Source organism: Runella sp. (assembly GCF_965279615.1).
Taxonomy (GTDB): domain Bacteria; phylum Bacteroidota; class Bacteroidia; order Cytophagales; family Spirosomataceae; genus Runella.
The window spans coordinates 6606344-6664014 of the sequence record NZ_OZ257252.1 but is presented as its reverse complement, the minus strand read 5'-3'; the positions used below and the strand labels follow the sequence as shown (position 1 = coordinate 6664014).

Below are 57671 nucleotides of genomic sequence, written 5' to 3'. Positions count from 1 at the left end.
TAGTGCCTCCTATCGGTAGAGATAGTTCAGCAGAAGGAAAAGTCTATTTACCTGACCATATTATTGGTTATTCTTCTGGGGAAAATGAGATTTTGAGCTTGCCATTTATCAAAAGTCGTTTAATTCACTTAGACGAATACCGCCAAGCAGTAAGAGATAACTATAGCAGTTTTAAAGAATCGGAAAACAGCTTAATTTATATTGATAACAATATGAGTCAAGCCGTGCTTTTGTGTTGTTTACTTTTTGAAAACGAGGATACACTTGCTCCCTTAAGAAGCGATGATAATACAGGGATTTTGGGACTGCGAAGCTTCAGAATGAATATTCATCTTCACAATTTTGAGTTTATAGATAAGGAAACTAATAAGCCATATAAAACTACAATCCTAAAAATATTAGAGCAAAATCAGATTGATAAGTTGAAAAAATGTGCCACCTCGTGGTTTTTAGACCAAAAGGCCCAAACACTTTGGTTAGATTTTTATGTGAACGATGCCACCAAAGCAGCTTTTAGAGAACATTTTGACAATGACCCATTAAAATGCTTCCAATCCTTCAGATTGTTGTATGAATTGAACAATCATTTTGTTGACGAAGAAACAAAAGAAGAAGTGTACCGTTCCAAAGGCGTTTACACAGACGGAAAACTTCCGGTTGGCAATCCGAGACAAGACGTTTTTCATTTCTTAGATTTTTACATCACCAAAAAAATCAAGGGAACAGACGAAGAAAAAGACCTGCTATTAAGAAGTTTTTCAGACGGCGAACATCAATTCATCCACACCATGGGAATTTGTTTGTTGTTAAAAGACAGGCGTTCCATTTTATTGTTGGACGAACCCGAAACCCATTTCAATCCGAGTTGGAGAGCCAAATTTATTAAGATTCTCAACGATACAATCACAGCAAGTAGCACAGGTAATGACTACAATGTTCATTTATTGAAAGATATTTTGCTCACTTCTCATTCACCATTTATTATTTCAGATTGTTTGCCAGATAATGTAGTGCTTTTTGAGAAAAAAGGCAAAATCACAACAGCGAAGAAAGTATCAGAACTTGATAATGCTTTTAATACTTATGGAACATCAGTGGAGCTAATTCTTGACAGGTTATTTAATTACGACCAATCAATTGGGGATTTATCATATTCAGAACTTGAATCTATCGACTTTAATGCTCTCAATTCAAAAGAGGAAATTGAAAAAGTAAAAACAAAATTGAGAACATTAGGAGAGTCTATTGAAAAGGATATGGTATTAGCCCGATTAAATAAGATTAAACCAAAGAACTAATGCTAAGAACCTATAGACCTATAAATCACCCAATATTTACTTTGCATAACTATGTAGAACATTTAGTTTGCCAAGTTTGGTGCAACGCTTCTGATGCTTCCACTTGTTCCGATTTACTTGATGCCAATTTTGAGACAATTTATAATACTTATCCTTGGCTCAAAGCAGATGTAGATGTTATTTATGAAAAATGCAAAAAATTAACTGATGAACAAAGAGCAGATATAAGAGAGGCTTTCAATGTAAATAATAGAATTGCCGAATTGTGCGAAGGTATATTATCACCGATTGAATTAGATACTCTTCCAAATGTGGTCGAGAAAAATATGAAGCCATTGTTAGTTAAATTTTATGACTACCTAATTGACAGAGCAGAAGTACCGGGAGACAAACTTGACTATTACAACACTCTACTTCGTGTAAATCCTTCATTCAAATTTTGCCCGTGTTGTGGTTTGACACCTATCGAATCAGCCGAATCTCATTACAGAGAAGACAATGACCACTACTTACCAAAGGCAGAATTCCCTTTTGCATCGGTTAATTTTCAAAATTTAGTCCCGCTTTGCAGTAAGTGCAACAAGAAATGCAAAAGCACTAAAAACCCATTTGAAGCAGGGCGAGTTTCATTCTACGCATTTGATACAACTCATATTCCAATTGAAGTTTCCATTTCAATCGTAGACAATACAGACTTAGACTATAGAAAACTAATAATTAACGACATTGAAATAAACTTCAATAATGACGTTAACAAAACTTCGACTTGGGACTGGTTATTCAACATAAAAGAACGATATAACGAAGAAACAAGAGGGTTTTCAAAAACCGAATTGCGAACACTTGCAAACAGACTTTTAAGAAACGCAAAACGAAAAACAGGCCTTACTTATGAAGAACTACTTGACGACACAATCGAAGATTATGAAATAGAAATATTTGAAGACCGTAAATTCTTAAAACGACCATTTTTACAAACTATAAAAACAAAACCAGAATGGATGGCAGTGTATGCATAGAACCAATGCACAGGTGTAAGTATATTTGCAAGCCCCCCGTTGTTCGTTGTCTCCCGCAGGATAACTGCGAACGCCAAATAAACAGATTGTTTGCAACACGGCAAACGCTCCAAAAGCTATTCATCAATTAATTAGCCCAAAGCGGAGCAGTATGTAATTTATGCCGACAGTTGTTTACTTACCAAAGAGTTTATGACCAAGCGCTATATCATTTTCAGGAAAATATCAAGAGATATACTTAAGTTTTGAACTATGCATTAATAAAGAATCAAATGGAAAAACTAATACAACCTGACTATTTCAAAATCTGGAAATCAATGTTGGATGTCAACATCCAACAAGAGTTTGCTGAAATAGAAATGCAGGAATTAGAATCACATAGTTTTACCTTTTATACTTCGATTTCGGTAATGTCATCTTCAAAAATTGAGGGCGAACAACTCGAATTAGACAGCTATGTAAAGCACAAGATGCTGAACGTAGAATACCTTCCTGAACTAACTGAAAAACCCAACGACTTATACAATGCCTACTTATTTGCAAAAGAAAATGAATTGACACCAAAGAATTTTTTGCAAGCTCATTTATTTATTGCTGCTCACTTACTGCCAAAAGAGCAACAAGGTGCAATTCGCAAAACAGAAATGTTGGTAATGGAACACAAAACAGGAAGAATACAATATGAAGCGGCACCGATGGCAATTGTAAACGAGCGATACCACCAACTATGGAAAGAAATAGAAGCATTATTGAAGAAAGAATTAAGCATTGAACAGATTTTTTATTATGCTGCATTTATACACTTGGCCTTTGTAAACATTCATCCTTTTGGCGATGGGAACGGCAGAATAGCACGATTGTTAGAGAAATGGTTTTTAGCTGAAAAATTAGGCGAACGGGCTTGGTATATTAAATCAGAAAAATATTATTACAAAAACGTAAACGATTATTACAAAAACCTGACACGATTGGGCTTGTTTTATGAAGCATTGGATTACGAAAAATCTATTCCGTTTCTTTTAATGCTCTCCAAATCTTTAACTTTTGAAAAATAAGCAATCAATGGGATTAAAACCATATCAACAGCAAGTTATCAACAATCTTTCTTTGTTTCCGGAATATATTCAGGATAGCCCCCGTTGTTCGTTGTCTTCCGCAGGATGACTGCGAACGCCATATAAACAGCCTGTTTGCAACACGGCAAATTCTCCAAAATCCACTTCATCAATTAATTACCACTATTTGCTCAGTGCTAATAGGAACAATCGCATTTCAGGTATTTTTCCATCAAAAATTTCTTTTGAGGACTGTCGGTCATAAGACCAACAGCGGCAACAAATCCTGTAACATGAAAGAATAAGGGTAAAATTGATAGGAAGTAGGCAACACAAACCCTGTTTGGTCAGTTACTCATAAAATCATTAACCACTCACTACAATGCGAATCTTTTTTACAGGCGGCTCGGGAAAAGCCGGAAAGCACGTCATTCCGTACCTGCTCGACCAAGGCCATAAAGTGCTGAATGTAGATCTAACGCCACTGAATCATCCGAGGGTGGATAATCTAACGGCTGATATTACCGATTCCGGACAAATGTTTAATGCCATGACGTCCTATACCGGGTTTGATGAATTGGAACCGGGCACCGGCGTACCCACATTCGATGCGGTCGTCCATTTTGCGGCTGTACCCCGCATCTTACTCAAACCGGATAATGAAACCTTTCGGGTCAACACCATCGGTACTTATAATGTAATTGAAGCGGCGGTGAAGCTTGGCATTAAAAAGATCATCATTGCCTCGTCGGAGACCACTTATGGAATCTGTTTTTCGGATGGGCAAACCGACCCTAAAATGTTGCCGTTGGAAGAAGATTACGACGTTGACCCCATGGATAGCTACGGATTATCGAAAGTGGTCAATGAAAAAACGGCCCGCAGCTTTCAGCGACGGTCAGGCGTTGATATTTACGCCCTTCGCATCGGAAATGTGATCGAACCGCACGAATACGCCGAACTGTTTCCTCATTATTTCAAACACCCCGAAGTACGCCGTCGCAACGCCTTCTGTTATATCGATGCCCGCGACCTGGGACAGATCGTGGACTTGTGTCTGCAAAAAGACGGCCTGGGCTATCAGGTTTTCAATGCCGGCAATGACCACAACGGGGCCATAGTCCCAAGCAAAGAATTGGCGGAAAGGTTCTTCCCCGGTGTGCCGATCACGCGCGAATTGGAAGAGCATGAAGCCCTGTTTTCCAATCGCAAAATCCGTAAAGTGCTGGGCTTTAAAGAGCTGCATAACTGGCGAAAATATGTAAAATGGGAGTGATTTGTGCCGTTGTTGGTATTTTTTTCACCAACAACTTCTTTTGAGGTCTGTCCAAAAGCGGCAAACAACGAGGTGAATCCTAACCCCCTAATCAGTCGATAAAATCACTACTTTTAGACCCCTCCGGCTGGGCGGCCAGTGCCGGTGACAAAGAGATTTTTGACTTTTATGCCCTTTGTGGTTACTATTGTTTCTTCACAAAAGATTTTTCTTTTGTCACTGCCACCAATTCAAAAAACGGCATCATTGAAATGAAACATTTCAATATGAACGACAACATCAGGCATTTTTGGGAAACTGCCTACCGGCAAAACATCGCTAAAATGATCGGCATTTGCTATCGGTATACGCAGGATAGGCCGTTGGCCGAAGATCTGGCGCATGATGCTTTTTTGGTAGCCATTGATAAATCGTCAAGCTTTGAAAATAAAGGACCTTTTGAAGCTTGGCTGCGACGTATCGTCATAAATGTCGCCTTGCAGTACCTCCGAGCGCAAAAGAAACAAAAGAGTTTTGAAGAATGCGCGGCTTGCAGTATCCTTTACAATGATATCCCGGAAGAAAATATGAGTCCTGAAAATACTACTTTCTCAGAAGCGGAGCTTTTAAAAGCCATCGACTTTTTGCCTGAACATCATCGACTTGTATTTAATCTCTACGTCATTGATGATTTTACACATGCTCAAATCGGGGCTACATTGGGCATCAGTGAAGGAACATCCAAATCACATTTGGCAAGAGCCCGCAAGAAAATCAGAGAACTTCTGAATGCCGGTCTGAAAGAAAACAAAGAAAGAAAAAGGGCAGTGTTGCTATGGCTACTCCCTTATAAACTCCAAAATATAGATGCTTTTTACAAAAAGCAGTTGACGGACTTAGCGATCCAACCGCAAAAAACAATCTCATTTGATAAAGTGGATTTCAGAGGTGCCTCAATCCCAACCTACACTCCACCTACTGCTTTCCCTAAAATCTATACGGCAACCGGCGCTTTTGCGGCAAGTACCATTGCCGTGAGTTTAGTCGTTATTGTTTTAATCCCGTATTTTAATTTTTACAAAGAAGATAAAGACCCGGCGATTGCAGAGGATTATCATTCAATGTCGGCAATCAGCGTTGCCGGTTTGGAGTCAAAAAACAACAAGGCCAATAAATTTTCATTTTCCGGGGCAAAAGCTGCCACCTTTTCACAGAATGCCATCATAGCAAATGAAACAACTAAACATTCAGAAACTATGAAAACGGTAAACACGTTAGGAGCATTGCTTATTGCCGGTTCGACGTTGACTCTTGATACGTCAAGCCTATTGACAATATCGCCCATTGGCATTAAAAAGGGCGAAATAGCCTCAAATACGCCCTTGGAATTACCCAAACTACACCAAGTCACCGAATCCGCCACATCGACTCCGAAAAAAAAATCTCCTGAATTAACGGGTACGTTTTATGCTTCTACCTTATTTTGGTCACCCGTAAATAACGAATTATATCTCAAGGGAAATCACGTAAAAGTCAATCTCAATACCCAAAAATTTAACGGCAGCGGCACATTTACATTCATCAATAAGATAGATTATTTAGTGGTTGACGGCACTCCCATGAAGCTAAACGAAACCATAACCCTTACTGAAAAGAAATATTATCTGAAGCAGTTGACTGAGTCAGAGGCCATTAAGAAATACGTTGATAAAGGGAAGTTAATCGTAGAAATATCGTTGGCCGAATAGTAATTGAACGCAATATCTTTGCTGTACCCTGATTTTTCATTGTTGTTCGCAGTCTTCCCAAGGGAGACTGCGAACTTTATTTAAACAGCGTATTTGTAACACGACAAATAAAAGCCACTATAAACTTCTTTCCGGACTTACTTCACACTTCCAACGCACTATCAAGCGTAATCTAATCATAGCTTCAATCAACAGTGCATTTATATCGGTAATTTCAAGCCTCTTCAAGACAGCGGAGCTTTGTGTGTCCTTTGTGCTGTTCTTAATGCCTTTGCGGTTATGAAGTGAACCCTTCTACGCTGACATAGAAAATTGTTAGCCTCTTCAAAATTTCTCTCTTCTCCAAAAAATTGGTTTCTTTGTAAACGGCCTCTGAAAAGGAGGTTAGTTTCACTCAACAAACCCTATTTCCCCAAATTTATGAGAAAAACGCTACTACTTACTCTTCTTTCTTATTCACTTTTTGCCCAAAATCCCGTTGAGACTTTTACCAAAGACATGGAGAAGAAAGACGGTTTTTTGCCCTATTACTGGGATGCCAAAAAGGGCAAGATCTATTTGGAGATCAAGCAATTTGACACGGAATTACTCTATTATCCCACTTTGGCGCAAGGCATCGGCTCCAATGATATTGGCTTGGATCGCGGCAGATTGGGGCAGGAACACATCATCAAGTTTCAGCGTACGGGAAATAAGATCCTGATGATGGAGCCCAACTACGGCTACCGCGCCCTCAGCAACGACCCGCTGGAGCGCCGCGCCGTGGAAGAATCCTTTGCGCAATCCGTTCTTTGGGGATTTGAAATCGCCGCCGAAAACGCGGGCACAGCGTTGGTCGAACTAACGCCTTTTCTGTTACAGGATGCCGTAGGAGCCATTCAGGACATCGCGCGTACGAAACAGGGGACATTCAAATTAGATGCTTCACGCTCGGCGTTATACCTTCCAAACACCAAAAACTTCCCCCAAAACACCGAATTTGAAGTAACGATCACCTTAACGGGCGATTCGCCGGGCGGGTACCTGCGTTCGGTCGTTCCGACACCGACGACTATATCAACGCGTCAGCACCATTCGTTTGTACAATTACCTGATAATGATTACAAACCGAGAGCGTTTGACCCTCGCATGGGTTATATTTTCACTTCTTTTTACGATTATGCCTCGCCCGTGAGCGAGCCCATTGAGAAGCGCTACATCGTTCGTCACCGGTTGAAGAAAAAAGACCCTTCGGCGGCGCTGAGTGAGCCCGTCAAACCCATTGTGTATTACATCGATCCGGGAGCGCCCGAGCCTATTCGTTCGGCCTTGGTCGAAGGAGCCAAATGGTGGAATCAGGCATTTGAGGCGGCGGGTTACAAAGATGCATTCCAGGTAAAACTCCTTCCCGCCGATGCCGATCCGATGGATGTGCGTTACAATCTCGTGCAGTGGGTACACCGCTCTACGCGCGGTTGGTCGTATGGCGGCAGCATCATTGATCCGCGTACGGGAGAGATATTAAAAGGAAAAGTTACGTTAGGTTCGTTGCGCGTTCGGCAGGATTACCTCATCGCGCAGGGCTTAGTGGGTGATTACAAAACAGATTCTACCAACACAGACGATATGTTGGGTATGTCCATTGACCGTTTGAAACAGCTTTCAGCGCACGAGATCGGGCATACGATAGGCTTACCGCATAATTACGTTGCAAGTGTTCACGGTCGTGCTTCGGTGATGGATTATCCGCACATGTTGGTCGAATTGAAAAACGGCAAAGTGGACCTGTCCAACGCGTACGACAAAAAAATCGGCGATTATGATAAGTGGTCTATCATTTGGGGGTACCAGGATTTTCCGAAAGGTACCGACGAGAAAAAGGCGCTGAATGGTATTGTTGACCAAATGTATACCAAAGGCCTGTACTTCCTGACCGACCAAGATGCACGTCCGGAAGGCAGCGCCCACCCGCAAACACACTTATGGGACAACGGTTCAAATGCCGTCGCTGAGTTGAAACGCGTATCTGAAATTCGCAAACTGACATTGTCCAATTTTGACGAACGCAAACTCCGCACCGGAACGCCGATGAGTTCATTGGAAGAAGTTTTTGTGCCGATGTATATGTTTCACCGCTTTCAGGTAGAAGCTGCCTCCAAAGTATTGGCAGGCGTAAATTATCGTTTTTCGGTCAAAGGGGAGAAAGACTTGGCAACATTGCCCGTCAACGGAAAAGAGCAGCGCGAAGCATTGGCGGCATTGTTACAAACCATTCAACCTGATTTTCTGAAAGTTCCCGATGGCGTTCTGAAGATGACGCCGCCGCGAGCATTTGGGTACAACGCCAATCCACGCGAGACGTTCAAGCGCCGTACCGGCTTGGTATTTGACCCACTCGCACCACCGGAAGCTGCAACGGGACTGACATTGCGGATGTTGCTCAATCCCGAGCGTTTGAGTCGTTTGGTCATTCAATCCTCCATTGATGCGTCATTGCCAAGTTTGGAGGAAGTACTTGACCAACTCATCAATGCTACCTGGAAATCAGCCGCACCACGAGTAAATTATACGGGAGAAATTGAGCGATTAGTGGAAAATTTAGCGTTGGGTCACTTGCTGGATATCAGTCGCAACAAAGACGTTACACCCCAAGTAAGAGCCATTGTATCGTTAAAAGTTCAGGAGTTAAAGGGTTGGTTGGCAACGCGTACCTCTACCGACAGTAAGCAGAAGGCGCATTATCTTTTTGCCAACCGGCAAATCGAAGAAGCAAGTACAAATGCAGGTGATCTGATTCCCGTAAGTCCAATGACACCGCCTGATGGTCAGCCGATTGAGTCCGGTTACGAATGGTTAGCTCCCGCTTGTGATTGGGAGCTGCCTTCTTTTTCCAAGGGGAAATAACAGCGCAGAGACGTAAGATTTTACGTCTCTGCAAAACATATTAAGACGTAGCATCTTACGGCGTTTTTGAAGGAATAGAGACGTAAAATCTTACAACTCTACGTAGTTAATCAAAAAAGATGCTGGAGATGATCACCAATAGAAAAAAGACCACGATCACGATCAAATAATAAAACAGATCAATGAAGGGGTAATCTTGGCGATTCAATTTATCTAACCACTTATTAAGCATAACTTTATAGTGTATTCTAAATTATCAGGAGCGAAAACTGAGAATTTGTCTCACTTTTCACTATTGATTTTTTTATACTAATTTCCCGCAAATCTAATGCAAATTTTCGTAAATACTCCGTTCAGTGAACCGCTTCGCAAAGTCTTGAAACAACAGTTGCCGGCGGGGCATTCGGTATTTTTTAAAGACGAATGGCCGGAAGCAGAACAACGCGCCGCTTTTCAGCAATCACAGGTTATTTTAGGGAATCCTCCTGCGGAATGGTTGGCAGCTGCTCCTCCTGCGCTTAAATACTGGCAATTGGAATCTGCCGGTTTTGATAAGTACACAAAACTGAATTTGCCCAGCGTAGCCGTTTGCAATCTGGCTGATTATTTTTCCATTCCCTGCGCCGAAACGATCGTGGCGGGTATCATGGCTTTTTATCGCGGCCTTGAAGAATTGACGTTGCTCAAAGCGGAAAAACGTTGGGTAGGCGGGCCGATCCGTTTTCGTCTGAATTTGCTTACCGGCAAACGTGTCGTGATCTTGGGAGCCGGCAGCATCGGGCAATCCGTTAAAAAAATGCTTTCAGGATTTGATTGTACCGTTAACATGGTGGCCCGCTCCCACCCAAGCGCCGATATTCATTCACCCAAAGAACTGTTGGAAGTATTACCCCAAACCGACTTGGTTATCAATTGTTTACCGGGTGCCGCCAAAGGCTTTTTCACCGCTCAAATGATAGATGCCCTGCCAAATACGGCGGTATTTGCCAACATAGGTCGCGGCAACACTGTGGATGAAGCCGCACTGATCTTGGCTTTACAGGAAAAACGCTTGGCGGGCGCAGTATTGGACGTGACGGAAGTCGAACCCCTGCCGGAAGACAATCCGCTTTGGGAAATGAGTAACGTCATTCTCACGCAACATACCGGCGGTGGGCAGGTAAGTGAAGACGAAGGAAAAATCACTTTTTTCGTCAAAAATTTCCAGCGCTTTCTCAAAAACCAAGCTCTTGAAAATCAGATTGATCTATCACGCGGCTACTAGTTTCTCTTTGTTTACTTTTAATCATATTGGCATGAAAAAATACCTCTTTTTTCTGATTGCATTTTACCTGATTTCAGGAAACGTTTGCTACTCTCAACAAAATAACGATGAAAAAGTCATTCTAAAACTCTTGCAAAAACAGGAAGCTGACTGGAATGCCGGCAATGTGAATGCGTTTATGGAAGGGTACTGGAAATCAGATTCACTGGCTTTTGTCGGGGCCAAAGGACCTACTTACGGTTGGAAAAATACATTAGAAAACTATAAAGTGCGCTACCCGGACCGCGCTACGATGGGAACGCTGAAATTCACGATCTTACGATTAAATGCATTGGACAAAAACGCGTACTTTGTCATCGGCAAATGGCACCTTACGCGGCCGGAGAAAGGAGATATAGGAGGACATTATACGCTTGTTTTCAGAAGGATCGGCGGCAAATGGCTCATTGTAAGTGATCACACATCTCAGATGTAGATACATCTCTTTTACATTTTTCACGGGGCCGCACGTGCGATTTATCATTTTAAATTTATCATTCTCTCAATCCTCGTATTCCACCGCCTTTAGAGTAAGTTTTTTCTCAATTTCCCGCAACTCATACCAAATTTTGCGATTCCCGCCCGTGGGGCGCACATTGGTGTCGCCGGCGCGGTAAATGGGAAATTCACGGATCAACTGTCCGTTTTCAATTTTAAAAGAATCGTGACCCATGTACCCTTCGGTCAGCATCGGCAAAAGCGGCTCAGTACGAATGGCATCAAAAGAAGTGGGAAAAAACTCGAACGCGTATATCTTACCAAAGGAACCGCTCCCGTACGTGCTTGCATAGATATATATCTCGGGCGAGCCGTTTCGATTAAGGTCGGCCGTCTCCGCATTGACTACCCAACCGTCTGTTTTTTGACGAATAACGATCAATTGCTGATTGTCTCTGCTTACTTTAATGACCAACTCCCGAATAGCGCCCGATTCACTCGTACTGATCTCAAATTGATGTTTTTGGAAAACAAGGTTCTTTTTAAAACTGTCAAACGCAGGAATATCAATTAGGCTTTCATCACTGCGTGAGAATCCCGCCAGTGCGAAAATCGCAACCCAAAGTACGAAAATGGATATTATTTGGCGCTTTTTCTGCACTGGGTCGCGAGTTAGTAGAGCTTAAACGTTGTCAGGGATTTGAAAATTTTCAACTATAACCCTATCTCTATCAAAAAAGCGGCCAAAGAGCCGCTTTTTTGAATTTATTTATGTCCATGTTAGACTTTTTCCAATTCAACGCCTTTATCTCTCACCAACCGAAACTCTCTGAAACGCCTTATTGTAGACATCGAAAAGCCAATGATCAACACGAGCGTGCCAATCCAAAGCACATTAATAAGCGGTTTTTCGACCGCCTTCATGACGATATAGTCGCGTTGTTTTGAATTTACGGCAAAGCTGAATGTACCTGTTTTAGGGTCAATTTCCATGAATTGAATACGTAACCCCAAGTCTTCGTTTACTTCGGGTTTGCGCATTACCATCCGGTCTTGGTTGATGGCAAAAGTGGGAGTAATGAAATATTCGCGCTCTTTATCCAAGATTTTGATCTGCGCTTTTACGGCTACATCATTGGGCGTAAGCGCAATTCCTTCCACTTTATCGGTACGGCCTACGCTCTCCAATACCGCTACAAAGTCATTGATAAAAAAGGTATCCTGCATTGCCACACGGACATTTTCAGTCGGCGACCATTCTTCCGCTTTTTTAGGGTCACCCCCTATTGTTACATATGAATACAAATCCTTATTCAGTTCACGCTTAATATCCGGCGAAGTGACCAATCCCATTTTCTCATTAAATTGCACTCGAGGGTACAAGGTAGTAATGCGTCCATTGGGTTCGCGGTATTCTACTTCGTAGTGTGCATTTTCGGCGTATACCGAAACGGTGTCTCCTTTTTTGTGGTATGTTTTATCACCAAGCGTAATATCACGCAGACAAACCGCATGAAAATCGCCTTCGATCACATCTACCCAACTGTTGGGAACAAATTCGGGCACGTCACGGATCTCAATGCGCGGTCCGCGATAAGTGAGCAGGTAATCGCCCATACGCGTCGGCTGTCCGAGCCATAAGAGTACATTCTCTTTATTTTCTTTGTTGTCTTCTTTGGTAAAATAGTCTTCTTTTGAGATCAGTAACCCTGAAGCATTGAGCGACACAACTTTCTGATAACCCGACGACCATAGAATTCCGAGCAACATCAATGCTACCCCAATGTGCGTAACTGAGCCTCCGGAAACCCGGTAACTACCACGCAATACACCTATGATAATGGTGGTATTGGCCACCAAAGCAAATACTCCGGCCGTCAGCAAAGCGATGTAAGGCAATTTATTAATGCCACCGAATGTGATCAATAAAGCACTGATAAACAACGAGATCCACAAAGGAGTAAGCAACTCCTGCATTTTCCCTTTCTGTACACGTTTCCACCAGAAATACTGCCCTATGCCCGATAAAATAGCAATCACGGAGAAAAACCAAAGTTGAAATTTGGTATAATACGTAATGGCATCTGTGGGAGGCGCCAATCGCGAAACACCGCCAAACGACTCAACAATGCTATTCCAAACAGGAATAGAAGTCGGAATAATGACTTGGAAACTGGCCAAACACAGCACCGTAGCACCCATGAAAAGCCAAAACTCACGCGAATACGACGACACTTCTTCTTTGTCTGAAGGCATGAGTTTCCACGCCCGAACGCTCAATACTACGGCCACAATGATAAATGCAAATAAATAGAGCAGCAATTGACCCGAAAGACCCAGGTCGGTAAACGAGTGAACAGAAGCATTGCCTAAAATTCCGCTGCGAGTCAGGAAAGTAGAATACAAAATCAGGATAAATTGTGCAATCACCAAAATCACCGAAGTCTTAAGCGCCGTGGCGTTTTTCTTGGCAATGATCATTGTATGCAATGCTGCAATGACGACCAACCAAGGCACATAGACCGCATTTTCAACAGGGTCCCAACTCCAATAACTGTTGAAACTCAAAGTTTCATACGCCCAATAACCGCCCATCAAAATACCTACGCCAAGCACAACGCCCGTAAGCAACGTCCAAGGCAATGCCGGCCGCAACCATTCGATCACCTGCTTGCGCCAAAGCCCCGCCATCAAATACGCAAAAGGCACCAACGTAAGCGCGAAACCTAAAAACAAGGTCGGCGGGTGAATCACCATCCAATAGTTTTGCAGCAGAGGATTGAGTCCGTTTCCATCTTTGGGAACAAAATCGGGATTCAATTGTAAGAACGGTGCACCGGGATTGGCTTCGGCAATGGTTAAAAAAGGTGTACTGCCGATTTTAAAATCCAACCCGGGAATAATAACACCCAAGATCATTGAGGTTAAAAACGCCTGTACTAAGGCATAAACCGTCATCATCGGCGCTTCCCATAGCTTATTGGTACGAATCAAAATCACGCCCAAAACCGCCTGCCAGAACATCCAAAGCATAAAACTTCCCTCTTGCCCTTCCCAAAAGCACGACAACATATAATACCACGGAAGCGCCCTTGAGGAGTGACTCCACGCATAATGGTACTCAAAATGATGGCCGTAAATAATGGCATACAGCGTAACGCAAACACCGATAACCGACGCCGCGTGAATGTAAAAAGTACCTCTGGCGAAGCGCTTCCACGTCTCTACCTGTAGGTTATCAGTCGATAAAAGAGTGGCTCGTAAATACGCATACGTAGCGACCAAGGCCGTTACGAAAGAAAGAATTACGAGAAGATGTCCTAAATTTCCGAGAGTCATGTTTTGAGGTGTTGGACGCCGGACGTCAGACCTGAAAATTTATTCCAAAGGCCAACGTCCAACGTCTATGGTCTATATTTTCGCCGTTGTAGCTTCTTTGAAATCAGGCTTTTCGTTGGTGTATTTTGACGGACATTTCATCAGAATTTTGTTGCATTCAAAATAATCTTTCTGCATCCGACCAATCACCACGACTTGCTCAGACTTATCAAAGTCCTGCGGCTTGGGGCTCAGATAAACCACTTTTTTAACAACCTTATTGGTATCCACCAGCATAAATTCGAAATGGTTGGCATCCATTACGGGATCATATTTCATGCCTACGATTTGCCCATTGGCATCTTTTGTCAATTTGCCCACCACATGAATTTCCGACGTTTCTCCCTCTTTGGCCATTTCTTCAGCCTCCGTAAAGTTGGAGTAAGTACTTGCATTACCATAGGTAGAAACAATGATTCCAATGGCAATGGCGATAACGATTAATCCGAAAATGTGTATTTTTTTCATTGATGTTACTGATTTTTGATACTTACTCCCAAAGGCGTGTTACGCCGTAATCTTCAAAAAGTTTTTCTTTCGTAATAATAGTCAAATCTTCGCTTAGAGCTTGCGCTATCAACGTTCTGTCAAATGGGTCGCGATGGTGGAATGGAAGCTGAGATAATATAACGGTATGAGGTATCTCAATATGCAAAAAATTAGAGAGCCCATTCTCTACAGCCCACTTTTCAACTTCTTCAAAAGGAAGCCCTAAATCCAATTTATTAATATTAGTTTTAATAGCCATTTCCCAAAAAGATACTGCACTGATATAGCAATTTTTATAGTCTGTCAGGATAATTTCTCTTGCCTTCTCCGAAAGCATGGAATCTCCTTTCATAAACCAAATAATTGCATGAGTATCTATCAAATAAGTCATGGATACATATACTCTTTAAATTCATCAAGAGGTTCGTCAAAATCATCAGACATAACAATTTTGCCTTTGAAACTCCCAAAAACGGGTCTTTTCTCTTGGGGTTCATCAAGAGACTGTTTACGCATCCAAGAATCTACCAAATCCTCCAGTTCAGCCAATTTCTCAGCAGGCAATTTTTCGATTTTCGCTACTAAATCTACGATGCTCATTTCTTTAATTGTTTTTCCAACTTGGACACTTTCCTATCTATATTTACCAAAAAGGCAATGATTCCAATAAAAATAACGGAAATTACGGCAACAACGACCCATATTTTTCCATCGGCCCGCATCTGATCGGCCATTGGTACTTCTTGACTAACAGATTGTTGTGCAAAGAGGTTTACCGAAAGCAATAAGTTCACTAATAAAAAAAGTATTTTTCTCATTGGTTCATCAAGTTATATATAATTAATCATTGGGGGTCAATTCCCGCAGTCGTATGCGCAAAGAAGCGATCCAAAGCCCCAGTAACATCCAGCCAATGATGATGGGATAAAATACCCGTCTCATTTGGTTGTCCATATCAAGTTGACCAAACGCAGGGTTACCGCCATTGCCGGGATGGAGTGAGTCGGTCATGCGGGGAAGGATGTAGATCAATGGGACAAATACCGCAAAAGCAAAAATGTTGTAAACAGCCGAGATGCGTGCTTTTTTCTGCTCATCTTCCAGGGAGCTTCGTAAAACGATATACGCAAAATACATCAGCATACTGATCGCTACGCCGTTGAGTTTGGGGTCGTTGGGCCACCAGTCGCCCCACGTTACCCGCGCCCAAAGAGCGCCCGTGCTGCAACCAAGAATACCAAATAACAACGCCACATTGGTAAACTCTACCGCTTTTGTATCGTCGGCGAGGTCGTTGGAACGTAAATAACGAATCGAAAAAATCATCGAAGTCAACAAAAATAAGGTCGTGGCAAACCAAAGCGAGACGTGAAAGTACACGTTTCGGATGCTTTCATTTAAAATATCACGACGAGGTACTTCGCCCATCAGGCCAAAATAGAATCCGTATACCAACAGAGCAACTCCCAGTATTTTCCACCAACTTTTTCTCATATGCAAGTGCCGAGCGATGCATGATCTATTCAAAACACCGTCTCTTCTTTTTTATTGTTTACTGTTTTAAAGTATTCGTTATGACTAACTTCTCCATAAATACGGAAACAAAATTAATGACAAACTGATTACAATCGCATCTAATGCCAACAATACCATGATTTCCTCCCCACTGACTCCCCTTTCCAAACCATCCAGGGCATTTTTTGCCAATTTCATGACCATCAAAAGCATGGGAATAATAATGGGAAAGCTCAGGATCGACATCAACGCGGCATTGTTTTCTGCTTTTGACGCGATGCCCGCCACCATTGTAAGAGTAGACGAAAATCCGATACTGGCCAGCACGATGGTCAGCAAATACATCGGCATATCTCCTACCGGATTGCCCATGACAAAGGCATAAAACCCAAATCCCGCCAACGACAAAATGAGCATTAACGCTGAATTATACAGTATTTTGGAAAGAATGATCCACCGAGGGCTGGCAAGCGTGTAATAATAGAGCAATCGCCCCGCCCGTTCCTGCGTAAAACTTTTGGAAATGGCGCTTACGGCCGTAAACAGCAAAATAATCCAGAAAAGTGTATTCCAGGTGATCGGATTGAGTTGATTGGACTTAAGGCGAAAACTTAAATAGCAGACAAACACGGTACTTACAATGTACAACAACATGCCATTGAGCGCGTAGCGTTGTCGCCATTCCAGCGTTATTTCCTTTCCGATCAGCGTCCGAAGTTCTTGCATCAGTATTATTTACCATATCATCTCATCATGAGATGACATTGGAGCCGCAAAATTACGACACAAACCAACGCGATGTACTGAGTGAAGTCATTAGTTTTTAATTTTTATCCGACCAACACTTCTTTGGTGCGTTTCCACCAAAGTAAATACACCAACGAGACCACGGCAAACACGGCCGAGATGTAAAACGCAAAGGGCATATTTTGTACTTTGCCTTCGTACCACCAGCCTGACCACCAAGCTCCTACCCCAATACCTGCTTCCAACGCAATGTACATGGTTGCCAAGGCTCGACCCCGATAGTTCGGATCACTCAAATCAATAGTCCAGGCCGTTAAGGTCGGGGTATTCAGTCCCCACGAAAATCCAAACAAAACAGCCGCAGTCCAAAAGCCAAGCGTCGATTCCGTTAATCCCAAAACAGTCATCCCAACAGCCAGAATAATGGTGGAAACAATCATGACCGGCACTCGTCCGTGTACATCTGACGATTTGCTGGCAACAACCCGAATTAAAAGTGAGGCCACAGTATACACCGTAAAAAACAATCCTTTATTCGCAACCCCCAGCGTCTTGCTCATATCGGGTACGAGCGTTAAAATAACCCCCGACGAAAACGATACGCAAAACATGACCAAAAACACACTGAAAACGCGAGGTTCAAAAATATCTTTTCGAGAAATTTTGAATAATTTCAGACTGAACGGCTGTTTCTCAACGAGGGTTTCTTTCATGTTGAGCAAGATCAGAATCGAAATCAACGCAAACGATGACGCTACATAAAACATGGCATTGATGCCTAACCCCAGTGTAATATAACTACCGATAGATGGCCCGATAGACATGCCCGTTGCCGTAAAAATACCCAACATCCCCGCCGCTTCTCCCCGGCGATTTTCAGGAATAATATCCGCAACGTAAGCCGCCGTGGCAGTAGGTTTTGTGCCCGTAGAAAATCCGTGCAGAAACCGCAAAAGCAAAAATGCCCACACTACATCAATAAAGGGATAAACCAAACTGCACACACAACATACCAACGATCCAAAAGCCATGACCGGCACACGACCGATGGTATCAGTAAGTTTACCGCTGAAAGGGCGCGAAAGCCCCGCTGTGAGCGTAAAAAGGGCAATAATAAGTCCGATGTGTTCTTTTCCGCCCATCGCGGTCAGGTAATCGGGCAACTCAGGAATCATCATCTGAAAACTCGCTGAAAACAGAAAATTACTAATGCAAAGAAGCCAAAATTGAAGATTGTACATAACGAAATTAACGAAGGAGAATGAAAAAGAGAAAGGACTGAAAGACGCGTTCTGTGTATCTTTCAATCCTTTCTCATGCTTTATTTATAATTGTTTATCTTATTTCAAAAACAGTTTCGGGCAAATCTTCCGTGTTTACATATAGATCTGTTAACGGCAATTTCGCCCCGATGGTCTCTAAATAAATAATGGAATCCAAGGATTTTCCTTCAAATACCAGTGACCAAATTCCATCGTTGCTTTTACGCCATAATTCGGCCCAAATACGACGGGAATCTATCAACAGATATTCTCTGAACGTTGGTATATCACGGTAAAGTTCAAATTTTTCACCACGATCGTAATTGGCAGTACTTTGAGAAAGCACTTCAACAATCAACACCGGATTGAGCAAACTATTGGTTTGGATGTCTGAAAATTCAGGCTTACCACAAACCACAACCAAATCAGGATAGGTGTAAAGCCCGTTGGAAGGAATAAAAACCCGTTGGTCGCTCGAATAAGAACGGCAAGTTTTTTTTCTTAAAAAGGCACCTATCTCAATGGAAAGATTTTCCCTTATGGCATTGTGTGCAGGCTTTGCCCCGGCCATCGCCTCAGGCGTATCTCCTTCAAAATCACCCATGGGGTAGATTTGACCATCAAAATATTCACTTTTGTAAGAAGCCTTCTCTTCCAATTTCAAATATTCTTCAGGAGTATAATATTTTTTGGGTAATGCAGTCATTCGTTTAACAGTATCCTTACAAAAATAAGAAAAACAAATAAACTTTATACCTAAGAAAATTTGGTATATAGAAATATAATGTATCTTTGCTTCATGCAACAACAAACTTACCTAAAGGGCTGCCTGAGTGCCATTGTCCTGCAATTATTGCAGGATAACAAACGCATGTATGGCTACGAAATTACGCAACGGGTACGCGAAATAACGGCGGGAGAGCTTCAATTGACTGAAGGAGCACTTTATCCAACATTACACAAACTGGAAGCGGAAGGTGTACTTACCACCGAAAATGCCTTGGTGGACGGGCGCAATCGGAAGTATTATAAATTAACCGAAAACGGTCATCAGCAGGCCCAAAGCGCGGTCTCTGAATTGGCCGATTTTGTGACCAACCTACAAAAAATCCTACATTTAAAACCCTCAATAGGATGAGCCTGACAACCGAACAACTTGACCTAATCAGCAAAGAGATTATCCAAGGTGGTATCAAATACCAGGATCTTTACGAAGAATTGCTGGACCACTATATTTTGGCAATCGAAAATCGTGCAGTTCAAGGACAAACTTTTGAACAGGCCTTCGGCGAAGTGCATACTGACTTTGTTAATTACAGACGTCCTCCCCGAGCATGGGATCACTACGGAGTTTGGAAAGATTATACAAACGGAGGAAAACCGGAATATGGGTTGGGAAAACTTCAAGTCGAATACGAAGAAACCCTAACAAAAGAAATCTCCAAACGGCACTGGCAAATCATGAAAAATTACTTTCGTTGGCCTACGATCATTACCACGCTTTTGGTGGGGTTGCTCACGTTTCAGTTTGCATATTTGGTACCGCCTAAGGCTTGTATTTGGATTATTTTCGCTTGTGCGTTTTTTCCGCTTGTACTTATTTTACCGGAGTCTATTCGTAATTTGAAACAGTACCTCTTGAAAAACAGAATGTTTGCCAATTCTTTAAAAACGAATGCTGTTTCCGGGAGACTGCTGTTTTCCATAACTTTATTCAGTTGTGTATTAAATGTTATAAATGTCTCGAATAGATTTTTTGACTATGAGTTACTAAAACACAACCCTTTTCCTATAACTGCCGGGTTATCTTGCTTCTACATCGCCTACTCCCTCAGTTTTTACCAACTCTACCGCGAACGATTTAAAGTAAATATGGCATAAGATGAAACTAACAGTCGAGCAAGTTGAAATGATAAGTGAGGCGCTCATTCAGGGAGGCATCAAATACCAAGACCTATACGAAGAGTTGTTAGACCACTATATTTTGGCTATTGAAGACCGTATGAGTCAGGGGAAAGTTTTTGGGGATGCATTTAATGAAGTGCATTCAGAATTTGAGAAGTACCGCTATCCGCTCAGTTTTAGATACTATTACGATTTTCGACGATTCAAAACCATTCAACAACGCAATTATGGGCTTGTAAAACTTCAGGAGGAATACAAAGAGCGACTCAACAAAGAAATCTCCAAACGGCACTGGGGAATCATGAAAAATTACTTTCGTTGGCCTACGATCGTTACTACGCTTTTGGTGGGATTGCTTACGTTTCAGTTTGCCTACCTTGTGCCGCGAACATTTTTTGCGTGGCTCATGTCTGCCTGCGTTTTCTTTCCTGTTTTAGTGGTATTGCCGCAAGTTGTCAGGCAAATTTGGCGCTATGGATCAGGGAAGCAAAAATTTGTTAACTCACTTAAATACAGCGCAATATACACACGACTTGGGTTGCTGTTTGCATTGTTAAGCGTTACGTTAAACCTTCCAAAAACTTTTTTTGATTACAACGTATTCAACGATAACCCACTCTTTATCACTGCCTCATTGCTGTGTTTCTATATTGCCTATGCCCTTAGTTTTTATCAACTCTACCGCGAGCGGTTTAAAGTAAACATAGCATAAAAATAACCACAAAGAGCACTAAGGAGACACAAAGATTTTACTTCTGTTCTTTGCGCTATTCTTAGTGCTCTTTGTGGTTATTACTTGTTTTCTACCCTATATCAACTCCAAAATCCGCTGCTCAGATACAGCATAGCCGATCTTAGCTTTCAACTCGCTGATGTGTACGCGCTCCTGCTCCATGCTGTCGCGGTGGCGGATCGTAACGGTATTATCTTCCAACGTTTGATAATCGACCGCAATACAGAACGGCGTACCAATCAAATCCTGACGTGTATAGCGTTTACCGATGGCGTCACGCTCCTCATAAAACACGCGGAATTCGGTTTTGAGGGCTTTTTCAATTTCACGCGCTTTTTCCGGCAAACCGTCTTTTTTCACCAATGGGAAGATCGCTGCTTTGAAAGGAGCCAAGGCAGGGTGTAATTTTAACACTGTACGCTCTTTTTGCGCATCACCTTCGCCCACGGTTTCTTTCGTAAAAGCATTGCAAAATACCGCCAAAAACAAACGATCAGCCCCTACCGACGTTTCGACCACGTACGGAATATAGTTACCGAAAGGTTTTCCGTTTTCGTCGAGGTCATTATCAAAATACTGTTGTTTCTTTTTCGAAAGTTCCTGGTGGTTTTTCAAGTCAAAATCCGTACGTGAGTGAATTCCTTCGATCTCACGGAATCCAAACGGAAACTGATACTCAATGTCCACGGCGGCATTGGCATAGTGTGCCAATTTTTCGTGAATGTGAAACTTCAATTTTTCGGCAGGAAGGCCAACGGCTTGATGGAATTTCAAACGCGTATCGCGCCATTGCTCGTACCAAGTCATCTCGGTATGAGGGCGCACAAAAAACTGCATTTCCATTTGTTCAAACTCCCGCATCCGAAACGTAAATTGCCGCGCAACGATCTCATTACGAAAGGCTTTCCCAATTTGAGCAATCCCAAACGGAATTTTCATTCGGCCCGATTTCTGCACGTTGAGAAAGTTCACAAAAATACCCTGCGCCGTTTCGGGACGAAGGTAGATCAGGCTCGAATCTTCGGCCACCGAACCTACCTGCGTGCTGAACATCAGGTTGAACTGGCGCACTTCGGTCCAATTGGTGGTGCCTGAGATCGGGCATTTGATTCCTTCGGCAATGATCAGTTCACGCACACCTTCCAAATCACCGTTGCCTAACAATCGACCCATTTCGTTTAATAATTCCTGTGCTTTTTCAGGTTGTCCATCTGCGGCATATTGTTCGGCTTTTCCTTCCAGCAATTGGTCGGCGCGATAACGTTTTTTAGAATCTTTGTTGTCGATCATCGGGTCGTTGAAACCGTCCACGTGCCCGGATGCTTTCCACGTAAGTGGGTGCATAAAAATCGCCGCATCAATACCCACGATGTTGTCGTTGAGCTGCGTCATGGCTTTCCACCAAATATTTTTGAGGTTATTTTTCAGTTCTACGCCGTTTTGGCCGTAATCATAAACTGCCTGTAGACCATCATAAATTTCAGAAGAAGGAAATACAAATCCGTATTCTTTGGCGTGCGCCACAATGTCCTGTAAAGAAGTCGCCGGTGCTTGACTCATGGGTACTTATGCGTTATCAGTTAATTGTTATCTGTTGCGTCAAAATCATATAAGAGCGCAAAATTAGGGAATTTGTGACGTAATGTAGATATTTAAGTCAAAAACTAAGATTTTATCATTCCAATGCTTATACAGAATCTTTCGCTCAAAAACTTCAAGTGCTTCGAAGAAGTCGATGTGGAATTTGCCCCCATTACTCTTTTGACGGGAGCCAACAGCAGCGGCAAGAGTTCGTTGATTTACAGCTTATTGGCTGTTTTGCAAACCGAGCAGTTTCCTTTTTACCTCTCACCGAATGGAAAGTATGTAAATTTGGGAGGGTTTGAGGAGATGGTTTGGAAAGGCTCAATAGAAGAAGATCTTGGAATCACTTTAAAATTAAAAGACATAACAATATCAACAACTTGGTTAGAAAACTCCGAGAATGGATTGCCATATATTGTTAAATGTGTTTTTGAAGATAAAGATGAAATACAAACTTTTAATGATGATGGGAATATTTCAATTATTATAAAAAAAGCGAATCAAAATGTAAAAATAAAGCATAAAGAATTAGAAGAGCTTTTAGATAATCTCACTATTAATAAATCCGAAACCCAAGTTGAGATTCATGGAATCAATACAGATACCACTTTCGATACATTATCCCCTTTATTATCTAAGCTAATTCCGGGAGATAGTATATATTCAGCAATAACAGATATTGAGGAATTCTTCTGGTCTATTTATAATAATGAATCCGAACTCCCATTCAACTACATCGGCTCCTTCCGTCAACCTCCCGAACGCACTTACTACCAAAAAGCCAAAGCTCAATCAAAAGTAGATACGGACGGGGCAGGTTACATTGATCAAATAATCGAATGGGAAGAAACCAACCCTGAAAAATTAGCGGAGTTAGCCAAGATCATGTCGGAGCTGGAACTGTTTCAGGAAATCAGGTCCAATAAATTCAAGGGCGGCAGATTTGAACTCGCGGTCAAAACGCAGAAAAACAGCGAAATGGCCGCGCTAACCGATGTGGGGTTTGGTATCAGCCAATTTTTACCCATTATCGTAGCTGATTTACAGTTGGATGATCATTCCTGTTTGGCGCTATCGCAACCTGAAATTCACCTTCATCCCAAGATTCAGGCCTTGTTTGGAAATTTTTTGGCTAATCAGGTCAAGCGCACCCAAAAGCAGTACATCGTCGAAACCCACAGCGAATATTTATTGAATCGAATTCGACTGTTGTTGGTCAAGGGCGAGCTTAAACCCGAAGATGTCCGCGTGTATTATTTTGAAAATGACGGTATTAAAACCACTACCCATAAAGTGGAATTTGCGACAGATGGCCAAATCAAAGGCGCACCGCAGGGATTTTTTGATACCTATGCCATTGATGTAATGGATATAGCCATGAACTCATTTGCTGACTGATGAAAGATATTTTTATTGACAATAACGTGGCAAGTCGCTTCAAAAACCCTGCCGACGAGGAATACAAAAAGTTATTGAATTGGATTACCGAAAAAGGACATTTAGTGCTTTCTCAGAAGCTTTTAAAAGAATATATCAGCAGTAATCGCGGTAACTTCGGACAAAGCATTATTACAGTTATTGACCGATTGACGCGTGAAAACAGAATAGTAAGGATTGAAAATACTCAACTGAAAGCGTTCTCATTTCCTTCTCACGTTGAAAAGAAAATTGACAAACTGCGAATGAATATCGAGGATTATGACCATCTGAAAGCAATCGTATTGTCAAATCGTAAGATTGGAATTGTCATCGATGAAAAACTTCGTAATTCGGTAAACGATTATCCAACCATTGATGGCATTAAATCCAAAGCTGTCTCCCGCCCCGAGCACATTGATTACGAAAACTACGATCCTTTTTAATGTTAAAACGCCTTCTCTATTTAATTCGTGACGAATTTGGTCTCTCGCGCAGTCAGGCTCGAGGATTTTTAGTAATTGCAGCTGTGATGATCTTGTGTTGGTTCGGCCCGTTGACGTATGATCGTTTTATGTCAGAAGAATCAACGATAATCACGGAAGCCGATAGCCGCAAAGCAGACAGTTTGCTGGCTATTCTGGAAAAGATACAGCCCGAAAAACCTTATTATTCTAAATCAGATCGTTCGACTTATCAGCCAAAAGACAGCGAAGAAAATCCTGAACGGCCATTGTCTTTATTTTATTTTGACCCAAATACGGCTTCAACAACGCAGTTTCAGGAATTGGGAATGCCGAAATTCATTGCTGAACGCATCGTTAAATACCGCTCCAAAGGTGGGCAATTTCGCAAAAAAGAAGACCTGCAAAAGATTTACGGATTGGCTCCCGATTTGTACGAGCGTCTCGAACCGTACATTAACATTCCTGAAAAGAAAGAAACTGCCACTGCAACAAATGAAGCTAAGCCTTCAACGCCTTCTTTTTCAAATCCCCTACCAAAACCTGCCTTTACGAAACCAACATTGGTTGCTTTCGATATTAATACGGCCGATACAAGTCAGTTGATTCGATTAAAAGGAATTGGCAGTAAGTTAGCTGCCAGGATCGTAAAATTTCGCGACGGTTTGGGTGGTTTTGCTTCTACCGCGCAGTTTGCGGAGGTGTTTGGGTTGGATTCTTTGGCCTTGAGCGAGTTAAATCATTTTGCGCAGGTACGTTCCGCCGTTCAAAAAATCAGCATCAATACCGCTTCACCCGAAGAGTTGGACCGGCATCCCTATCTTTCCAAACGTCAATCTGAGATCATTGTACGGTATCGGGAGCAACACGGGGCATATAAAACAGCGCAGGACCTATTGAATATCAGGATTTTGGACGAGAAGTTAATAAATAAGTTAGCCCCTTATCTGGCGTTTTGACCTCATCCCCCGGCCCCTTCTCCTTAGTAAGGAGAAGGGGTGCCCGCAGGGCGAGGATGAGGTTATTCCTAAAATTCACGGTGATTTGACTCTTCGTAGAGGCGTTCAGCCGGCAAGTTTCTGAAGTAATCGTACGTAATTTTCAGTCCTTCTTCACGATTTACTTTCGGCTCCCAACCTAACACTTTTCTTGCAAGTGTAATATCCGGTTGACGTTGTTTCGGATCATCTTGCGGAAGTGGTTTGTAAATAACTTTTTGCGAAGTTCCTGTCAACTTAATGATCTCTTCGGCAAATTGACCGATGGTGATCTCGGCAGGGTTACCCACGTTTACCGGCATTGGATGATCACTCAACAGCAAACGATAAATACCTTCCACCAAGTCATCTACGTAGCAAAACGAACGCGTTTGTGAACCGTCGCCAAAAACCGTTAGGTCTTCTCCACGCAAAGCTTGTCCGATGAATGCAGGCAATACCCGTCCATCATTCAGACGCATACGTGGGCCGTAGGTGTTAAAAATCCGTACGATACGCGTTTCGACGCCGTGGTGACGGTGATAGGCCATCGTGATCGCTTCCTGAAAACGTTTCGCTTCGTCGTAGCAACCACGTAACCCAACGGGATTCACATGGCCCCAATATTCTTCGTTTTGGGGGTGAACCAACGGATCGCCGTATACTTCGGAAGTGGATGCTACCAAGATACGGGCGCCTTTGGCTTTGGCAAGTCCCAAACAGTTGTGCGTACCTAATGAACCTACTTTGAGCGTTTGGATCGGGATTTTTAAATAATCAATCGGACTTGCCGGAGAGGCAAAATTGAGGATATAATCCAAGTCACCATCGATCACGATATGTTTTGATACATCGTGATGAATGAATTCAAAATTAGGGTTTGAACGTAAATGCTCAATATTGCGCAAATCGCCCGTTACAAGATTGTCCATCCCGATCACGTAATAACCCTCTTTAATAAAACGGTCAGAAAGGTGTGATCCTAAAAAGCCTGCCGCGCCTGTAATTAAAACTCTTTTCATTTATCAATTAACATTTATCAATTAACATATCATTTTACCAAAACCACATCAGAAGCATTTTAATGGGGTTTATTCTTGTAGTTTTAAGAATTGAAAACAAAATCTTAGCCACTTCATCCGTATCATTATAAATACTTTCAAACGCTTTTTGCTCAATATAGCCGGTATCTTTCAGTAAAGAAAGCCAATACTTTGTTTCTAAACATTCTTTATACGCTATCGACATTTTAGCTGAAAAGTCGGATTTTGAAATTGCTCCGTTCGCCTCAGCAATATTAGCACCAATAGACGTACCGCTTCTTAACAATTGCTTAGAAAGTACAAATTCTTTTTTATCCTCACTTAAAAATTGATATGCTCTTACTATTCTAATTGCAAGTGCATACCCTTTTTCGTACGTTACATTATCTGCTTTGGCTATAGGCGCTTTTTAAAATGATCAATGTTGGATGATAATTGGTAAATGTCAAGCATTTACCGTTTCTCTTCCAATTGAATAATATGTAAAACCAAGTTCTTTCATGTGGTCAAGCTCATATACATTGCGACCGTCAAAAATTACTTTGCTCTTCATTAACAACGCCATTTTTTCAAATTCAGGTGTACGGAATTGAGGCCATTCTGTAAAGATCATCAACGCCTCAGCATCGTCCAATGCGGCATAAGGTGTGTGTGCGTACGTAATTTTGTTGCCTAATACATAATTCCGCACATTTTCCATTCCTTCAGGATCGTACGCAATCACTTTAGCGCCTTCTTCGAGCAGGATACTGATATTTTCCAGCGCCGGAGCTTCACGAATATCATCGGTGTAAGGTTTAAAAGACAACCCCCAAACAGCGATGGTCTTTCCTTTCAAATCGCCGCCAAAATGTTTTCTCACCAATGGGATCATTTTGGTTTTTTGTGCTTCGTTTACTTCCATTACCGACTTCAGTACTTTGAACTCGTAATTATATTCTTCGGAAGTCTTGGCCAACGCCTGAACGTCTTTCGGGAAACAACTTCCGCCATAACCAATTCCTGCAAACAAAAAGCGTTTTCCGATGCGGCTGTCTGTGCCTATCCCTTTACGCACATTGTCCACGTCAGCACCTGCCAATTCACAAAGGTTAGCGATTTCATTCATAAAAGTGATTTTCATCGCCAGGAATGAATTAGCTGCGTATTTTGTCATTTCAGCCGAACGTTCGTCCATAAAAATGACCGGATTCCCCTGACGTACCAATGGTGCGTACAGTTTTTCCATTACTTTCTTTGCTCTGTCTGAACGAGTTCCTACTACCACACGGTCAGGTTTCATAAAATCTTCTACCGCAACTCCTTCTCTCAGGAATTCAGGATTAGAAACTACATCAAATTCTACTTTTGCATTTTTGGCAATGGCTGCGCTCACTTTTTCCGCCGTTCCGACAGGTACAGTACTCTTGTCAACGATGACGGCATATTCTTCCATGATTTGACCCAGATCATCGGCTACTTTCAGGATATATTTCAAATCAGCAGAACCATCTTCACCCGGAGGCGTTGGCAATGCCAGGAAAATCACTTGAGCATCTTTAATTCCTTCGGCAAGGTTGGTCGTAAATTTCAAACGCCCTTCTGCCACGTTGCGATGAAAAAGAACATCCAAGCCGGGTTCGTAGATCGGAATGATTCCGTTGTTTAACTTTTCAACTTTTTTAATGTCAATATCAACACACACGACTTGAATCCCTGTTTCAGAGAAACAGGTTCCTGTTACAAGTCCTACGTACCCGGTTCCTACTACTGCTATTTTCATAACCCTTAGTTATTAGTTTTGACTGTTTTGGAAGTTCTAAATTTATAGAATCTAAAAATTGTATTTTTTTTAGCTTTTAAAATCGCCTCAAAATTAGAAGAATTTTGACAATCCCTCTAAAGCAACCCCATATTTGTATCCTTACAAATGATTTTACGGCAATGACGCTATTTTTCCTCGAAAAAATATTACCTGAAAATTCGTTGTTAAAACAAATTTTTTCTAACTTTTACAATTCACGTAAGAATACTTTTAAACTGTTATTCAATCAATACCAAATTCGGGATTTACCCCCAAAACCGATAGATAACAAGTTGTTGGCACAATCGTTGAGTTAGTATACATTAGAGAAATTGAATCAACAACTAACCTTTTCACTCCTAAGTATTATGACCGCAGAAGTTGTAGAAAACCAAGATTTGATTGCACAATCAGTGCGCGATTTTGCCACACGCCTCATCCTTCCGCACGTACGGGAATGGGACGAAAGCCAGTATTTTCCTGCGGAAGTGTTTCATCAACTCGGTGCATTGGGAGTAATGGGTATCTTAGTGCCCGAAGCCTTTGGCGGCGCAGGATTAGGGTATCGTGAGTATGTAACCGCTATTGTGGAATTGAGCAAAGTAGACCCGTCCATCGGGCTTTCCATGGCAGCTCATAACTCGCTCTGCACCAACCACATTTTGATGTTTGGCAATGAGACTCAAAAACAAAAATATTTACCAAAACTGGCTTCCGGTCAATGGATCGGCGCATGGGGGTTGACTGAACCCAACACCGGTTCTGATGCGGGAAATATGCGAACCGTTGCCGTCAAAGACGGCGAACATTGGGTTTTGAATGGGTCTAAAAATTTTATCACTCACGGCAAAAGCGGCAATGTTGCGGTAGTAATCACGCGTACAGGCGCTCCCGGTGACAAACGAGGTGCCACGGCGTTTATCATTGAAAGAGATACGCCCGGCTTTTCGGCAGGAAAAAAAGAAGATAAACTTGGTATGAGGGCTTCCGAAACGGCTGAATTGATTTTCCAAGATTGTCGCGTCCACGAAAGTCAGGTCTTAGGAGAAGTAGGTGAAGGATTTATTCAATCCTTAAAAATATTGGACGGCGGGCGTATTTCCATCGCAGCGCTGAGTTTAGGAACGGCCATCGGCGCGTATGAAGCGGCGTTGGCGTACTCAAAAGAACGCCATCAGTTTGGTAAAGCGATCTCTCAATTTCAGGCCATCGCGTTTAAGTTAGCCGATATGTTTACAGAAATTGAGGCCGCCAAATTGCTCGTTTATGATGCCGCCGACCGCAAAGATCGCGGCGAAACCGTAACATTACAAAGTGCCGTGGCCAAATATTACGCCTCAGAAGTATCGGTGCGCGTATCCAATGAAGCGGTGCAGATTTTTGGTGGCTATGGTTTTACAAAAGATTTTCCCGTTGAGAAATTTTACCGCGACTGCAAGCTCTGCACCATCGGCGAGGGAACCAGTGAGATTCAGAAGCTGGTGATTTCAAGAGAAATTTTGAAATAAAAACTCGTAGGGGCAGGCCTTGCGTCTGCCCGGTACCGCGTCTAACCGTGTCTATTTGATACTAACGCGTTTGCCCAAATTGACGACAGCTTTAATGTATAACAAAAAGGCGTGGGCACAAAAAAGGGCAGACGTAAAGCCTGCCCCTGCATTTATTTTATTTTTAAAACCTTAATCAGGTTTGCCGTCATCGGCGATGTTTGGCTCGAGTGTATCTACGAGCGCATTTTCATCTTCGTTTACTTTCGCACGGATTTTAGCTTCCAGTTCTTCCGTCAATTCAGGATTATCTTTCAACAATTGTTTTACAGCATCACGGCCTTGCGACAGACGATTGCCATCGTAGCTAAACCATGAACCTGATTTTTTGACAATCTCCAATTCTACGGCCAAGTCAATGATTTCACCAACTTTAGAGATACCTTCTCCGTACATGATGTCAAATTCAATTACTTTGAACGGTGGTGCCAATTTGTTTTTCACCACTTTCACTTTGGTACGGTTACCGGTAATATTATCGGCACTCTCTTTGATCTGACCGATACGACGAATATCCAAACGAACCGAAGCATAGTATTTAAGCGCGTTACCACCCGTGGTTGTTTCGGGACTACCAAACATTACGCCGATCTTATCGCGCAACTGGTTGATAAAAATACAGCAACAGTTGGTACGGTTGATCACCCCGGTCAATTTACGCAATGCCTGCGACATCAAACGGGCTTGTAAGCCCATCTTACTGTCACCCATTTCGCCTTCGATTTCCGCTTTCGGAACAAGGGCAGCTACGGAGTCAATAACGATAATGTCAATGGCACCCGATGAGATCAAATGTTCGGCAATTTCAAGTGCCTGCTCACCGTTATCAGGCTGTGAGATCAATAAATTTTGGGTATCAATACCTAATTTTTGAGCATAAGTACGGTCAAAAGCGTGCTCAGCATCAATAAAAGCTGCCAACCCGCCGGCTTTCTGTGCTTCAGCAATGCTGTGCATGGCAAGGGTGGTTTTTCCTGATGATTCAGGACCATAGATTTCAACGACCCGACCGCGTGGCAATCCGCCAATTCCTAACGCTAAGTCCAACCCAACGGAGCCCGTTGAAATGACTTCCACGTCCATTACTTTTTTGTCACTCAGACGCATCACTGTGCCTTTTCCGTAGGCTTTATCCAGCTTCTCAAGTGTTGTTTGCAGGGCTTTAAACTTCTGTTCTTTGTTGTCTGCCATTGGATTAAATTGTTGCTTTACAGCTGATTATAAATATTAATACTAACGAAATTTTACTACCTTAAGTAGCCACCTTTATAAAGGTAAAATTACGGTTTTTCCGCGACATTCCCAACTCTTTTTTTATACTGCGCCGGGCTTGCTCTTTGTTTATTGGAACAATAAAAATAAGCGTAAAAATCCTGCCCTTTAACAATCTTTCAGACCTCTAATTATACCTTACGTCACAGGCAAACTTGGATAATTTGGGTTATTTAACGTACCTTTGCGCCCGGAAACACAAGCAAGTTCTTTTCCTTGCTGCTTATTTGCACAAATTTCAAGACTGAATGTTAAGTCGAAGACACCTGCGCGTAAAGGTGTTACAATCCCTTTACGCCCTGCAAGCTGCCCGTGAGGCAGACTATCAATTGGCCATTGATTTCATTATGGAATCTTTTAAGCCGGACCTCAATTCCATGACTCCCCAAGATCCCTTGAAGTTGGAAGGAATGCGAAAAATGACCACGCTGTTGCTGGACGAAAATTACCGCAAGGGAGAGATCATTCAAGATGACGATACGCCGGCCACTGCTTTTGTGACGGCCAAAAATGCCCTCAAGTATTATCAGGATCTATTCAAAAAAGATAAGCAGCGCATTGCCCGACAATTAACGCCTGAGGTAGAAGCCATCCAAAATACCTATCTGCTCCTTTTACAGCTTTTCATTGAATTTGGTTCTCTCTCCCGGAGCGAACGTGAACGTCAATATGACGATCCCGACAACAGGCCTCTTTCAAAAATTGCGGGTTTTGATACCAACAGAGTAGTTGTTGCGTTGACCGAAAGCAAAACACTGGAAAACGAATTTATTCGTCGCGGAATTACGTGGGGGCAGCAAACAACGGGGCTTGTTCGTACCCTTTTTAGGGATGTATTCAGAAATGACGACGCCTATCGCGCTTATTGCGAAACTAAAAATCATACGCCCGAAGAAGATCTCCAACTCATTCTGAATGCGCTTAAAGATGTCGTTCTGAAAAACGAGGAAGTTGTAAGCTTTTTTGAACTCAACGACCTGTATTGGAGTGAAAACGGCGACCTTGCCCGTAAAATGGCAAACAAAACGCTGAAATCGACTATCGAAGACAGCGGACTACAACTCGTTCCTTTGACGGATGACTGGGATGAGGACCGCTTTTTTATGGAAGAGTTGTTTGAACAAACTATTGCCCGAAACGACGAAATTGAGCAGATCATTGCCGAGCCACTCAAAAACTGGGACTTGGAACGTTTGGCACCGATGGATTATATCATTCTGAAAATGAGCGTTTCAGAGATGATGAGCTTTCCCGGAATTCCCGTAAAGGTGTCAATAAACGAAGCAATTGAAATCGCTAAAGAATATAGTACGCCAAAAAGTGGTAAATTTGTAAATGGAATCTTAGATACCCTTTCCAAGACGCTTATTAAAGAAGGAAAAATCAGAAAAAGCGGAAGGGGATTGTTGGATAATAAATAAATCCCGGTCAATAGTGTAGCATTTACCGGCAGCACTGAACTGAAAACAATTAACATTTAAAACAACATGAGCAATTCATCAAGAGTATTGATAGCATTTCTGGCAGGAGTAGCTACCGGCGCCGCTGTTGGAGTTTTGTACGCCCCTGAGAAAGGCGAAATTACCCGTGACAAACTTTCGTACCGTCTTTCCAAATACCGTGAACAATTACAAGGTCTTATCGCCGACTTGCTCGAAGGCAAAGACTTGCCCGAAAGCCTGGCAAAAGCAGAAGGCCAAAAAGTAGTGACAGACGCTCGCGAAAAAGCAGAACGTTTATTGGAAGATGTAGACCGCCTGATGGCCCAGATCAAAGGGCAAACCGCTTAATATTCGTTAAAAGAATGAAGTTTAGCGTTAAATTCGCATTCTTTGACGCTAAACTTTTTACCTTCTACTTTAACCCTGTTGCTTAACCATGCGATACGTTTTTTTGACCTTATTAAGTGTTGCCTTGTTTTCCTGCGGAAGTAATCAGGACAAATCTGCAACAAGCAATTTGGATGATAAACTTCCCAAATTTGAGTTTGCCGAAGACATAAAAAACTTTGACTTCGGAACGCTTACCGCAGGCAAAGAGGTGGAGCATAGCTTCAAATTCAAGAATGCAGGCGATTTTCCGCTTATCATCAACAACGTGAGCGCTTCCTGCGGCTGTACCATTCCGCAATGGCCTCGCGAACCCATCGGTCCCGGCGAGCAAGGTGCGATCTTGGTTCATTTCAACAGTAAAGGCAAACAGGGGCAACAATTTAAAACCGTCACTATTTTTGCCAATACCAATCCTGCCACTACTGATATTCAGTTCAAAGCAGACGTAGAAGCCGCCAAAGATTCAACCGCAGCAAGTTCGCTTTAACATTTCTCATACTAACCTTTTATTCACTTATTAATTATAAATCCATGCTGAACAGCATTTTTTTACAGGCCGGCGGCCAATCTTCCATGGTTTACCAGCTCCTGCTTTGGGGAGGTATTATCGGTGTGTTTTACTTTTTCATGATTCGCCCCCAACAAAAAAAGCAAAAGGACCAAAAGAAATTTTTGGAAGAGCTTAAAAAAGGAGATGAAGTAGTAACCATCGGTGGCTTACACGGCACCGTGGTGTCGGTATACGAAACGACCGTTACGCTTGAAGTAGACGGCAGCAAAGGCACAAAAATGAAATTCGAAAAGTCCTCGATTTCGCGTTTGGCAGGTACAAGTGCCGCATAGTAAGAGTATTTTGCTCAAAGCACAAACTGCCAGCACAAACAGATCAATTCAAAGTGGCGCAACTATCTCTTTCTTCCCGCCCTTCTCGTAGCCGCATTATCCTGTTCAGTTTGGTAGCGGCTACGATCATTTGGCTTTTTAATAAGCTTAATAAAGATGGCTATATCCTTCAGATACAGTATCCGATCAATTTAACTTTCAACGATTCTCTGTACATTCCCATTACCCCGCTCCCCAAAAGCGTTACCGCTACGTTGACGGGCAATGGCTGGACATTGCTTCGAAAATCACTTCCCTATACCGTTTCGCCTGTCAACTACCCTATTACCAATCCACTGGCGACTCGCTCACTCAATCCCGCCGCTCTGACGACCATCATGCACGAACAGGTAAAAGATGTGCATATTACCAACGTAATGGTCGACATAAACAGTTTGGATTTTGAAGAACGAATGATCAAAACCACCGTTTTGAAGGTAGACAGTGTAAATCTGAACCTTTTGCCTCGCTTTGTGGTATCAAGCCTCATCAACCTCCGTCCTGCTACTGTTACTTTCAACGGACCTACCTCCTTGGTAAATGATATTGCCGATACTATTTTGGTGCGCGTACCGGCGCAAAAAATACGCGGCAACTACGACGAAGAACTTCCTATTCGTTATCCGCAATCTCCTCTATTGAAAGCCAGTACCGACCGGGTTTTTGTAAGTTTTGAAGTTGCGGAATTGTTTGGCAACATCACCCCAACTCCTCCTGTTGTGGAAGAAAAAAAGCCGCAGACGCAAAAGCCAAAAGCTAAGCCAAGCAGTAAAAAATCTAAAAAGAAAAAATAGTATTTACGATAGCGGATCGTCGGTTCTTAGCTGAAAAATTCAATCCCCAATCGGAAATCATCTCCAATCGGAAATATAAGAATGCTCCAGATCGGTATCACCGGTGGTATTGGCTCAGGCAAGAGCATTGTGTGTCGTATCTTTGCGGCACTGGGCGTTCCTGTGTATTCTGCCGACGACCGTGCCAAATGGTTGCTCAACCACGACCCAAAGCTTAAAAATGCCGTTACAGAGTTATTAGGTCTCGAATCGTATTTGCCCGACGGTACGTACAACCGCCCTTGGGTAGCCGGTCAGGTATTTCAAAATCCTTCGCTTTTACAAAAACTGAACGCCATTGTCCATCCGCGTGTCGGTGAAGATACCGCCGAATGGATGAAGTGTAACGCCGCTGCTCCTTACGTGGTCAAAGAAGCGGCTATTATGGCCAAGGCAGGGCAAAACAACGCGCTTGATAAAGTAATTGTAGTGCATGCTCCTGCCGACCTCCGCGTAGCTCGAGTTTTGCAACGCGATCCCCAACGCTCCGAAAAAGAAGTCCGCGACATCATTGCTCGTCAAATCTCCGACGAAGAACGCCATAAAATTGCAGATCATGTCATTTATAATGACGAGAGTCAATTGCTTATTCCGCAGGTGTGGAAGCTGCATCAATTGTTCATACAGTAATTATTCATCGCTTCATTTTTTTTAATTCCTAATTACTCCGAAAACGTATCCTGTTCGTTATTCAGCCAAGCTGATACCCTTTGCCTGAATATCATTTTCATATACTTCGATGCTTTTAATGGCATTTTCAATCTTGGATATAACTATTTTCAAATTGGTATAATAATTACAGTTATAAAAGATACAATAAAATTCTTCCAATAAATTAATAGAATTGATTATTAAAATTTCTTATTATTAGATAAAAACAGCAACTTAAATGCTATCGCTTAGAATTTTAATTGTTATACAGAATGTCATTAACATCTCAAATTCAACGATATAAGCAACTACATCAGCTTATTATAAAAGGTGCCACGGGGTCTGCCAAACAACTTGCCGACAAATTGGGCATCACCGAACGGCATGTATACAACTATTTAAAAGAGTTGCGCGAGATGAATATCCCTATTGAATATGACCCTATCTGGCAAACCTATTATTATACCCAACCAGTACATTTTGAGTTTTCATACGGCATTACTCCACTCAATGATTCCGACCTCAATACTATCGAAGGCGGGGGCAGCACAAAATATCAAGCCGAAAAAATAATTAGTCCACTGAAATTTTATTTCTGTGATGTCGATTAGGTTTGCAAAGTCATAGAAAGCAACGTTGGCCAACACCGCCCCCAGTGACGTTCAACATATGTTTTACACAAATCTTTTTAAAAAATGAAAACGTTGGATTTGGAAAAGTATGGAGTATCCATAATTAACTACCCGGATACCATTGTTGTAGAAGGAGGTAGCCAAATATCTTATGATTTAGGAAACAGAGTTGGATATGCTACCGGTATTATTGTAGGAACTATACTCTTTGGAGGGACAGCAATTGCATATGAATTGACCAAGGGCAAGTTATTAGATTTAATAAAATAATTGACAGCCGCCTATCAATACCAAAGAAAGTAATCATATTGATAAAATTAAAAATACCAAAGCAATGGAAAGTCTAAAAGAGTTTCAAGAATTAAATAAAGAAGAGCTTCTTTCAATAGAAGGAGGAACGAGCCCGGGTTTTGCACAAATTTACCAGCAAATTAAATCTGAAGTATCAGACTTCTCTTCAGGTTTTAGCAATGGATTATCAGAAGGGCTCAATACAGCCCGTAATGCCGTTAATAAGGCTTTTGGCTTAAATTTTTAATGAAAAAACAATTCTTATTTTTAAAGTATTTTATTCAAAATCCATATAATTTTAATAACGTAACTGCTCCTGAAAAGAGCGTAATTACGTTATTAAAATTATGTACCTCATGTTTTATATTTGCACTAATCTATGGCTTTTCACTGGCACTGCTAAGCGGTTTATCTATCGTCTTCTTTAACTACAAGTTATATGAAATTTTTAAAAGCGAATCTATTGTTTCATTTAAACATTCCGCCTCAAAGAGTTATTATATCATTAATATTATATTGCTCTCTCCGGTATATGAAGAACTGGCTTTTCGGCTATGTTTATTAGTTACTAAATCAACTGTGGCCATTTCTTTTGCATTAGTTTTTTTATACTATTCCGGTCCAATTTGGGCAATTGAAAAGTTCGGAATAAGCATATTTTTAAGGTTACTTATAGCCGTTTTATTAGCAATCATCATCTTGTCAAATGATAGTATTTATACTTATTTAAAAACAAAAAAAGAGCACATTTTTTATATATCGCTTTTTTTATTTTCCTATACACATTTTTTCAACTTTAAACCTCTTACAGGAGAAAAATTACTTTTTTCTCCTGTACTAGCCCTGCCCTATTTTGTATATGGTGCAATATTTTCATATATAAGAATATACTATGGGATAACATATTCAATCTTTATTCATATTTTATTAAACATGGCATCAATAATTATTTTTGGGTAAAACAGACGGAGACAATGAGAGTATATTGGCTTTAGTTTATCTTTTACAAATCACGTAAAATGCAAGCAGTTATTTTTGATTTTATAGTAAATCCCGGCAAATTGAGTAATTATTGCAAATTAGTGCCTCAAAAATCTCTTTTAAACAAGCTATATACTACTTTTAAAATCTATCTATACTGTACTGCATTTATGTTGTTTGGTGTTCTTATGAGATTTATTGTAGACAATTATCTAATAAAATATTGGGGCGTCTCTATTCAAGATGACTTCAAACATAACCATAAAGCTATTTGGCATGATTATAGTAAAATTCATATTACTATTCTTTCAGTTCTCATTGCTCCGGTCTGGGAAGAGTTTGTTTTTCGACTCCCTTTAATTGTCAATCGGCTTAATTTTTCTATATGGATATTCATTAGTTTAATATATTTTTCCGGAACCATTGGTGATTTTAATTTTTCTTCTGCAGAAGAAAATACCAGAGCAGGAATGGCTTTAATAATATCAATTTTATTTTGGAGATTTACGCCTGATGCTTATTTGAGAAGAATCAAAAACCAATATTATAATATTTTAATTTATTTTTCTATTATTTCTTTTTCATTAATTCATATTTCAAATTATGCTCCTATAAGATGGAATGTTTTGCTTTTTTACCCCGTGTATGTGTTACCTCAACTATTTTATGCTATTGGGCTTAGTTATTTAAGAGTAAAGTATAGTTCTATGCTGTGGCCTATTTTACTTCATATGATAATTAATGGCGTTCCTGCTATTTTACGCAGTTTATGATTTGTTTGTTTTAGCAAATAAATATATAAATTATACTACTTTATCATGACGAAAATACATTACAACCGAAAAGAGAGTTTACAGTTACTATTCGGAATATTCATTGGTCATTTGCTCTATAAAACAATGGATTTACTAATTGATTATTTTACAAAGTAAAATCCTATTTTGGTTGACTACCGGATGCAAGAGCCGTTTGTCTTGTGTTGCCTCTTCCTTAATTTTTATATGTCACAATTCCTCCCCGATACCTTCCTGAACAATACCACACAGCTATACTTACCTCAGGTACAGGCAAGGTATAGGAATGGCGCTATCTCAGAATATCAAACCGAAAAAATAATTAGTCCACTGAAATTTTATTTCTGTGATGTCGATTAGGTTTGCAAAGTCATAGAAAGCAACGTTGGCCAACACCGCCCCAATGGCAGTCAATAAATGTATTACAAAAACCTTTTAAAAGAATGAAAACGTTGGATTTGGAAAAGTATGGAGTGAGTGAACTTCACAAAGTAGAAATTGGTCAAGTTGTAGGAGGGGTAGGTCTTGGAACAAATGTCGGTAGAGCTGCATGGTGGCTAGCAACTACAGTAGTAGCTTTTGCAGTTGATCAATACGATGATATAAAGAAAGGTTGGAATGCGGCCGCCGATGGCAAACCTTATAATTATCCGGATAAATAAAGACAAAACTTCAAAGTAGCATGAAACATTTTGAAATTAAAGAACTTACTGTTCTCACTCAGGAAGAGCAACTTATGATTCAAGGCGGTGGTGAACCTGGTTTTTTTGTAGGCTATTATGCTGAAAAAGCATGGGAAGCAATAAAAGACGGCTGGAGTGCATTACAGAAATGGAGAGAAAGTAATCAGGAAAAATATGGGCCTTGGATTGGCTAGTACATTTTGATTCTGATGTATAAACTGCTTTTCTAAGTGAGAATTAAAAAACTATCATAATTTTATTACACTATAAAGTTCATAATATAGGTTATGAATTTTATAGTGTAATTTAAATTGTGTAAATATTTATAATATAGTCAAGAGATAGTAGCTCACCAATGGGATTTAAAGTATCCAATACATATATTTATGAGAATTGCAATATTTATCAATTTTTTATTATTTAAATCAAGCAAGCTTATTTTTATCTTTACTATTTTTGCAACTCAAATGACTATTTCTTATTTATTTCTCTTTATTGCAGAAATAATAGGGCAGGAAAACGCATTTAATGGTGCTGATTTCTCTAAATTAAATACAACGGAGATATTTGTAATAACAGTTATAATTGCTCCTATAATTGAAACTTTAGTATTCCAGTATGGGGCGATAAAAATATCAAGAAAAATTGTCAAAAATATTCATTTTCAAGCATTTATATCTGCCAGTCTTTTTGCAATAAGTCATTGTTACAATTTTTTATATGCAATGAATATACTAGCAGCCGGATTAGTATTCGGATATGCATTTATTATATCTGAGCAAAGAAAATATTATCCTTTTTGGATTATTTTTTTTATTCACTCACTATATAACTTTCATGTCTTTTTAATCAGAACTTTTCTCTAAAATGTATCTAGCCAAATGTAGATAATAGTTTATTTAACAATTGAGTTAATTTGAATTCCGACAAATTAAACTTCTATGCCTCAACTCCTCCCCGATACCTTTCTAAACAATACCACACAGCTATACTTGCCTCAGGTACAGGCAAGGTCTATGGTACTGTATGGCTTGGTGCTGCTGGCGGTGGTAGGAGCGGCAATAGCCGCTTTTTTTGTTACAATAGATGTATCGTTTACGGCAGCCGGCATGGTACGATCCAAAGCAGAAAAAACAGAAATACATTCTCCGTTAAACGGGCGGGTAATGAGCGTTTGGGTGCAGGAAAATCAAGCAGTGCGCACAGGCGATACTCTCCTTACCTTGGCCCCTGATGTACTTGATGAAAAACTGCGTCAGGTTCGATCTCAACAGGCTCAATATGCACAATTGGTCACGGATTTAACTTTTTTGACTAACCTCGATCAAAATATATCAAAGGCCTGGGGCAATACTTCTTTTCGAACTTCATTGTATGCGCAGCAATACAATCAACTACGGGCTCAGTTGGAAGAAAATGAAGTAAGGAGCCATAAAGTAGCCAAAGAACTGAAAGCCGATACGTACCTGCACAGTGAAAAAGTACTGGCTACCCGCGAGTTGGACGCCAAACAAGCCGAATACGACCAACTTCAGAAAGAACACCAACTGCTCATTGAGCGGCAGGGAAGCCTGTGGGAAGCCGACCTCAACGCTCACCGCCTCACTTTAAGCCAACTCAAAACGGAAGAAATGCAACTCCGAAAAGAGCGGGCACTGTATACGCTGCGAGCCCCCGTATCAGGTACGGTGCAACAATGGGCAGGGAAATACGAGGGGAGTTTTGTACAGGCAGGCGAATCCCTGGGCATCCTTTCCCCCGATTCAAGTTTGTTGGTGGAATGCTATGTCAGGCCATCTGATATGGGGCTGTTGAAACTTAATCAACCTGTGTTATTTCAAATGGACGCCCTCAACTACCGTGAGTGGGGATTGGCCAAGGGTGTAGTGATTGATATTGCCAACGATTTTACGGTACCATCAACATCAAGTACTTCAACACCGGGCGATGCCTTTTTTCGAGTCAAATGCCGTCTCGAAACGGCCGGATTAAAACTTCAAAATGGCTATGAATTACGTCTGCAAAAAGGTATGACCTTGCAGGCACGCTTTGTGATAATCCGCCGCACCTTAGCACAATTGCTGTTTGATAAAGCGGAAGATTGGCTAAATCCAAACCAAATAGATACAAAAAAGTAGCTTCTTAAGAAGAAAAGAGCCACAGGCAGGAGTTCATGAAAAAACGAACACAAATAAAACAACACGATAGCACGGATTGTGGTGCGGCCTGTTTGGCATCAGTAGCAGCCCACTACAAACTTCGAATGCCCATTGCGCGGATTCGCCAATATGCCAATACCGACAAAAGAGGTACGAATGTGCTCGGAATGATCGAAGCAGCCAACAAATTGGGTTTTCAGGCAAAAGGTGTAAAAGGCAGTCCCGAAAGCTTGAAAAAAATACCTAAACCCGCCATTGCACACGTTATTATATCCTCATCGTCCCTCCCAAACGGGCAGCCTGCCGAAGTACCGGTGGCGGGACTGCACCATTACATCGTTATTTATGAGGTTACAGACAAACACCTCACCGTCATGGACCCCGCCGATGGAAAAATTTCCCGGAAGACCCATGAGGCATTTTTGAAAATGTGGACAGGGGTATTGGTATTACTCCTACCCAATGAAGATTTTCAGCAAGGCAATGAAAAAATATCCGTGGCCGCACGGTTTTGGCAGCTCATTCGTCCGCATCGTTCGGTGATGTTGGAAGCCCTTTTTGGAGCAATCATTTATACCATTCTTGGGCTTGCCACTTCCATTTATGTCCAAAAAATCGTGGATAATGTATTGGTGGAAGGCAATCGCAATTTGTTGAATTTGATGAGTATCGGCATGTTGATCATCGTTGTTCTTCAGTTGTTCATTGGTTCGACAAAATCGCTTTTTGCCCTCAAAACAGGTCAACAAATTGACGCTCAATTAATTTTAGGCTATTACAAGCATCTACTCAAATTGCCTCAATCGTTTTTTGACACGATGCGAGTAGGTGAAATCATTTCTCGTGTCAACGACGCCGTCAAAATCAGAGTTTTTATCAATGATATTGCACTCAATTTGATCGTAGATATTTTTATTGTGCTGTTTTCTTTTGGATTGATGTTTACCTATGATTGGAAATTGGCGATGCTCATGTTGGCAATCATTCCTTTCTACGTTATTACGTATTTCATTGCAAACCGCTTTAATCGCAAAAACCAACGAAAATTGATGGAAAGTGGTGCAGAACTGGAAGCACAGTTGGTTGAATCATTAAATAATGTTGCTACCATCAAACGTTTTGGCGTTGAGGAATTTACCAATCTTAAAACTGAAAATCACTTTGTACGTTTACTGCGCACCGTTTTTCATACGGCTACTCAAGGTCTTTACATTGGCAACGCATCGGCGCTGATCACAGGTATTTTTACAATTCTTTTACTTTGGGTTGGTTCAGGATTTGTGTTAGACAACGCGTTGACTCCGGGAGAACTGCTTTCGTTCTATTCCTTGATAGGGTATTTTACAGGACCCGCCTCGGGTCTTATCGGTATGAACAAAACCTTGCAGGAGGCGCTCATTGCTGCCGACCGCCTGTTTGAAATCATGGATATGGAACGCGAATCCGGCGATAACAAACTCCGGCTAACATCCGATATGTTGGGGGATATTCTGTTTAAAGAAGTGTCATTCCGCTATGGGGCGCGTGTGGCCGTATTTGATAAATTGAATTTACTGATTCCGCAAGGCAAAATCACAGCAGTGGTAGGCGAAAGCGGAAGTGGAAAATCTACATTACTATCGCTTCTCCAAAACCTATATCCATTGCGTGAAGGAGCTATTTACATTGGAAATTATGACATCAACTACCTCGACAATGCAAGCTTACGACAAATCGTGAGCGTTGTACCGCAACAAATCGACCTGTTTGCCGGAACAATCGTTGAAAATATTGCGGTGGGAGAATATGAGCCCGACATGAAAAAACTTATTTTTTACTGCAACCTGTTGGGTATTACTGACTTTATTGAGAAACTACCCAATGGCTTTCAAACACAATTGGGAGAACGAGGCGCAAACCTCTCAGGAGGTCAACGACAACGATTAGCTATTGCAAGAGCATTATACCGCACTCCTCACATCCTGATTTTGGACGAGGCTACTTCGGCGTTAGATTCTATTTCGGAGCAGTTTGTACAACGCACCATCCAACTACTGCGCCAAGAGGGTATTACCGTCATTTTGATTGCTCACCGCATGAGCACAGTAAAGAACGCTGACAAAATTGCCGTACTGCATGAGGGTAAACTTCTTGAAGAAGGTACACATCAACAATTAATGATCAGCACAAATGGACGGTATAAAACGCTTTGGGAGCAGCAAAGCGGGCCTGTAATGTACAATTAGCGGCTTTTATTTTTGTCTTTATAATTAGGCGATTTACTTAAAATATTCTTGGCGGCACTTCTACTCTATTTTTTGGCAATATACCTTATTGCTCTTTTATTTTCATACCCAACAAATCTTTATATACCTACCAGACATGTTGTTTTTTTATACAAAAAATTATATGATTATTGTCATTTAATATAAAATTTACAGGTATTTTCTTGACTATTAAGAAAATAATAAAGTATTTTCTCTAAAAGCTACACATTCAAATGCACCATTTTTTTTAAATAGTTAAAAAAATATACCTTATTGACTGCGTATTTAATTACTAATTCCATCTAAACTCTCACACTATAAATTGCTTATAAGAATGTAGAAAATCAGTTTCGCCATTTTCATTCTTCATAGCATTATTTGGCATATAATTTTGGTTTAGAAAAGTCTGTTCATTAGAAAATAAACAATACAAAATGATATTTTTTATAAAAAATACATCTATTTTTGTACAAAATCTAACATAGCCTATATTTTTAATTACAAAATTCAATAAAAAATGGCATATTTAATGTCTTTTAAATCTATTGTTTTTCAATCGAAAAAGTTTTCAATAAAATCAATTGAAGGTAAAACAGGCGCTCTGCTTCAGCCTTTGTCAGTGGCAATTTTCGGGCTTTCATTCTTCCAAAACCAATTGTTCGGTAGCCTTATTTTTTTACAGAGTACAGTTATAAAATTTGCTTTTTTTACATCAACACTCGGCTTTTTCCTGGTAAGTGTTTTTGAATTCAGTCCGGTAAAATACAGCAAATTATTTGTTAAATCTTTTATTAAAGTATTTTCACTTTGGGTATTCGTTTTAGTTTTTAATCTTGTTTTTTTAATATTTAGGAACCAAGCAGAAGAAATAGTGAAATTTGATTTGACACTGAATCACACCGTTTCATTTTTGTGGCTTTTTTTGCTTCATTATATTATTAATGTTATTCATAAGAATAATTAGCCTATTCATCCATTTTTGTCATTGATAACAGCAGCCGGCATTTTATTTTTAAAACGATAGATAGTTCATTGCTTATTTTTTGGGTGGAAATTAAACGCCACTGTTTTTACCCTTTTGCCGGCAGTTCCGTCTGACAGGCGCTCTTCCAAAACCATCGCCTGAGCCGTTGGCAGGTCAAATACTTCCTGCATCGTACGAATGGAGGCCGCAGGTACACCTTTTTTCTCTAATTTTTCGAGTAAGGAAACTGCCTCAAAATGAACGATTTTCTCGGCCAATACTTTATTCAATGCCTCCCGGTTTTTGACCCGTGCTACATTAGTATTAAATGATTCATCCTTTAAGAGGCCGGGCAAATCCAGTATTTCACACAAATGTTTAAACTGCTTTTCGGTGCCTACGGCCAATAAAACGGCCTTCCCATTGTGGCACTGATACATATCTCCATAGGGTGCGATATTCGGATGCTTCGTTCCCATTCGTTGCGGAATATAGCCTTCCATGAGCCAATTTGTAGCCTGATTGACCAATGATGCTACCGCTGATTCAAACAACGACGTAGAAACATACGACCCTTCCCCAGTTTGCATACGGTGCAGCAACGCCAATAAGATCCCCTCTTTTAACTGGTGCGCCGCCAACACATCGATCAGCGCAACGGGCATTTTAACGGGTGGGCCGTCGGCCTCGCCATTCATGTATAAAAACCCGGCTTCGGCTTGCAGCACTACATCAAAAGCGGGTCGTTCGCTGTGCTCGTCGAAAGCATTGAGTTGTGCAAAGATCAATCGGGAATTAAGTTTGGAAAGTGTTTCGTAATCAACTCCCAACTTTTGCGCTACTTTCGTACGGTAATTAGTGATCACTATATCGGCATCCCGGAGTAATTCGCACACCTGTTCGCGGCCACCAGCTTCCTCTAAATCAAGCAGATACGTTTTTTTATTCCAATTGACGGAGGCATAATAAGCGGAATACGGAGAAGCAGGGTCTTCTGACGGCAGTTTCCACGTACGGGTCATATCACCGCCCGTTTTTTTATTCTCTATCTTTATCACTTCGGCTCCTAATTCGGCAAAAAACATTCCAACGGCGGGCCCTGCCAAAACGCTCGCCAATTCCACCACTTTTAGTTGATTTTTAAAAAATTGCTCCGTCATCTCTTTCGCTTATTTGTCCCCAATTTGCCAACTATTCTTTGATTTTCAGTAATGATTCGGTTACTTTACCAACTCTTACTCATCTTAAAATCAGATTGAAACCATGAATGAAGGCTATAACCCCGAGGAAATCAAATTATTAAAAGAAGAGTGTCAGGAAGCCGGCACCAACTTCATTCATTGTGACGACGAAGATGTCAGCACCTCAGAAAACGGCGAGTTGGCTCATGTCCAGTTTATAGGCAGTTACAAAGGTCAGGAGGTAATTTATGATGCCATTATCTATACGTTACGCCTTCACCACAGTAGTTTAGTCTACGAAAAAGCCGTAGAACAAGCTCAAAAAGTATATCCCGATTATTTGCCGTTGGATGAACGTGCACCAGGTTATAAAATCAGTCCTACGATTGAAGAAGAAGCGGAAGAACTTATCACCGAACTCATCGAATCCATTGAGGAAGAAGAAGAAGTGAAAGTAAAAGAACATTTGGAGATCGAGCCTGAATTTGAATACGGCGTAGGGTTGGATGCCTGTCTGAACATTGAAGCAATAACAGATGACGTAGTCACAAAATTTATCGAAGATTTTAACCACGGGCGTTTGAAATTAGATACCACTTTATATTCTTTCACCAGTTCTGAAGAAGACGAAGATTAGTTGACCCCATTCAACAAAAAAGGACGAGGAGCATCCTCGTCCTTTTTTGCAATAATTCAATAAAATTCTCATCCGCTGTTTTTGGGCAAACGAGAGACCGGTAGACCCGGTTTTGGGCAGACGCAAGGCCTACCCCTACATTTTCGATTGTTTGGCGAATGCCAAATAAACGCCCAATCCCAACATCATCACACCCGTAACTTTGTTTTGGATGCGCGAAAAGTGAGGAAGTTGGTTTAAATAATTCCCTGCTTTTCCAAAAAGTACCGCTACCGCTGCATTAACCAACGTTCCCGAAACGTTGAACCAAACCCCTAAACCCAATACCTGCCACTTGAAATCTTCGGAATGAACATTTGCGAACTGGGGCAGAAAAGCGAGAAAAAACAATGCCACCTTGGGATTCAGTACATTCGTATAAACGCCTTGCCAAAAGATCTTTTTCAGCGGCGTTGCTTCAAGAGCAGCCTGCGTTGACAACGTGTTTTTGCTTAGCAATGAGGTAATTCCTAAATAACACAAATAGCCTACTCCCAGAAATTTGACGACATTAAAGGCAACTGCTGACTCGGCGATCAATACCGAAAGTCCCAAAACTGCCGCAAATGTATGCACCAAACATCCGCCCGCAATTCCTAAAGCCGACACAATACCCGCCTTGGTTCCCTGTGTAGTACTGCGCGTAGCCACATAAATCATGTCGGCGCCGGGTGTCAGGTTGAGCATTAATGTAGCAAAAGCAAAAAGCAGGAAATCTTGAACGTTCATAAGCGGGTTGTAAACACTAATTGAGGCTGATCTTCTTAACTAACTCTTCCAATTGATTGGCTGTTAAATTTACAAAATTCCCGGTTACGTGTCTTTTGTTGTAGGCAATAAAAGTATTTTCCACCAATGGGTTAATGCGGTACAGAAAAGCCGTTGAGCGATCGCTTACATGGGGAACGTACGCTAAAGCGACATTTTGCAAGTTGTTCTTTTGGGCAAAATCGCTTAAAAGCTGTTCTATTTCGGCTTTCGATTTTCGGTCAGGATTGGTGTAAATAATGAATGTTCGGGCTTCATTCGCTCCTTTCTGCCTCATTTCTACCTCCAATCGTTGGGCAACTGCTCCCAATTTATCTAAATTTTTATTCACCCAGATCATTACGCCTCTTGAACGGATTCCGTATTTACACATGGGGCAGGCTTTAGTGCCTTTGTCAGGTCCCCACACGTGTACGGGATCAAAAGCGGGGCATTCTGTGCCGGTCAATAAACCTGAATTTTGAGTCTGTTTGTCATATTGAGGATGTAATACAATGTCGCGTCGACCGTTCAAAACTCCTTTTTCCATGTGCAGATCTACTCCTCCATAGCGAATATATCCCGAAGAAACCTCCATTTTGTACCAATAAGATTCCGTCAATAAAGGATCTCCTTTAAACAAAAAATCGTCCATGTAGTAACATTCCTTTTGTGTTGGTGCTTTGACATAAAAATGGATACGGGCAGGTTCTTTTCGATTGGGATAAGGTGCCGGCTTTATACTGCGAATCTCATATTCGCCTTTGGCGTTGGTTTTGAGCCAACCACGGCAATAGCCATGCCACCACGCGTGGCTTTTACGGTCTTTTGTCCCGATCTTGGCGTATTTTCCTGTAGCATTGGTGTGATAAAAATACATCAGTACATTGGCTGCGGGTGTTTTTCCGTCAGACAGAAATACCTGCCCGCGAATTACCATGCGTTGGCCTTTGGCCGAATCGGGAGCAACGTGTGTTATATGGGTGAGTTTTTCAGATTTTACTTCGTCAAATACGCAACAATCACAGGAAGGGAGTTCGTTTTGAGCTTTAACAAGCCGGCTTTGTACGCACAAAAAGAGGATAAACAAAAAAGGGAAGAATCGAGTGTTCATGATAGTATGTGCTTTTTAAAAAGCCATAAATAATAGTACCAAAGAATTAAAATAAAATCTCTCTACCGGTAATTTGGCACATTCTTCCCGAGAATAATATCCCTTTTCCCCATCCAAGTTCCTTTTTCGTTTTTCGTTAGCGTAATTATGCCCGAACCTCCTCGATTTTGGGCACTGTCTCGGTCTTTTTGAGTTAATAAAGAATCTCCTTCAAATTGGTATTCATCAATCCAATACTCATTTTTAGTGGGCTCTTTGATAATGGGGTGGATATGTGCGGCAAACTTTCTGATCGGATAAGCTGCGGGTCGGATGGAATTGAATTTGTAGCGTCCCTGTGCGTCAGTTTTCACCCAGCCGCGCAAATGACCGTGTCGGCGGCCATGTACCTGTGTAGCAGCAGGTGTATATTCGCCTTTTACGTCAGTATGATACACGTACAAAATCACGCCGGAGGCAGGCGTTTTGCCGTCTTTTTGATAAATGATTCCGCTGATTTCCATACGCTCACCTGCTTCTTCAGCGTCGGCAATGGTCGTTTGCCAACTCAGTTCTTTAGGCATTCCTTCATAGATCAGTTCACAATTTTCACAGCTTCCGCCTACTTTTTGGGCTTGAGAAAAACCACAGACGGAAAGCAAAATCAAGAGAACAGGAAGTTTTTTCATGGCAGTATCGAGTTGATTGATGATACAAACCAAAAAGAATTCCGGAAGAAGGGCTAATTTATTAGGTGAGATGTCAAAATTCCTTGACATCTCACCCTTTTTGCAAGATTAGTTCTCTCCGCCTTTTTTGTCATCATTACTGATGCTTTTTTTCTGACGTTGTGACTGATTCGTCATCTTACCAAACTCATACGAAAAGCTTATCCGCCAGCCACGGTTGAAATATTTGCTGCTGCCTTCCTGTACAAAACTTGACGACGAGATGTACGTTTTTTGTTGAATGTAGGGAGCAAAGAAATTGTCTAAGCCCAAGCTTACAGAGCCTTTTTTGTTCAGCACTTCTTTTTGCAGCGCCAGATTATAATACGCATAACCGCTCATTTTCCCCTGTAACATTACACGTGGAGAGTTGAAAAATCCGAAGAATTGACCTTTGAATCCTTTACCAAAATCATAGGTCGAATTCATATTGATGCGGTACATCCAATTGGAATTTTGGGCTTGCAAAGCAGGGCTGTTCAGAATGTTATAATACAGGTTGAAAGAGCCGTTGGTTGAAAACTTCTTCTTGATCTTGGTGGTGGCACTCAGCGTAAGGCCGTACGATATATTTTGTGAAATATTTAAAAAGTTCGTATTGCTTACTCCTTCGCTGTTCACGGTCCGGATACGCTCAATGGCATTGTTAGTCTGCCGCATGAAAAACGTCGTATTGATCGATGACTCTTTGATATATACGTTATAGCTTGCTTCGGCGCTGTGAGTCAGCTCAGGTTTGAGGTAAGGGTTTCCCGAAAACGTCGATTTAGGTTCACTGGCGTTAACATACGGGTTCAGATACCACAACATAGGACGCTGAATTCGTTGTGAGTAGCTTATTTTTATTTTTTGATTTTTGGGTAAATTTCTCGACAGGCTGATGTTGGGGATGATGTTGCCGTAATTGTTCGAAAAAGGCACTTTCCCCGCCAAAAATTCTGCCTGAATAAACGTATGTTCGTACCTTGCGCCGGCATTGATCCCCCATTTTTTCTTGGAGGTACGTGAGTATGCAATGTACCCGGAAGCCACTTGCTGATTGTAATCAAACACATTGGCGAGAGAAGGCACATCCACAAAATTAGACGAGCCGTCGAGCGCAGTAGCTACTTGGTAATCACTTTTTACGTTCCGTAAAATGGTCTTTGCCCCTACCTCCAACGTGCTTACGCTATCCAACGGATTAGTAAAATCGATTTGCATTGTTCCTTCATAGTTGCGGCTGATATTTGGGCTTTTTTCGCGGTAATAAACGATGCTTTCGGCGTTGAGTTGGTCGAGGTTGTAATAACTGTCTTCCGCTTCTTTGGAAAACATGGTCAGGATATTAAATTCTTTCTTTGGCTTTTTGAATGTCTTGTTATAATCAATGTTCAACGTACCGCCGTCCCAATCATAAATACGGTATAACTTTCTGGTAAACAAGGACTTTTCACCGTACTGACTTGTAAAATCATTGATATAATCGAAATTCATGGCGTTTTTACCATCGTAAAAATTCAATCCCGCGCTCAAACGATTCAACGTATCAATGTCCCATTCGGCCGAGATCGTACCGTACAGGTTCTCGCCGCCGCCTCTGAAATACGTATTTTGAATCAATTTGGTCTGATAATTTTCCACCATTGACGTACGGATCAGGCTATTTTCTCCCTGATTTCGCCATTTGTTAAAACCGCCGCGCGCCGTAATTCCAAAAGTTTTTTTACGATAATTAAGTGAACCGTTATAGTTGTCATTCCACCGGCCAAACGACGTATTTGCTTTTCCGTTAATACCCTGTAGAGTGTTGCGTTTGGTAATGATATTGATGATACCGGCGGTGCCTTCGGCATCGTATTTTGCAGAAGGTGAAGTGATTACCTCAATTTGTTTGATATCATCGGCGGGAATGAGTTTGAGCACATCGGCAATGCTTTTTGCCATAAGGTTGGACGGTTTATTGTTGATCAACACTTTGATGTTCGAACTTCCGCGCAGTTCCACATTTCCGTCCAAGTCTACCGCAATAGAGGGAATTTTGCGTAAGACATCGCCCGCGTTGCCGCCCTTGATCGTGATGTCTTTTTCGGCATTATATACCAAGCGGTCGGGTCTGTCTTCAAACAATGCTTTTTGCTCCACTACCTTTACTTCGCTGAGTTGTTGGGCTGCCTGAGCAAATGAAATAACACCCAGATCCAAGTCATTTGCCTGCGTAACCGTCACATTCTGAATCGTTTTATCGTTGTAGCCAACAAACGTAACTTTAACCTGATACATGCCTTCAGCTACTTTTGAAAACGTGAATTTGCCGGTTACATCGGAGGTTGTTCCTTCCACGATTTTGCTGTCTTTCAAAAGCGCGATGGTGGCAAACTCAACGGGTTTGCGGGCGGTAGAATCAAGGATAAATCCTGTGATCTTTGATTTTTGGGCAAACGAAGTCCCGATCAACCCTATGCATAGGGTCAGGAAGAATAAGTGTTTCATCTTTTAAAATGGTTGGCTGATAGTAGGTTTTTGAGTTGGCTGTATGTTAATATGTTAGGAGGTTTTGTTGCGCTTGTCCATTGTGAATACTGCAATTACAGGAAATGGTTACAGCAAAGTGGTGATTATTTTAAGAATGTTGCATGAGCCCTCCTTTTTTTTCGTCTTTACCCGATTTATTCTTTTTTATTTAGCGCTCAATGTCCAAACATCACCGCCCCAATTGTGCTTGCCATCGGTATGTTTTCCGCTGAATAGCCACAGTTTATTTTTAAAAACCACACTTATTCCGCCACTTCTAACGGCCCGGGGAGCATTTTTCAATAAAGGTCTTATGGCATTTCCGCACAGGCTGCTCCCCACAAAACAGCCAAAAGCGGAAAGGGTTTGCGAGTAACTTTTACTGACGTTTACTATCAGGATGGCTGCAAAAAAAATCAACTTTTTCATGATGAACAGTTTTAAAGTTTTACCACTCTGACATCATTTATTGCATTGGTTTCCAGTACCCAAAGACCACCTTTTTTGTCAACAATACCGCCCGTCGGCATCCATGTACCCGGAGTTTGATAAACTGTCGAAACCCGACCGTCGGGAGCTATTTTTTTGACGTTCTTTTTACCGGTAACTGCTACGTAAATATTCCCGCCGGCATCGTCCCACATCCCAAAAATACTGTTATTGGGTTTTCGTTTAGGCTCCTCGCCTTTGACGCCATCTAAATCCTGAGTCACAATCACCGCTTTTCTATCTACCATTTTACAGAGATCGTTGTCGTCAACGTAGTAAAAAGTACCGTCTTTGCGGCAAAACTGCCAACGTACATCTTTGGTTGGTACAGTAGCAAGCCATTCCACTTTTTGGTCAGGCGAAATTTTCATCCAGTCGCTGCCATTTTTGCTGCTGATAAGGCGGTACATATTGCCGGCAGCATCGCGTACAAAGCTATAGTTTTGCAAAAAGCCCTCAGTAGTAGGTTTTATCTTCGTAAATTTGCCTTCAGCGCCATATTTCCATACATAGTGGCCCCATTTATCGGTAGTTTCTCCTTCGTACCAAAGGTGTTCACCGTACAGATTATCATGGGCATCCATGTAGAGTTCGTGTGTATGCACGTTGGGAACAACTATTGTTTTTGATTTTCCATCGGATGAAATTTTCCAAATGCGCTTGAGATCTGTGTAAAAAATCTCCCCTTTTGAATTACTGACTATCCCAATGCCCGGATGGGCGAGGGTCGTCAACGTTAAGAACAGCCCCATGATGCCGCTTACAAAGATCGTTTTCATTTTCTCAGGCGTTGTGTTTGACGAATCAAAACAACGAAGAGGCTTTCAATAAGGAAAAATAGTTTGGTAACATGTCGAAAATTCTTGATGTCACGTCTTTTTATCATTTGATGTAACTTTTTTGGCGGCGCATATCCGAATTGCCTAACTTTCAACATGGAAAAATTTTTCAGATACCGTCTCGACCACGTACTGTTCTGGATTGCCACAATTTCGTTTCATGCCTACAATCGCAGTAATATCATTTATGATTTGAGCGTAAGTGATTTTGTAGGGGAACTATTGGTGCGTAACATTCTTCTGGCAGGCGTTATTTACGGTAATCTATGGGTATTGATTCCCCGTTTTTTCGATACTAAGCGTTACGGATTGTATTTTTTAACCCTTTCAGGAATCGTTTTAGGCTATGTATTTCTTAAAAATCTCCACGACATGTACCTCTACGGCTATGTGTTAGGCGATGTAGAGCGGCAATCGTTGTTGACCAATACATTCTACAATCTATCCATTGCCGTTTTTTACGCTATTTTCAGTATGGCAATATGGCTGAGTCGAGAGTGGTTCTATCAGCGGGAATTGGTCCAACAGATCAGAAATGAACAATTAATTACCGAATTACAGTATTTGAAATCGCAGATCAATCCACACATTGTCTTTAACACGCTCAATCTGATCTATGGATCTATTCATAAAACCAATCCCGAAGCCCGGCATTTGGTGGTACAGTTCTCAGATCTGTTACGCTATCAATTGTATGAATGTAACGTTGAAAAAGTACCTATCCAAAAAGAGATCGAGTACCTGAAAAACTACGTAAACCTCCAACGATTACGTAAAAATGACAACTTGAACGTAAGCCTTACGCTTAAAGATGAACTCAAAGGAGTGTCCGTAGCACCTTTGCTTTTTTCTCCTTTTGTTGAAAATGCATTTAAATACGTAAGCAATCATGAAGTTAAGCCCAATTGCATTACCATCCAACTGGCTTTAACGAATAACGCACTGATATTCAACTGCTATAATACCAAAAACGGTAAAATATCAAAAACCACCGATGGCTCAGGAGGTATTGGAATTGCGAACGTAAAACGGCGATTGGAGTTGCTGTATCCGCAACAACACCAACTGAAAATTACCGAAGAAACGGATAGATTTGAAGTAGATTTGAAGATAGTTTTATAGCTCATTTCATGAAGATCAAATGCCTTATCATTGACGACGAACCCGTAGCCCGCAAAATCATGCAGGAGTTTGTCGAAGAATTGGAATGGTTTCAGCTCATTGGCCAAGCCGAAAGCCCCTTGAAAGCCATTAACCTAATGGCACAGAATTCTGTAGACTTATTGTTTCTGGATATTGAACTGCCTCAAATGAGCGGACTTGAATTGCTCAAGAATTTCACCAATCCACCCGTCGTCATTATCACCACGGCGTATCCACATTATGCCCTTGAAGGATTTGAGTTGGATGTGTTGGACTACTTATTAAAGCCCATTTCTATGGAGCGTTTTCTGAAATCGGCCCTGAAAGCCAAAACGTTTTTCGAACAAAAAAACAAAACTTCATCTCCTTCGGCAGATTATTTTTTCATCAAATGCGACGGCAAAATAGAACGCATTGAGATCCGTGATTTGCTCTACGTCAAAGCATTGGAAAATTATATAATTATTCAAACGGCCCAACGAAAATTTCTTACCTATCTGACCATGAAAGGATTGGAAGAATATTTACCCACCGAACAATTTGTCAAGATCCATAAATCTTACCTTGTTCCCATTGCTAAAATTGACCGCATCGAAGGGAATGAAGTACAGATCGGCAATGAAAAATTACCCCTAAGCAGAAACCTTCGTGCGGATGTCCTTCAACGTATTGATGAAAAATTGGTAAAAAGGTAAGGCTTCATGCCCAAGCACCGGAACTGTGTGTATTTTTTGGGCTAAAATGAATCCTAAACAGGATATAAAACAAAAAAAATGAATGTTTTTCCGCTACAATTATTTATTTTTTTACTCTTCCAGGCAGAGAAAGTAAGTCAAAACAGCATAAGCCAACTCCCTTAAAAAGCATTCAAAGCAACCGTTATTTCTCACTCCGGCTCTAAATTCGTCCCACCCTGATATAATTTGGCACACGATACTAATTATCCGGCGATAAGTTTGGCATAATTATAGTAGCTATAAAAATCGTTTCCCGATACGGACAAAAAATATACCTTTGTGGTAAACTGGCAAATAATACCTTAATTTGATATTTATTATTTGTCTAATTTGCGCTTAATCGTAATTAATTTAATCATTACCCACAATTATCTTATTCCCTTGACTAGTATTATCTTTTCGCAAGTCAGAATTAAGAAAAAAATTACACTCAACGAAATGAAAAGCTCGGTAATTTTTAATCTAACCTCTAACTGCTTTGTATTAGCATGAACACTTTACCTACCGGTGAATTAAATTATAGTGACGACGAAAATCCGACATTGGAAATCCGAATTCTAAAGAAAGATGCTGATAAAGTTTTTCAACTTTTAGTTCAAAGAGAAATTTCTTTCAGTTGTTTTCAGGACAAAAAAATCCATGAGCCTTTGTCTCAGGTATCCTCCAAAACTTCCGGCATTTACCCTGCCAAAAAAGTGAGTCTATCCATCATGGAGCAACTTTCGAACCTTCACAAAGAAGTAACGAATCACATTACCAGCAAAATACCTTCTGTTCAGGAAGCCTCCGAACGGCTTGGACTCAGCCAGTCAAAGTTTAAAACGATTTTCAAAAAAGTTTACAAAGAGCCTTACTACCAATACTTTAAGACGCAAAAACTGATTCAGGCTAAAAACCTGATCGAAAGGGAAGAATATTCGGTCAAGGAGGTTTCTGAGTTGTTGGGATACTCAGAGCCCATAAAATTTATTCTGGTATTTAAGAAGCGTTACCGAATTACGCCGGGGAAATTAAAAACCAAATATCCCCACGAGTTTGCGGCCACAAAAACGCAACCATAACTTTTTAATAAATGCAGAGAGTGATTTTTACCGCTCTCTGCATTTTATTTTATAGGGGAATATTTCCGTGTTTTTTCTTAGGAAGTGTTGCCACTTTATTTTCGAGCATTTTAAAAACTCTGAGCAGTTTTTCTCTGGTTTGCTCAGGATAGATCACTTCATCAATGTACCCGCGATGCGCGGCTCGGTAAGGGTTGGCAAACTTTGTGGTATATTCCTGTATCTTTTCCTGCAATTTGGCCGCCGGGTCTTCGGCCTCGGCTATTTCTTTTTTGAAGATGATCTCGGCTGCGCCCCCTGCTCCCATCACCGCGATCTCGGCACTTGGCCAAGCGTAATTCATGTCGGCACCAATGTGTTTTGAGTTCATTACGTCGTAAGCACCGCCGTACGCTTTGCGTGTAATGACCGTTACGCGCGGTACCGTTGCTTCGCAGAAAGCATACAATAACTTGGCGCCGTTTGTGATGATGGCATTCCACTCCTGATCGGTACCGGGCAAAAACCCCGGAACATCTTCCAAGACAAGTAAAGGAATATTGAAGCTATCGCAAAAACGAACAAATCGAGCGCCTTTTGTACTTGAATCAATATCCAACACACCCGCCAAAACGGCAGGCTGATTGGCCACAATCCCAATGCTGCGGCCACCCAAACGGGCAAAGCCTACCACGATATTTTCGGCAAAATATTTATGTACTTCCCAAAAACTGCCTCCGTCCACAATTTCATCAATCACCTCGCGCATATCGTAGGGCTGGTTGGGATTGTCGGGAATCAAGGTAGTTAGTTTTGTTCTTTTTTCGTCGCCGCCGGTATACGGAAGCATGGGAACATCTTCTTCGCAATTTTGGGGTATGTAACTCAGCAGCTTGCGAATATCCGTGATGCATTCTACTTCATTGGCACTCACAAAATGCGTTACGCCCGACTTCGTAGCGTGAGTCATGGCACCGCCAAGTTCTTCCGAAGTAACATCTTCATGGGTCACCGTTTTCACTACGTTAGGGCCCGTTACAAACATATAAGACGTATTTTCAACCATCATGATAAAATCCGTAATGGCCGGCGAATACACCGCTCCCCCCGCACATGGTCCCATGATGGCCGAAATCTGCGGAATAACACCCGAAGCCAGCGTATTACGATAAAAAATATCGGCATAACCCGCCAACGACAATACGCCTTCCTGAATTCGGGCGCCACCTGAGTCGTTCAAGCCAATCACCGGCGCGCCGTTTTTCATGGCCAGATCCATGATCTTGCAAATTTTTTCGGCGTGCGTTTCAGATAAAGAACCTCCAAAAACCGTAAAATCCTGCGCAAAGACATAGACCAATCGTCCTTCAATGGTACCGTAACCGGTAATAACGCCATCTCCCAGATAATACTCTTTGTCTAAACCAAAGTCTTTGCAGCGGTGCATGACAAACTTACCTATCTCTTCAAACGAGCCTGTATCCATCAACAATTCTACCCGCTCGCGGGCGTGTAACTTGCCTTTTTTATGTTGTTGTTCAATCCGTTTTACGCCGCCGCCGAGCAATGCTTCTTCGTTTTTAGCGTCTAAAACTTGATTCCGATTCGCAGGTTGGTTCGTCATAATTATTGGTTAGCGTCAATCATTAGCAGTTGATACTCTCAGTCGCAAATTTAAGCGAGTTTGTTACTTTATCTAATGAACAGTATCCTTAAAACAATATAGAACATCATTTCTTATCAATTCCTGACAGAATACGCCGAATATCGTTGGCTCGCTGCATGAAATCCACACTGGCCTCAATGTCGCGGTCGTCTATAAAGATTTTGTATTGCTGCAAAAACTCAATGTAATCACCCAATGCACGGGAAAGATTTTCGCGATTCTGATCAAAAATAGGTGCCCACATGGCCGGAGAACTCTTCGCTAAGCGCACCGTCGAGCTGAAACCGGTACTTGCCATATCGAAGATATTTTGCTCATCTTTTTCTTTCTCCAATACTGTATAACCCAAAGCAAACGCCGTTACGTGGCTCAAATGCGATACATAAGCCAAGTGCAGGTCATGCTCGGCAGGCATCATGTAATGCAGTTTCATACCAATATCTTTAAAAAGCGCCTCTACCAACGCCACACTGTCGGCATCACTTTTTTCGCAATCACACAAAATGACGTTCTTTTCGGGCAATAACTCACGGAAAGCCGCCGAGGGGCCTGAATTTTCGGTTCCTGCCATGGGGTGAGCCGCCACAAAGCGATGGCGGTTTGGATGTGCATCGGCCACTTCGCAAATGAGTTGCTTTGTAGACCCCAGATCGACCACGGTGGCTTTTTCTGAAATCAAATCCAATACCAACGGCAATAACTCAACAATGTAATTGACCGGTACAGCAAGCACGACCAAATCGGATTTTGGAATGGCCATTTCCATCGGAAGTACTT

Annotated in this window: 61 protein-coding genes (2 of these 61 running past the window's edge); 36 read left to right on the top strand and 25 right to left on the bottom strand. The window is 41.5% G+C overall.

Annotated features, from left to right (window positions below; all coding sequences use genetic code 11):
* The 6 genes from ACQY73_RS27950 to ACQY73_RS27925 form a co-directional block, all read left to right on the top strand.
* Positions 1–1298: the 3' portion of a restriction system-associated AAA family ATPase gene (locus tag ACQY73_RS27950; RefSeq protein WP_428657471.1), read on the top strand. The gene continues 430 nt to the left of window position 1, outside the view; 1298 of the gene's 1728 nt are visible here — the last part of the coding sequence; the start codon falls outside the window, past its left edge; the stop codon is at positions 1296–1298.
* The gene (locus ACQY73_RS27945) at positions 1298–2317 is read left to right on the top strand and encodes a hypothetical protein (RefSeq protein WP_428657470.1); all 1020 of its coding nucleotides are present in this window, start codon (positions 1298–1300) and stop codon (positions 2315–2317) included. The genes ACQY73_RS27950 and ACQY73_RS27945 overlap by 1 nt, the downstream gene beginning before the upstream one ends.
* A gap of 272 nt (positions 2318–2589) precedes the next feature.
* Positions 2590–3372, top strand: a complete 783-nt coding sequence (locus ACQY73_RS27940) for a Fic family protein (RefSeq protein WP_428657469.1) — start codon at positions 2590–2592, stop codon at positions 3370–3372.
* A 382-nt stretch (positions 3373–3754) separates the two neighbouring features.
* Positions 3755–4648, top strand: a complete 894-nt coding sequence (locus ACQY73_RS27935; RefSeq protein WP_428657468.1) for an NAD-dependent epimerase/dehydratase family protein — start codon at positions 3755–3757, stop codon at positions 4646–4648.
* A 251-nt stretch (positions 4649–4899) separates the two neighbouring features.
* The gene (locus ACQY73_RS27930; protein ID WP_428657467.1) at positions 4900–6375 is read left to right on the top strand and encodes an RNA polymerase sigma factor; all 1476 of its coding nucleotides are present in this window, start codon (positions 4900–4902) and stop codon (positions 6373–6375) included.
* A 420-nt stretch (positions 6376–6795) separates the two neighbouring features.
* The gene (locus ACQY73_RS27925; protein ID WP_428657466.1) at positions 6796–9258 is read left to right on the top strand and encodes a zinc-dependent metalloprotease; all 2463 of its coding nucleotides are present in this window, start codon (positions 6796–6798) and stop codon (positions 9256–9258) included.
* A gap of 106 nt (positions 9259–9364) precedes the next feature.
* On the opposite strand, the gene ACQY73_RS27920 is transcribed toward ACQY73_RS27925, so the two are convergent.
* Complete coding sequence (locus ACQY73_RS27920; RefSeq protein WP_428657465.1) at positions 9365–9490, bottom strand: hypothetical protein; 126 nt, start codon at positions 9488–9490, stop codon at positions 9365–9367.
* 96 nt (positions 9491–9586) lie between these two features.
* Here ACQY73_RS27920 and ACQY73_RS27915 point away from each other — a divergent pair, with 96 nt between their 5' ends.
* Complete coding sequence (locus tag ACQY73_RS27915) at positions 9587–10522, top strand: D-2-hydroxyacid dehydrogenase (RefSeq protein WP_428657464.1); 936 nt, start codon at positions 9587–9589, stop codon at positions 10520–10522.
* A 31-nt stretch (positions 10523–10553) separates the two neighbouring features.
* A complete protein-coding gene (locus ACQY73_RS27910; protein ID WP_428657463.1) occupies positions 10554–10997 on the top strand; it encodes a YybH family protein in 444 nt (147 codons plus the stop codon).
* Between the two features lie 66 nt (positions 10998–11063).
* Here ACQY73_RS27910 and ACQY73_RS27905 read toward each other — a convergent pair whose 3' ends face one another.
* From ACQY73_RS27905 to ACQY73_RS27860, 10 genes are all read right to left on the bottom strand, one after another.
* On the bottom strand, positions 11064–11660 hold the full coding sequence (locus tag ACQY73_RS27905) for a hypothetical protein (RefSeq protein WP_428657462.1): 597 nt from the start codon (positions 11658–11660) through the stop codon (positions 11064–11066).
* Between the two features lie 119 nt (positions 11661–11779).
* A complete protein-coding gene (gene ccsA / locus ACQY73_RS27900; RefSeq protein WP_428657461.1) occupies positions 11780–14338 on the bottom strand; it encodes a cytochrome c biogenesis protein CcsA in 2559 nt (852 codons plus the stop codon).
* 72 nt (positions 14339–14410) lie between these two features.
* Positions 14411–14845, bottom strand: coding sequence for a cytochrome c maturation protein CcmE (locus ACQY73_RS27895; protein ID WP_428657460.1), 435 nt, complete (start codon positions 14843–14845; stop codon positions 14411–14413).
* A gap of 22 nt (positions 14846–14867) precedes the next feature.
* Positions 14868–15257, bottom strand: coding sequence for a type II toxin-antitoxin system VapC family toxin (locus ACQY73_RS27890; protein WP_428657459.1), 390 nt, complete (start codon positions 15255–15257; stop codon positions 14868–14870).
* A complete protein-coding gene (vapB, locus tag ACQY73_RS27885) occupies positions 15254–15466 on the bottom strand; it encodes a type II toxin-antitoxin system VapB family antitoxin (protein ID WP_428657458.1) in 213 nt (70 codons plus the stop codon). Before vapB ends, ACQY73_RS27890 begins: the two co-directional genes overlap by 4 nt.
* Positions 15463–15684 (bottom strand): CcmD family protein, encoded by a 222-nt coding sequence (locus ACQY73_RS27880; protein WP_428657457.1) that lies wholly within the window; start codon positions 15682–15684, stop codon positions 15463–15465. The genes vapB and ACQY73_RS27880 overlap by 4 nt, the downstream gene beginning before the upstream one ends.
* 22 nt (positions 15685–15706) lie before the next feature.
* Positions 15707–16360: a cytochrome c biogenesis protein CcsA gene (gene ccsA / locus ACQY73_RS27875; protein ID WP_428657456.1), complete on the bottom strand. Its 654-nt coding sequence runs from the start codon at positions 16358–16360 to the stop codon at positions 15707–15709.
* Positions 16361–16444: 84 nt separating this feature from the next.
* A complete protein-coding gene (locus ACQY73_RS27870) occupies positions 16445–17107 on the bottom strand; it encodes a heme exporter protein CcmB (protein ID WP_428657455.1) in 663 nt (220 codons plus the stop codon).
* Between the two features lie 104 nt (positions 17108–17211).
* Complete coding sequence (locus ACQY73_RS27865) at positions 17212–18369, bottom strand: MFS transporter (protein ID WP_428657454.1); 1158 nt, start codon at positions 18367–18369, stop codon at positions 17212–17214.
* A 94-nt stretch (positions 18370–18463) separates the two neighbouring features.
* Complete coding sequence (locus ACQY73_RS27860; RefSeq protein ID WP_428657453.1) at positions 18464–19096, bottom strand: Uma2 family endonuclease; 633 nt, start codon at positions 19094–19096, stop codon at positions 18464–18466.
* A gap of 93 nt (positions 19097–19189) precedes the next feature.
* Here ACQY73_RS27860 and ACQY73_RS27855 point away from each other — a divergent pair, with 93 nt between their 5' ends.
* From ACQY73_RS27855 to ACQY73_RS27845, 3 genes are read left to right on the top strand one after another with little or no spacing between them, the layout of a single operon-like run.
* Entirely contained in the window at positions 19190–19528 is a 339-nt protein-coding gene (locus ACQY73_RS27855; protein ID WP_428657452.1) for a PadR family transcriptional regulator, read from the top strand.
* Positions 19525–20271: a hypothetical protein gene (locus ACQY73_RS27850; protein ID WP_428657451.1), complete on the top strand. Its 747-nt coding sequence runs from the start codon at positions 19525–19527 to the stop codon at positions 20269–20271. The genes ACQY73_RS27855 and ACQY73_RS27850 overlap by 4 nt, the downstream gene beginning before the upstream one ends.
* Before the next feature lies 1 nt (position 20272).
* Positions 20273–21007, top strand: coding sequence for a hypothetical protein (locus tag ACQY73_RS27845; RefSeq protein ID WP_428657450.1), 735 nt, complete (start codon positions 20273–20275; stop codon positions 21005–21007).
* Positions 21008–21103: 96 nt separating this feature from the next.
* Here the strand turns inward: ACQY73_RS27845 and ACQY73_RS27840 are convergent, their stop codons facing one another.
* Entirely contained in the window at positions 21104–22588 is a 1485-nt protein-coding gene (locus ACQY73_RS27840; protein WP_428657449.1) for a glycine--tRNA ligase, read from the bottom strand.
* 123 nt (positions 22589–22711) lie between these two features.
* On the opposite strand from ACQY73_RS27840, the gene ACQY73_RS27835 reads away from it, so the two are divergent.
* From ACQY73_RS27835 to ACQY73_RS27825, 3 genes are read left to right on the top strand one after another with little or no spacing between them, the layout of a single operon-like run.
* Entirely contained in the window at positions 22712–24010 is a 1299-nt protein-coding gene (locus ACQY73_RS27835) for a DUF3696 domain-containing protein (protein ID WP_428657448.1), read from the top strand.
* The gene (locus ACQY73_RS27830) at positions 24010–24474 is read left to right on the top strand and encodes a hypothetical protein (RefSeq protein WP_428657447.1); all 465 of its coding nucleotides are present in this window, start codon (positions 24010–24012) and stop codon (positions 24472–24474) included. Before ACQY73_RS27835 ends, ACQY73_RS27830 begins: the two co-directional genes overlap by 1 nt.
* The gene (locus ACQY73_RS27825) at positions 24474–25451 is read left to right on the top strand and encodes a ComEA family DNA-binding protein (RefSeq protein ID WP_428657446.1); all 978 of its coding nucleotides are present in this window, start codon (positions 24474–24476) and stop codon (positions 25449–25451) included. Before ACQY73_RS27830 ends, ACQY73_RS27825 begins: the two co-directional genes overlap by 1 nt.
* Positions 25452–25519: 68 nt before the next feature.
* Here ACQY73_RS27825 and ACQY73_RS27820 read toward each other — a convergent pair whose 3' ends face one another.
* The 3 genes from ACQY73_RS27820 to ACQY73_RS27810 are packed head-to-tail and all read right to left on the bottom strand — an operon-like array spanning position 25520 to position 28274.
* Complete coding sequence (locus tag ACQY73_RS27820; protein ID WP_428657445.1) at positions 25520–26491, bottom strand: UDP-glucuronic acid decarboxylase family protein; 972 nt, start codon at positions 26489–26491, stop codon at positions 25520–25522.
* 34 nt (positions 26492–26525) lie between these two features.
* Positions 26526–26912: a four helix bundle protein gene (locus ACQY73_RS27815; protein WP_428668548.1), complete on the bottom strand. Its 387-nt coding sequence runs from the start codon at positions 26910–26912 to the stop codon at positions 26526–26528.
* Positions 26913–26957: 45 nt separating this feature from the next.
* Positions 26958–28274, bottom strand: a complete 1317-nt coding sequence (locus tag ACQY73_RS27810; protein ID WP_428657444.1) for a UDP-glucose dehydrogenase family protein — start codon at positions 28272–28274, stop codon at positions 26958–26960.
* Between the two features lie 389 nt (positions 28275–28663).
* On the opposite strand from ACQY73_RS27810, the gene ACQY73_RS27805 reads away from it, so the two are divergent.
* Positions 28664–29803 carry an acyl-CoA dehydrogenase family protein gene (locus ACQY73_RS27805; RefSeq protein WP_428657443.1) on the top strand — a complete coding sequence of 380 codons (1140 nt, stop codon included), beginning with the start codon at positions 28664–28666 and terminating at the stop codon, positions 29801–29803.
* 171 nt (positions 29804–29974) lie between these two features.
* On the opposite strand, the gene recA is transcribed toward ACQY73_RS27805, so the two are convergent.
* Positions 29975–31033 carry a recombinase RecA gene (recA, locus tag ACQY73_RS27800; protein ID WP_428657442.1) on the bottom strand — a complete coding sequence of 353 codons (1059 nt, stop codon included), beginning with the start codon at positions 31031–31033 and terminating at the stop codon, positions 29975–29977.
* Positions 31034–31362: 329 nt separating this feature from the next.
* Here recA and nusB point away from each other — a divergent pair, with 329 nt between their 5' ends.
* The 17 genes from nusB (at position 31363) to ACQY73_RS27715 (ending at position 44062) form a co-directional block, all read left to right on the top strand.
* On the top strand, positions 31363–32535 hold the full coding sequence (nusB, locus tag ACQY73_RS27795) for a transcription antitermination factor NusB (protein WP_428657441.1): 1173 nt from the start codon (positions 31363–31365) through the stop codon (positions 32533–32535).
* 66 nt (positions 32536–32601) lie between these two features.
* The gene (locus ACQY73_RS27790) at positions 32602–32904 is read left to right on the top strand and encodes a YtxH domain-containing protein (protein ID WP_428657440.1); all 303 of its coding nucleotides are present in this window, start codon (positions 32602–32604) and stop codon (positions 32902–32904) included.
* Positions 32905–32992: 88 nt separating this feature from the next.
* Entirely contained in the window at positions 32993–33433 is a 441-nt protein-coding gene (locus ACQY73_RS27785; protein ID WP_428657439.1) for a DUF1573 domain-containing protein, read from the top strand.
* A gap of 44 nt (positions 33434–33477) precedes the next feature.
* Positions 33478–33789 carry a preprotein translocase subunit YajC gene (yajC, locus tag ACQY73_RS27780; RefSeq protein WP_428657438.1) on the top strand — a complete coding sequence of 104 codons (312 nt, stop codon included), beginning with the start codon at positions 33478–33480 and terminating at the stop codon, positions 33787–33789.
* Between the two features lie 53 nt (positions 33790–33842).
* The gene (locus ACQY73_RS27775) at positions 33843–34622 is read left to right on the top strand and encodes a hypothetical protein (RefSeq protein ID WP_428657437.1); all 780 of its coding nucleotides are present in this window, start codon (positions 33843–33845) and stop codon (positions 34620–34622) included.
* Between the two features lie 81 nt (positions 34623–34703).
* Positions 34704–35291, top strand: a complete 588-nt coding sequence (gene coaE / locus ACQY73_RS27770; protein ID WP_428657436.1) for a dephospho-CoA kinase — start codon at positions 34704–34706, stop codon at positions 35289–35291.
* 293 nt (positions 35292–35584) lie between these two features.
* Entirely contained in the window at positions 35585–35923 is a 339-nt protein-coding gene (locus ACQY73_RS27765; RefSeq protein ID WP_428657435.1) for an HTH domain-containing protein, read from the top strand.
* Between the two features lie 84 nt (positions 35924–36007).
* Positions 36008–36214, top strand: coding sequence for a hypothetical protein (locus ACQY73_RS27760; RefSeq protein WP_428657434.1), 207 nt, complete (start codon positions 36008–36010; stop codon positions 36212–36214).
* 64 nt (positions 36215–36278) lie between these two features.
* The gene (locus tag ACQY73_RS27755) at positions 36279–36482 is read left to right on the top strand and encodes a hypothetical protein (protein WP_428657433.1); all 204 of its coding nucleotides are present in this window, start codon (positions 36279–36281) and stop codon (positions 36480–36482) included.
* The gene (locus ACQY73_RS27750; protein WP_428657432.1) at positions 36482–37195 is read left to right on the top strand and encodes a CPBP family glutamic-type intramembrane protease; all 714 of its coding nucleotides are present in this window, start codon (positions 36482–36484) and stop codon (positions 37193–37195) included. Before ACQY73_RS27755 ends, ACQY73_RS27750 begins: the two co-directional genes overlap by 1 nt.
* Before the next feature lie 59 nt (positions 37196–37254).
* Positions 37255–37989 (top strand): CPBP family glutamic-type intramembrane protease, encoded by a 735-nt coding sequence (locus ACQY73_RS27745; protein ID WP_428657431.1) that lies wholly within the window; start codon positions 37255–37257, stop codon positions 37987–37989.
* A 464-nt stretch (positions 37990–38453) separates the two neighbouring features.
* Positions 38454–38672 carry a hypothetical protein gene (locus ACQY73_RS27740; RefSeq protein ID WP_428657430.1) on the top strand — a complete coding sequence of 73 codons (219 nt, stop codon included), beginning with the start codon at positions 38454–38456 and terminating at the stop codon, positions 38670–38672.
* 20 nt (positions 38673–38692) lie between these two features.
* Positions 38693–38887: a hypothetical protein gene (locus ACQY73_RS27735; protein ID WP_428657429.1), complete on the top strand. Its 195-nt coding sequence runs from the start codon at positions 38693–38695 to the stop codon at positions 38885–38887.
* A 192-nt stretch (positions 38888–39079) separates the two neighbouring features.
* The gene (locus tag ACQY73_RS27730) at positions 39080–39559 is read left to right on the top strand and encodes a CPBP family glutamic-type intramembrane protease (RefSeq protein ID WP_428657428.1); all 480 of its coding nucleotides are present in this window, start codon (positions 39080–39082) and stop codon (positions 39557–39559) included.
* 75 nt (positions 39560–39634) lie between these two features.
* A complete protein-coding gene (locus ACQY73_RS27725; protein ID WP_428657427.1) occupies positions 39635–40831 on the top strand; it encodes an HlyD family secretion protein in 1197 nt (398 codons plus the stop codon).
* Positions 40832–40866: 35 nt separating this feature from the next.
* Positions 40867–43077 (top strand): peptidase domain-containing ABC transporter, encoded by a 2211-nt coding sequence (locus ACQY73_RS27720; RefSeq protein WP_428657426.1) that lies wholly within the window; start codon positions 40867–40869, stop codon positions 43075–43077.
* Positions 43078–43615: 538 nt separating this feature from the next.
* A complete protein-coding gene (locus ACQY73_RS27715; protein WP_428657425.1) occupies positions 43616–44062 on the top strand; it encodes a hypothetical protein in 447 nt (148 codons plus the stop codon).
* Positions 44063–44127: 65 nt separating this feature from the next.
* Here the strand turns inward: ACQY73_RS27715 and ACQY73_RS27710 are convergent, their stop codons facing one another.
* Complete coding sequence (locus tag ACQY73_RS27710) at positions 44128–45222, bottom strand: CaiB/BaiF CoA transferase family protein (RefSeq protein ID WP_428657424.1); 1095 nt, start codon at positions 45220–45222, stop codon at positions 44128–44130.
* Positions 45223–45325: 103 nt separating this feature from the next.
* Between ACQY73_RS27710 and ACQY73_RS27705 the strand changes: the two genes are divergently transcribed.
* A complete protein-coding gene (locus ACQY73_RS27705) occupies positions 45326–45880 on the top strand; it encodes a hypothetical protein (RefSeq protein WP_428657423.1) in 555 nt (184 codons plus the stop codon).
* A 135-nt stretch (positions 45881–46015) separates the two neighbouring features.
* Here the strand turns inward: ACQY73_RS27705 and ACQY73_RS27700 are convergent, their stop codons facing one another.
* The 6 genes from ACQY73_RS27700 to ACQY73_RS27675 all read right to left on the bottom strand — a co-directional run bounded on the left by ACQY73_RS27700 (position 46016) and on the right by ACQY73_RS27675 (position 52248).
* Entirely contained in the window at positions 46016–46648 is a 633-nt protein-coding gene (locus ACQY73_RS27700) for a LysE family translocator (protein ID WP_428657422.1), read from the bottom strand.
* Between the two features lie 16 nt (positions 46649–46664).
* On the bottom strand, positions 46665–47780 hold the full coding sequence (locus ACQY73_RS27695; RefSeq protein ID WP_428657421.1) for a hypothetical protein: 1116 nt from the start codon (positions 47778–47780) through the stop codon (positions 46665–46667).
* Positions 47781–47842: 62 nt separating this feature from the next.
* Positions 47843–48538, bottom strand: coding sequence for an intradiol ring-cleavage dioxygenase (locus ACQY73_RS27690; RefSeq protein ID WP_428657420.1), 696 nt, complete (start codon positions 48536–48538; stop codon positions 47843–47845).
* A gap of 18 nt (positions 48539–48556) precedes the next feature.
* A complete protein-coding gene (locus ACQY73_RS27685; RefSeq protein WP_428657419.1) occupies positions 48557–50959 on the bottom strand; it encodes a TonB-dependent receptor domain-containing protein in 2403 nt (800 codons plus the stop codon).
* A gap of 186 nt (positions 50960–51145) precedes the next feature.
* Positions 51146–51409, bottom strand: a complete 264-nt coding sequence (locus tag ACQY73_RS27680; RefSeq protein WP_428657418.1) for a hypothetical protein — start codon at positions 51407–51409, stop codon at positions 51146–51148.
* An 11-nt stretch (positions 51410–51420) separates the two neighbouring features.
* Entirely contained in the window at positions 51421–52248 is an 828-nt protein-coding gene (locus ACQY73_RS27675; RefSeq protein WP_428657417.1) for a hypothetical protein, read from the bottom strand.
* A 156-nt stretch (positions 52249–52404) separates the two neighbouring features.
* On the opposite strand from ACQY73_RS27675, the gene ACQY73_RS27670 reads away from it, so the two are divergent.
* From ACQY73_RS27670 to ACQY73_RS27660, 3 genes are all read left to right on the top strand, one after another.
* Positions 52405–53430 (top strand): sensor histidine kinase, encoded by a 1026-nt coding sequence (locus tag ACQY73_RS27670; protein WP_428657416.1) that lies wholly within the window; start codon positions 52405–52407, stop codon positions 53428–53430.
* 8 nt (positions 53431–53438) lie between these two features.
* Positions 53439–54146 (top strand): LytR/AlgR family response regulator transcription factor, encoded by a 708-nt coding sequence (locus tag ACQY73_RS27665; RefSeq protein ID WP_428657415.1) that lies wholly within the window; start codon positions 53439–53441, stop codon positions 54144–54146.
* A 530-nt stretch (positions 54147–54676) separates the two neighbouring features.
* A complete protein-coding gene (locus tag ACQY73_RS27660; protein WP_428657414.1) occupies positions 54677–55249 on the top strand; it encodes a helix-turn-helix domain-containing protein in 573 nt (190 codons plus the stop codon).
* A gap of 49 nt (positions 55250–55298) precedes the next feature.
* On the opposite strand, the gene ACQY73_RS27655 is transcribed toward ACQY73_RS27660, so the two are convergent.
* On the bottom strand, positions 55299–56852 hold the full coding sequence (locus tag ACQY73_RS27655) for an acyl-CoA carboxylase subunit beta (protein WP_428657413.1): 1554 nt from the start codon (positions 56850–56852) through the stop codon (positions 55299–55301).
* Positions 56853–56958: 106 nt separating this feature from the next.
* Positions 56959–57671 carry the 3' portion of a prephenate dehydrogenase gene (locus tag ACQY73_RS27650; RefSeq protein ID WP_428657412.1) on the bottom strand. It continues 145 nt past the right edge of the window, so 713 of the gene's 858 nt are visible here — the last part of the coding sequence; the start codon falls outside the window, past its right edge — the gene reads right to left on this strand; it ends in the stop codon at positions 56959–56961.

Excerpts from the sequence above, each read along its gene's own strand:
- ACQY73_RS27945 (WP_428657470.1), top strand. The coding sequence starts at position 1,298 with ATGCTAAGAACCTATAGACCTATAAATCACCCAATATTTACTTTGCAT.
- ACQY73_RS27940 (WP_428657469.1), top strand. The coding sequence starts at position 2,590 with ATGGAAAAACTAATACAACCTGACTATTTCAAAATCTGGAAATCAATG.
- ACQY73_RS27935 (WP_428657468.1), top strand. The coding sequence starts at position 3,755 with ATGCGAATCTTTTTTACAGGCGGCTCGGGAAAAGCCGGAAAGCACGTC.
- ACQY73_RS27930 (WP_428657467.1), top strand. The coding sequence starts at position 4,900 with ATGAAACATTTCAATATGAACGACAACATCAGGCATTTTTGGGAAACT.
- ACQY73_RS27925 (WP_428657466.1), top strand. The coding sequence starts at position 6,796 with ATGAGAAAAACGCTACTACTTACTCTTCTTTCTTATTCACTTTTTGCC.
- ACQY73_RS27920 (WP_428657465.1), bottom strand. The coding sequence starts at position 9,490 with ATGCTTAATAAGTGGTTAGATAAATTGAATCGCCAAGATTACCCCTTC.
- ACQY73_RS27915 (WP_428657464.1), top strand. The coding sequence starts at position 9,587 with ATGCAAATTTTCGTAAATACTCCGTTCAGTGAACCGCTTCGCAAAGTC.
- ACQY73_RS27910 (WP_428657463.1), top strand. The coding sequence starts at position 10,554 with ATGAAAAAATACCTCTTTTTTCTGATTGCATTTTACCTGATTTCAGGA.
- ccsA (WP_428657461.1), bottom strand. The coding sequence starts at position 14,338 with ATGACTCTCGGAAATTTAGGACATCTTCTCGTAATTCTTTCTTTCGTA.
- ACQY73_RS27895 (WP_428657460.1), bottom strand. The coding sequence starts at position 14,845 with ATGAAAAAAATACACATTTTCGGATTAATCGTTATCGCCATTGCCATT.
- ACQY73_RS27890 (WP_428657459.1), bottom strand. The coding sequence starts at position 15,257 with ATGACTTATTTGATAGATACTCATGCAATTATTTGGTTTATGAAAGGA.
- vapB (WP_428657458.1), bottom strand. The coding sequence starts at position 15,466 with ATGAGCATCGTAGATTTAGTAGCGAAAATCGAAAAATTGCCTGCTGAG.
- ACQY73_RS27880 (WP_428657457.1), bottom strand. The coding sequence starts at position 15,684 with ATGAGAAAAATACTTTTTTTATTAGTGAACTTATTGCTTTCGGTAAAC.
- ccsA (WP_428657456.1), bottom strand. The coding sequence starts at position 16,360 with ATGAGAAAAAGTTGGTGGAAAATACTGGGAGTTGCTCTGTTGGTATAC.
- ACQY73_RS27870 (WP_428657455.1), bottom strand. The coding sequence starts at position 17,107 with ATGCAAGAACTTCGGACGCTGATCGGAAAGGAAATAACGCTGGAATGG.
- ACQY73_RS27865 (WP_428657454.1), bottom strand. The coding sequence starts at position 18,369 with ATGTACAATCTTCAATTTTGGCTTCTTTGCATTAGTAATTTTCTGTTT.
- ACQY73_RS27860 (WP_428657453.1), bottom strand. The coding sequence starts at position 19,096 with ATGACTGCATTACCCAAAAAATATTATACTCCTGAAGAATATTTGAAA.
- ACQY73_RS27855 (WP_428657452.1), top strand. The coding sequence starts at position 19,190 with ATGCAACAACAAACTTACCTAAAGGGCTGCCTGAGTGCCATTGTCCTG.
- ACQY73_RS27850 (WP_428657451.1), top strand. The coding sequence starts at position 19,525 with ATGAGCCTGACAACCGAACAACTTGACCTAATCAGCAAAGAGATTATC.
- ACQY73_RS27845 (WP_428657450.1), top strand. The coding sequence starts at position 20,273 with ATGAAACTAACAGTCGAGCAAGTTGAAATGATAAGTGAGGCGCTCATT.
- ACQY73_RS27840 (WP_428657449.1), bottom strand. The coding sequence starts at position 22,588 with ATGAGTCAAGCACCGGCGACTTCTTTACAGGACATTGTGGCGCACGCC.
- ACQY73_RS27835 (WP_428657448.1), top strand. The coding sequence starts at position 22,712 with ATGCTTATACAGAATCTTTCGCTCAAAAACTTCAAGTGCTTCGAAGAA.
- ACQY73_RS27830 (WP_428657447.1), top strand. The coding sequence starts at position 24,010 with ATGAAAGATATTTTTATTGACAATAACGTGGCAAGTCGCTTCAAAAAC.
- ACQY73_RS27825 (WP_428657446.1), top strand. The coding sequence starts at position 24,474 with ATGTTAAAACGCCTTCTCTATTTAATTCGTGACGAATTTGGTCTCTCG.
- ACQY73_RS27820 (WP_428657445.1), bottom strand. The coding sequence starts at position 26,491 with ATGAAAAGAGTTTTAATTACAGGCGCGGCAGGCTTTTTAGGATCACAC.
- ACQY73_RS27810 (WP_428657444.1), bottom strand. The coding sequence starts at position 28,274 with ATGAAAATAGCAGTAGTAGGAACCGGGTACGTAGGACTTGTAACAGGA.
- ACQY73_RS27805 (WP_428657443.1), top strand. The coding sequence starts at position 28,664 with ATGACCGCAGAAGTTGTAGAAAACCAAGATTTGATTGCACAATCAGTG.
- recA (WP_428657442.1), bottom strand. The coding sequence starts at position 31,033 with ATGGCAGACAACAAAGAACAGAAGTTTAAAGCCCTGCAAACAACACTT.
- nusB (WP_428657441.1), top strand. The coding sequence starts at position 31,363 with ATGTTAAGTCGAAGACACCTGCGCGTAAAGGTGTTACAATCCCTTTAC.
- ACQY73_RS27790 (WP_428657440.1), top strand. The coding sequence starts at position 32,602 with ATGAGCAATTCATCAAGAGTATTGATAGCATTTCTGGCAGGAGTAGCT.
- ACQY73_RS27785 (WP_428657439.1), top strand. The coding sequence starts at position 32,993 with ATGCGATACGTTTTTTTGACCTTATTAAGTGTTGCCTTGTTTTCCTGC.
- yajC (WP_428657438.1), top strand. The coding sequence starts at position 33,478 with ATGCTGAACAGCATTTTTTTACAGGCCGGCGGCCAATCTTCCATGGTT.
- coaE (WP_428657436.1), top strand. The coding sequence starts at position 34,704 with ATGCTCCAGATCGGTATCACCGGTGGTATTGGCTCAGGCAAGAGCATT.
- ACQY73_RS27765 (WP_428657435.1), top strand. The coding sequence starts at position 35,585 with ATGTCATTAACATCTCAAATTCAACGATATAAGCAACTACATCAGCTT.
- ACQY73_RS27760 (WP_428657434.1), top strand. The coding sequence starts at position 36,008 with ATGAAAACGTTGGATTTGGAAAAGTATGGAGTATCCATAATTAACTAC.
- ACQY73_RS27755 (WP_428657433.1), top strand. The coding sequence starts at position 36,279 with ATGGAAAGTCTAAAAGAGTTTCAAGAATTAAATAAAGAAGAGCTTCTT.
- ACQY73_RS27750 (WP_428657432.1), top strand. The coding sequence starts at position 36,482 with ATGAAAAAACAATTCTTATTTTTAAAGTATTTTATTCAAAATCCATAT.
- ACQY73_RS27745 (WP_428657431.1), top strand. The coding sequence starts at position 37,255 with ATGCAAGCAGTTATTTTTGATTTTATAGTAAATCCCGGCAAATTGAGT.
- ACQY73_RS27740 (WP_428657430.1), top strand. The coding sequence starts at position 38,454 with ATGAAAACGTTGGATTTGGAAAAGTATGGAGTGAGTGAACTTCACAAA.
- ACQY73_RS27735 (WP_428657429.1), top strand. The coding sequence starts at position 38,693 with ATGAAACATTTTGAAATTAAAGAACTTACTGTTCTCACTCAGGAAGAG.
- ACQY73_RS27730 (WP_428657428.1), top strand. The coding sequence starts at position 39,080 with ATGAGAATTGCAATATTTATCAATTTTTTATTATTTAAATCAAGCAAG.
- ACQY73_RS27725 (WP_428657427.1), top strand. The coding sequence starts at position 39,635 with ATGCCTCAACTCCTCCCCGATACCTTTCTAAACAATACCACACAGCTA.
- ACQY73_RS27720 (WP_428657426.1), top strand. The coding sequence starts at position 40,867 with ATGAAAAAACGAACACAAATAAAACAACACGATAGCACGGATTGTGGT.
- ACQY73_RS27715 (WP_428657425.1), top strand. The coding sequence starts at position 43,616 with ATGGCATATTTAATGTCTTTTAAATCTATTGTTTTTCAATCGAAAAAG.
- ACQY73_RS27710 (WP_428657424.1), bottom strand. The coding sequence starts at position 45,222 with ATGACGGAGCAATTTTTTAAAAATCAACTAAAAGTGGTGGAATTGGCG.
- ACQY73_RS27705 (WP_428657423.1), top strand. The coding sequence starts at position 45,326 with ATGAATGAAGGCTATAACCCCGAGGAAATCAAATTATTAAAAGAAGAG.
- ACQY73_RS27700 (WP_428657422.1), bottom strand. The coding sequence starts at position 46,648 with ATGAACGTTCAAGATTTCCTGCTTTTTGCTTTTGCTACATTAATGCTC.
- ACQY73_RS27695 (WP_428657421.1), bottom strand. The coding sequence starts at position 47,780 with ATGAACACTCGATTCTTCCCTTTTTTGTTTATCCTCTTTTTGTGCGTA.
- ACQY73_RS27690 (WP_428657420.1), bottom strand. The coding sequence starts at position 48,538 with ATGTCAAGGAATTTTGACATCTCACCTAATAAATTAGCCCTTCTTCCG.
- ACQY73_RS27685 (WP_428657419.1), bottom strand. The coding sequence starts at position 50,959 with ATGAAACACTTATTCTTCCTGACCCTATGCATAGGGTTGATCGGGACT.
- ACQY73_RS27680 (WP_428657418.1), bottom strand. The coding sequence starts at position 51,409 with ATGAAAAAGTTGATTTTTTTTGCAGCCATCCTGATAGTAAACGTCAGT.
- ACQY73_RS27675 (WP_428657417.1), bottom strand. The coding sequence starts at position 52,248 with ATGAAAACGATCTTTGTAAGCGGCATCATGGGGCTGTTCTTAACGTTG.
- ACQY73_RS27670 (WP_428657416.1), top strand. The coding sequence starts at position 52,405 with ATGGAAAAATTTTTCAGATACCGTCTCGACCACGTACTGTTCTGGATT.
- ACQY73_RS27665 (WP_428657415.1), top strand. The coding sequence starts at position 53,439 with ATGAAGATCAAATGCCTTATCATTGACGACGAACCCGTAGCCCGCAAA.
- ACQY73_RS27660 (WP_428657414.1), top strand. The coding sequence starts at position 54,677 with ATGAACACTTTACCTACCGGTGAATTAAATTATAGTGACGACGAAAAT.
- ACQY73_RS27655 (WP_428657413.1), bottom strand. The coding sequence starts at position 56,852 with ATGACGAACCAACCTGCGAATCGGAATCAAGTTTTAGACGCTAAAAAC.